The following is a 57,671-nucleotide window of genomic DNA, read 5'->3' as shown; positions in this document are numbered from 1 at the left end:
TGACCGATTTCGATGGCGAATTGAGCGTGCTAGGAATGGATCCGCGTACCCAGCGCAATGCGCTGATGAACGAGGTCTGCTTCATCGCCGACGTAGCGGTGCTGCCGCGCTGGCTGCGGGTTGGCGAGGCGATCGATTTCGTTGCCGGTGTGCATCCGCGCTTCGATCGCGCCAAGTGCGAGCGCTTTCTGGCCAATACCCAGCTCAACCGCAAATCGCGGGTGCGCGAATTGTCCAAGGGCATGATCGTGCAGCTGCATCTGGCGCTGGTGATGGCCATCGATGCGCGCATCCTGGTGCTGGACGAACCGACCCTGGGGCTGGACATCCTCTACCGCAAGCAGTTCTACCAGCGCCTGCTGGAGGATTACTTCGACGAGCAGAAGACCATCATCGTCACCACCCATCAGGTCGAAGAGATCGAACACATCCTCACCGATGTGATGTTCATCCGCGACGGCCGCATCGTGCTCACCGCCGACATGGAAAGCGTGTCCGAGCGCTATACCGAAGTGTTGGTGAGTGCCGACCATCTGGACGCAGCGCGCGCCTTGCAGCCGATCGACGAGCGCAGCCTGCCGTTCGGCAAGACCGTGATGCTGTTCGATGGCGTGCCGAAAGAGCAACTCGCCCGTTTCGGCGAAACCCGCAATCCCGGCTTAGCCGACCTGTTTGTTGCGGTCATGAAGGGGACCTACGCATGAATGCAGTGACCAACCAAGCATCACCCGCACGCACCTTCGCCTGGCTGCTCAAACGCGAGTACTGGGAGCACCGTGGCGGCTTCGTGTGGGCACAGTTCATCACCGGCGGCATCGCGGTGTTCTTCGCGTTGCTGGGCGCGGTGATCGGCGCGATCAGCGCGCGCCGCAACAGGGTCGGCGACAGCATCACCATGGACGATCTGGCCGAATACACGCGCACACTGGGCCAGGTCGGCGACGGCCTGCTGCTGGGCGGCATCGGTATCGCCTCGGTGGTGCTGGCGTTCGTGGTGTTCTTCTATTCGCTGGGCAGCCTGTACGACGACCGCCGCGACCGCAGCGTGCTGTTCTGGAAATCGCTGCCGGTGTCCGACGTACAGACGGTGCTGTCCAAAGCCGCCTGGGCGTTGCTGCTGGCGCCGCTGATCTCCATCGCCATCGGTGCCGTGGTCGGTCTGGCGTTGTGGTTGATCGCCATCGTTGGCGCCTTGATTGCCGGCGTGCCCAGCCCCTGGGCGCTGGCGACCCACTCGCATCCGTTCTCGCTGCTGTGGCTGCTGCTGAAGACCGTGCCGATGAGTCTGCTGTGGGCGTTGCCGACCGTGGGCTGGCTGATGTTCTGCTCGGCCTGGGCCAGCAGCAAGCCGTTCCTGTGGGCGGTGCTGTTTCCACTGCTGGCCTGCGTGATGCTGAGCATCCTGGCGGCGATGCCCGGCGTGTCGCTGCCGATCGGCTGGGTCTGGTACATCGTCGGCTACCGCGGCCTGCTCAGCGCCCTGCCCGGCACCTGGTCGCCGTTGGCCGTCAGCGGCAATCTGGACAGCAGCACGCTGCAGAACCCCAGCGATCTGGTGCAGTGGGCGCTGCAGCACACCGACAGTTCGCGGGTCTACGGCAGCCCGGATATCTGGATCGGCGCAGCCATCGGCATCGCGCTGATCGCCGCCTCCATCTATCTGCGCCGCCGGCGCTCCGAAGCCTGAAGGACCTCTCATGCGCCTGCCCCTGACCCTGGCCCTTCTGTTCGCATTGCCCGGTGCCGCGGCTGCCGAAGAGCAATGCAAGTACTCCGAGCCGCGCAGCCTGGAGCTGCAACTGGCCGGCGTGAAGTCGGTGCTGTTCGAGGTCGGCTCCAACGACCTGCATCTGGACGCGTTGCCCAGCAGCGGCGGGAAACTGAGCGGGCGCGCCTGTGCCGCCAGGGCGGAACTGCTCAAGGGCCTGACCGTGACCCAGAAGCGCGTTGGCGACAAGCTGGTGGTAACCCTGGCCGAAGACCGCCTGATCCGCATGTCCATCGGCGAAAACTATTCGTACCTGGACCTGCGCGGCAGCGTGCCGAACACCGTGCTGGTGCAGCTCGGTGTGGATTCCGGTGATGCGCAGATCACCGGCGCCGCATCCGTCAGCGCCGATGTCGGTTCGGGCGAGATGACCGTCCGCCGCAGCAAGGGACGTGTCACCGCCAAAGTGGGCTCCGGCGACATCGAGCTGGAAGATATCGGTGCGCTAAGTGTGCTGGCGGTGGGCTCAGGCGACCTCAAGGCGCGTGAGGTGCACGGCGCGGCAGAAGTGGCGAAGGTCGGCTCGGGCGAGGTCAAGCTGCGCGGCGTCACAGGCAACGTCAAGATCGGCGCGATCGGCTCGGGCGACGTCGGCATCGAGGATGTGCAGGGCAATGTCGGCGTCGAGACGCTCAACTCCGGGGCGCTGGATGTGCGCAAGGTGCGTGGCGATGTGAGCGTGGCGCGCAAGGGCAGCGGCGATATCGATGTGAGCGAGGTCACCGGCAGCACCCGGGTGCCGGCAGACAAATGACGACTTCTTTCAGGATGTGGGGGGAATTGCAGATGAAATTGCTTGTTTCGGCAGTAGTGATGAGCGTGTTGCTGGTGGGCTGCGGCAAGTCCGAACCCACCGTCCATGTTTCCGGCCAGGCCAACGATGCCGGCGTGACGTTCAACGGAAAGAGCCTGACGCTCAAACGCCAGGGCCTGCCCGCCGCCAGCATCGGCGTGGATGGGGCGCTCAGCATTGACGGCAAGCCGGTGGACTTGAACCAGGCACAACGTGAAGCCATGCGCGGCTATTACGCGCAGGTCCAGGGCGTGGCCAAGAAAGGGGTCGACATCGGCACCCAGGGCGCGGCTTTCGGCGCCCATGCGGCAGGCGCAGCGCTCAAGGGCGTGCTCAGCGGCAACCCGGATCAAATCGGCGACAAGATCGGAGCCGAAGCGGAAACCTTCAAGAACAAGGCCATGCAGATCTGCGATCAGCTGGGCAAGCTGCGCACCGCGCAAGATGCGGCTGCGCAATTGGTGCCTGCGTTTGCGCCGTATTCGAGCCTGACGCAACACGATGTCGACGATTGCCGCAACTGACAGCGGCTGGCAACACACCTGTGCTCACCGCCAGGCGGGCGCGGCGGTGTTCGGAATCGGCGTGTACCACGTTGTACGCCGCGGTTCTGAGCGCGCCGCCCGCACCCATCTGACGAGCGCTCGCCAGGTTTGTTCGCCGCCCTAAACGCGGCGGTTCGGCGGCTGCGCATGGGTTGACCTGCGCACCTGCCGTTCGATCGTCGAGACAGCACAATGGCGCGTGGCCTGCGCCCCCCATAGCTGAAAGGCCTGCGACATTTTGTCAGCGCTCCCGGCAGCCCCTGCCCGGTCCGCAGGCCGCCGCGGGATTACACTAGTGCGATTCCCTTGACCCATCGACCCCATGAACAAGTTCGTGATGCTCTGCATGGCGCTGCTGCTGTGCACTCTCGCCGCCTGCGGCGATCAGTCGTCCCGTCGTGCCGAACGTGGCAAGCCGCGCGTGGCGATCACCACGCAGTCGGTGATGCTCCGCCGGCCGCCCGCGGCCAACGCGGAGATCACGCCGGATGGCACGCTCAAGATCGACGACATCGCGCTGCCGCAGAACGAGCCGACCCGCGTCAAGTTGCAGCTGCTGTTCGGCCACCTGCAGATGCTGCGTCAGCAGGCGGTCAACGAGGCCGGCCCGGATCCGGATTACAAGTCGATCAAGCTGACCGCCACGCCGGAAATTCAGAAGATCAGCGGCGAGTTGCTGGATGAAATCCCGTCGCTGCAGCCGTATCGCGAAAGTTTCGGCAATGTGCAGGCTGAGCGGCACTAAGTAACGCGCGAAGCTGCGGGCAAACCGCGGCTTAGCGTGAACCTTGTAGATACCGTCTTACCTTCATTGGGCAAGCGCTTTCAGCGGGTCAAACGCGGTGCCTGATTTGAGGAGCGCGCCTGAGCGCGATGAGGCGTTATCGATAACGCTTCATCGCGCACGAGTGCGCTCCTACACACACGCAGCAATGATCAGCCACCGCCGCCCGTGCTGCCGGCCTGGATGCCGCCACGCGTCAGCGCGGCCGGATCCAGCAACCGCCGCAGATCCGCTTCGTTGAGTCCGCTGTCTTCCATGGCCACATCCAGCACCGGGCGCTGTTCCTTGTAGGCACGCTTGGCGATTGCGGCTGCCTTTTCGTAGCCGATGATCGGGTTGAGCGCAGTGACCAGGATCGGATTGCGATCCAGCGCCTCGCGCACACGCTCCTGACGCACCTTCAAACCGGCAATTGCGGTATCGGCCAGCAGCCGCGCGACGTTGCCCAGCAAGGTGATCGAATCGAGCAGGTTGTAGGCGATCAGCGGCAGGGTCACGTTCAACTGGAAATTGCCGGTCTGCCCGGCCACGGTGATCGCGGTGTGGTGGCCGATCACCTGCGCGCACGCCATCACGGTGGCTTCGGGAATCACCGGGTTGACCTTGCCCGGCATGATCGAGCTGCCTGGCTGCAACGCCGGCAACTCGATCTCGCCCAGCCCCGCCAACGGGCCGGCATTCATCCAGCGCAGGTCATTGGCGATCTTGATCAGCGCTACCGCCAACGCATTGAGCTGACCGGACAACTCCACCGCATCGTCCTGCGCGGCCAGGCCTTCGAACTTGTTGTCCGCACTGTCGAACTTGCATTTGCTCAGGCCCGACAACGCCTTGGCCACCTTGCCGCCGAAACGTGGGTCGGCATTGATGCCGGTGCCGATCGCGGTGCCGCCCAGCGGCAGCCGCCGCAGGCGTTTGAGCGCATCGTCGATACGCTCCTGCGCCGAACTCAGCTGCGCCGACCATGCACCGAATTCCTGCCCGAAGGTCAGCGGCATCGCATCCATCAAGTGGGTGCGGCCGGTCTTGACGACCTTGTCCAGCGACTTGGCGCGCTTGTCGATAGTCTTGCGCAGATGCTTGAGTGCCGGCTGCAGATGTTCCTGCACCGCAAGCAACGCAGAGACGCGAATGGCAGTGGGGATCACATCGTTGGAACTCTGCCCCAGATTGACGTGGTCGTTGGGATGTACCGCATCCTTGCCCGCACGCGTAGCCAATGTGGCGATCACCTCGTTGGCATTCATGTTGGACGAGGTGCCCGAGCCGGTCTGATACACATCGATCGGGAACTGCGCATCGTGCGTGCCCTGGGCCACCTGCAAGGCGGCGTCCTGCACTGTCTTGGCAATCGCTTTGGGCAGCAACCCCAGCTCGGCATTGACGCCGGCGGCGGCGGCCTTGATCAACCCCAGCGCGCGAATGAAGCCCCGCGGCATCGGCTGGCCGGACACCGGAAAATTCTGCACGGCACGCTGGGTCTGCGCGCCCCACAACGCATCGGCGGGCACCTGCAATTGCCCCATGCTGTCGTGTTCGGTCCTGAAACGTTCGCTCATCTGCACTCTCCGCACATTGTTGGTCTGTGGTGAAGGATGGCTGGCAGCGGGCGTACCCACGCTGGCGAGGCTGTCTACGATACTCGCTCGCCGCGTTGCGACGATGTCGTCGCGCGCCGTTGGCTAGACTGCCGGTTGATCACGACGAGGTACCACGCCGCCATGGGCGACGACCCTGCCTGTAGAAACGCACTACCCGCGTTTGTTGGCGCTCTACATCGAACCGCTACCGCCCACACGCACCGCTCCAGTAGCGAACGGCGGCAGACATGCTAGGTAATGTCCTGTTGCTATTCGTTGCGCTCTTGCTGGTACTGTTGAATGGCTTCTTCGTTGCCGCCGAATTTGCGCTGGTCAAGCTGCGCCACACGCAAGCGGTGGGCCTGGCGCAGACCAACGGTTGGCGCGGGCGATTGCTGCTCGGGGTGCATGCGCATCTGGATGCCTACCTTTCGGCGTGCCAGCTCGGCATCACCCTTGCCTCGATCGGATTGGGCTGGGTCGGCGAACCGGCCTTCGCGCATCTGCTGCAACCGCTGTTCGATACGCTGGGCCTGTCGCCGGAAGCTGCACAGTTCACTGCGCTGGCGATTGCCTTCAGCCTGATTTCGTTCCTGCACATCGTGCTGGGCGAACTGGCGCCCAAGACCATGGCGATCCGCCGCCCGGAACGCATGTCGTTGTGGACCGCCGCGCCGTTGTATGTCTTTTACTGGATCATGTATCCGGCGATCTGGGTCCTCAACACCAGCGCCAATCGCCTGCTGCGCGTGCTCGGCTGGGGCGATGTGGAGCATCAATCACACCGCTATTCGCGCGAAGAACTGAAGCTGATCGTCGGCCGCCAGGACCCCAATGCGGCCACCCCCGACCACGGCCTGGCCCTGATGAGCCACGCACTGGAATTGCCGGATCTGGTTGCCGGCGATCTGATGCGCCCGCGCGAGCACATGCGCAGCCTGCGCGAAGGCATGACGCTGGAAACGGTGCTGGCCGAATTCAGCGAATCGCGCTACAGCCGTTACCCCTGGTTCGACGCCGATGGCGAGCAGGTACTGGGCATCCTGCACACCAAGGACCTGCTGGTGGCGATGGCGCGCGGACAGGAGTTGGACGATCTGCGTCCGCTGCTACGCCCACCCACCCTGCTGACGCTTGAAACCCCGATCCCCAGCGCGCTGGAGCAGTTCCGCACCGGCACCACCCATCTGGCGCTATGCGTGGAAGACGAAGGCCGCATCCTGGGTTTTTTCACCCTGGAAGACCTGCTGGAAGTGGTGGTCGGCGAGATCGAGGACGAGCACCGCCATGTGGTGCGCGACGCCCCGGTACGCAGTCAGGACGGCTCGCTGTTGGTGGCCGGCAGCACCTCGATCTTTCGCCTGGAACGCCTGCTCGGCCAGGACCTGAGCGCTCCGGACCACGTCAATTCGGTCGGCGGGCTGATCGTGCATCAGCTGCAGCGGCTGCCCGAAGAAGGCGAAACCCTGGAACTGGACGGCCACGCGCTGACCGTGCGGCGCATGGCCGGCCACCGCATCCAGGCGGTGACGGTGCGGCCGGTGGGCGAAGCCGGCGCCGGGCCGGCGTAGAATACCGGTCCCGCCAGCTTTTCAGTGCCCCTGCCCATGTCGGATTCCGCCCTGCTCGCCCTGTCCCCGCTCGACGGCCGCTACGCTTCCAAAGTGGATGCGCTGCGCCCGATCTTCTCCGAATACGGCCTGATCAAGGCGCGGGTCAAGGTGGAAATCGAGTGGCTGCTGGCCCTGGCCGCCGAGCCGGGCATCGCCGAGCTGGCGCCGTTTTCGCCGGCTGCCACGCAGCGCCTGCGCGCCCTGGCCGACGACTTCAGCGTGACCCATGCCGCGCGGGTCAAGCAGATCGAGCGCACCACCAACCACGACGTCAAGGCGGTGGAATACTTCATCAAGGAGCAGCTCACCGATGATGCCGAACTGGGCCCGGCGCTGGAATTCGTGCATTTCGCCTGCACCAGCGAGGACATCAACAACCTCAGCTACGGCCTGATGCTGGAACAGGCCCGCCGCGAGGTGCTGCTGCCCGCGCTGGATGGCATCACCGCCTCGCTGCGCGCGCTGGCGCATGCCCAGGCCGCCCAGCCGATGCTGTCGCGCACGCACGGCCAGACCGCCTCGCCGACCACGCTCGGCAAGGAAATCGCCAACGTGGTCGCGCGCCTGGAGCGGCAACGCAAGCAGATCGCCGTAGTCGAACTGACCGGCAAGATCAACGGCGCGGTCGGCAACTACAACGCGCACCTGGTGTCGTATCCGGACCTGGATTGGGCGGCGTTTGCACAGCGCTTCGTCGCAAGCCTGGGCCTGGTGTTCAACCCCTACACCACCCAGATCGAGCCGCACGACAACGTGGCCGAGATCGGCGATGCCAGCCGCCGCGCCAACACCATCCTGATCGACCTGTCGCGCGACATCTGGGGCTACATCTCGCTGGGCTATTTCAAGCAAAAGCTGAAAGAAGGCGAAGTCGGCTCATCCACCATGCCGCACAAGGTCAACCCGATCGACTTCGAAAATGCCGAAGGCAATTTCGGCATCGCCAATGCGCTGTTCGAGCATTTTTCCGCCAAGTTGCCGATCAGCCGCTGGCAGCGCGATCTCACCGATTCCACCGTGCTGCGCGCACTCGGCACCGCCTTCGGCCATACCCAGGTGGCGCTGGATTCGCTGGCCAAGGGCCTGGGCAAACTCACCGTCAATCCCGAGCGTCTGGACGCCGACCTGGATGCGGCCTGGGAAGTGCTGGCCGAAGCCGTGCAGACGGTGATGCGCCGCCACGGCCTGCCCAACCCGTACGAACAATTGAAGGCGCTGACGCGCGGCCAGGGCATCACCGCCGCCTCCATGCAGGCCTTCGTGGAAAGCCTGCAGTTGCCCGAAGACGACAAGCAGCGCCTGCGTGCGCTCACTCCGGGCGGCTATACCGGCCTGGCCGAGCAGTTGGCGCGCGCCATCTGATCTGAGCGACAACACCGCTGCGGGCCCAATACGGGCCCGTCGCCGATATGCTGCCGCGCCCCGTTGGTCGCGCTCCCACACAGGGCCGCGCTGCCCGCGCCGGGTGCCAACTGCAGAGCGTAATGCTGGCTACGCCGTACGCCAACAACCGGCGCGGACCGTGGCTGGCAGCCGGTACATCGCCGACCGAGCCGGACTGCTATGGTCGCGAACTCATCCTTCAGGAGCCCGGCGATGCGCGCACCTCACACAGCACTGTCCCTGTTGACCCTGACCAGCGTGCTGGCACTGGGCGGCTGCGGCGGCGATGGCCCCGCCGCGCAGGCGTTGTCGGCGGCAGTGTCGTCCACGCTGACCGACCCGGCCAGCGGCGCCGATTGCGGCGGCAAGGATGTGCGCATTACCAAGGACAACGCCGACACCATCATCAACGGCGACTGCGGCGCAGTCACGATCACCGCCTCGCACGGCGCGCTGAACGTGGAGAAAGCGCGCTCGATCCGCGTGGAGGGCAGCAGTTTCACCGTGCTCAACGAACAGGTCGGCGAGCTGCGCATCATCGGCAGCAACAACACGCTCAATCTGACCAATCTCGACAGCGTCGACATCCAGGGCAACAAGAACCTGGTACTGGCACGCGAGGTGAAGCAGGTAAGGTTTTCTGGAAATGACAACACCGTCAATCCGTCCAGCACGCCCACCCTGGATGACCGCGGCAGCGGCAACAAAGTGATGTAAGCCGCGCGGCGCGTGGTTGCCGATGGGGCTCGCGTGGCCGCTTGGGGAACACTGCCGACTAGCGGTGATGTAATGCAGGCGCCCTTGCTGCCAGAGCATCAAGCCGATCAGCGAAAAACGCAGGCGCTGCATACCAGCGCGGACTGCGTCAGTACGTCGATCGGCGCCGGCCGATCAGGGCCGCCGCGCCGCCACCAGGGTCACTTCACGCGGCTTGGCGGCGCCCCGCACGATCACGAACCGCAAGGTTTCGCCGACCTTGCGATTGACCGCCGCCTTCAGCACATCGGCCTTGCTGCCTGCCACCGGGATACCCTGCGCCGACACGATTGCATCGCCGACCTGCAGACCGGCCGCGGCGGCCGGCGATGCCGGCTTGATGCCATCGATCTTGACCGACGTAAGGGTGGGGTTGAACGAAAAGCCTTCGCTTTCCACGGCAAAACCCAAACCGAATCACCCCTTCTGTTCCGCTGCCTGCACCGCACCGCTGATGCTCAGCACGGCGGTCAGCAACAATGCACCCGGTTTCCAACGACGCATCTGTCAGTTCTTTGTCGAAAGCAGCGCGTACGCCGCTGCGGTGCCCCAGTATCGGGCTCCTGATGCGGCGCGCTCATGTGCCATCGGACACCCGCCCTTGCGTCACGGCACGGGCGGGCACCCGGCCACCGTGCGGGCTGCATGGCGCCGCAGCGTTGTAGCGTTGTGATGTGACCGACAGCCGCCCGCAGTCATCCGCACCGCACAGGCCGAATTCACCACGTCCCTGAAGCCCTGCCTGTTGTCGCCCCAAGCGCAGGTGCAGATCCGGCGCAAGCATCGGACAATAGCGGCAGTCGCGCCGGCCCTGCCCGCGCTCCCAGTTTCCCATCGATCCCTGCAAGGACCCCCCATGGCTGCACGCAAGGCAAACCCTCCCGTCATCGAAGTCCAGGCCCGCCCGGGCCAGCCGTTGGGCATGCCGGTCGAACGCTTTCTGCGCAATTACTGGCACAAGCACCCGCTGCTGATCCGCAATGCCTTCGCGGACTTCGCCTCGCCGCTGCAGCCGGAAGACCTGGCCGGGCTGGCCTGCGAAGACGGCGTGCTGGCACGCCTGATCAGCCACGACCGCGCCACCGACAGCTGGGATGTGCGTACCGGCCCGTTCCAGGAAACCGATTTCCCCGGCCTGCCCGACCACGACTGGACCTTGCTGGTGCAGGACGTGGATAAATGGGACGCCGACGTGCGTGCCCTGCTGGAACAGTTCCGCTTCCTGCCGCGCTGGCGCATCGACGACATCATGATCAGCTTCGCCGCCACCGGCGGTTCGGTGGGTGCGCACGTCGACCATTACGACGTGTTCCTGCTGCAGGGCCAGGGCCACCGCCGCTGGCAGATCGACGCGCGCGCCGCTCAGGGCCGCAAGGCCACGCCGCTGGCATTCCGCGACGATGTCGAGCTCAAGCTGCTCAGCACCTTCAAGCCCACCCATGACTGGGTGCTGGGCCCGGGCGACATGCTGTATCTGCCGCCACTGGTCCCGCACCACGGCGTGGCAGAAGACGCCTGCCTGACATTCTCCATCGGCACGCGTGCGCCGTCTTCGGCCGAGCTGATCGGCGATTACCTGGACACCTTGATCGCCGATACCGACGAGGCCGTGCGCTATCACGATGAAGACCTCAAGGTGCCGGCCGACCCGTACGAGATCGACGTTACCGCGATGAACCGGGTGGTCGAAGCGCTCAACGCGCTGCGCATGAACGACCCCGATCGCCTGGGCGACTGGTTCGGCCGCTTCATGACCACCTACCGCGCCTCCGGCGACGTGGTGCCCGCGCCCGAGCCGATCCCGCGCGAAGCGGTGGAACAAGCGCTGGAAGAAGGCGTGCTGCTGCACCGCCACCCGTGGTCGCGGCTGGCCTGGCGGCGTGCCAAACGCGGCGCCACGCTGTTTTGCAGCGGTCTGGAGTTTGCGCTGTCGGCCAAGGACGCGTCCCGTCTGGCGGCAGCCGAAGAGATCGACGGCGCGCTGTACGCCCAGCTGTCGGTTCGCGGCCGCGAGGTGGTGCTGGAACTGCTGGCCCAGGGCCACTACCAGCGCGCCCACGAAGACGCCGGCGGGGACGTCGCCGACGACGACCACGCGCTGAGCGTGTCGGCCGGCCACGACCACGAAGAGGCCGAGGACGACGCACCGGAAGCGGACGGCCAGATCGATGCCGACGCCGATGTCGAACAGGTCGCCGACGACGCCGACACCCCGGCAGAAGTGCTGGATGCCGCGCAGGATAGCGCTGTCGAAAGCGACGCCGACGCCGAGCAGGACGACGACAGCGACATCGCCGACAGTACCGATTCCGACGACAGCGACCACGCCAGCAAACCGGCATGAGCCCGCACGCCAGCCCGCAGATCGTCACGCTGCACCCGGCCTCCGACGCCGCGGCGCTGCGTGCGCTGCGGCTGGCCTGCGTCACCGGCAGCGCTGGCGACACCGGCGATGCCGACTGGGACGCACTGGACCCGCTCAGCCTGCACCTGGCCACGCGCGTCGAAGGCCAGCTGGTCGCCTCGGTGCGGCTGACCGCCGACCGTCGTCTCGACCGGCTCGGCGTTCTGCCCGACTGGCGCCGCCGCGGGCTGGCGGATCCACTGCTCGCTGCCGCCATCGAAACGGCCCGGCGGCACGGCTGGCCCAGCCTGCATGCCCACGTCACCCCCAGTGCCCAGGCCGTGTTCGCGCGCCTGGGCTTTTTGCCTGACGCCACCCCAGATTCCCTGTCGGCGCCCATCGCATTGATGCGCGATGTGCCCGGCATCGCCATGCAGCGCCGCCTCGATGGACCGATGGCAGTCGACACCCTGGCCGCAGCCCTGGCCGCCACCACCGGGCTGCTGTGCGCCGCGCGCCGCCAGGTGCTGATCTACACCCGGGCGCTGGACCCGCCGCTGTTCGACAACCCCACCGTCCTCGATGCGCTGCGCCGCTTCGCCACCGCCCGTCACGACAAACGCGTGCAGGTGCTGGTGCAGGACACCGCCGGCGCCGCTGCCGGCAGCAGCGCGATGTTGCGTCTGGCCCAGCGCCTGCCCAGCGTGTTCCGGTTCCGCGCCGTCAGCGATCCTGTCGATACCAGCTATGCGTCGGCATATGTGGTCGGCGACGACGCCTACTACTTTCGTCCAACAGGTCATCGTTTCGATGATGGCGAGACCTGGTTGTCCGGTGCAGCCCGCAGTCGCCAGCTGGAGCGCGAATTCGCGCAGATATGGGAGCGCAGCGCGCTTTGGAACGAGCCGCGCGTGCTCGGCATCTGATGCCGCAGCGCCCTTCGCACGTAGGCCGAACGCAATTGGTCTACCCCGCCGGTCAGCTTGCAGACGCCCCCTGACTAGCGCAAGGGGGTATAATTTTTCGAGATTTGATACCGACCGATAGGGCATCTCGCCCTGCCGCTTCCGCACAATCATCCCCACAGCAGACCCGACTTACCATCGTGGATAATCTCCTAAAGCAGTTCGCGCAGTCATCGCAGCTCGCCGGCGGCAACGCCGCCTATATCGAGGATCTGTACGAGCAGTACCTCGTCGCCCCGGACAGTGTCGATCCGAAGTGGAAGAGCTACTTCGATGGCTTCGAAGGTCGCGGTGCCGGTGATGTACCGCACTCGGCAGCCATTGCCCACATTCTCACTGCCTCCAGGCAAGCAGCCCACGCCGGAACCGGTGCGGGCGCCAGCGACGAGCGCGAGCGCAATGTCGGCCGCCTGATCACCGCCTACCGCGCGCGTGGCCACCTTGGCGCGCAGCTCGACCCGCTGGGCTTGACCCCGCCGGTCAACCCGCCCGATCTGGACCTGCCGTTCCACAGCCTCTCGCAGGCGGATCTGGAAAGCGAGTTCAGCACCGGCGGTGTCGGCGGCCAGCCGCGGATGAAGCTGAAGGATCTGCTGGCCCGCCTGAAGGCGACCTACGCCAGCAGCATCGGCGCAGAGTTCATGCATATCCAGGAATTCGACCAGCGCCAGTGGATCTACAAGCGCCTGGAAGATGCCGGCGGCAAGATCGCAGGCGATGCGGCCAGCCGCAAGCGCACCCTGGAACGGCTCACCGCCGCCGAAGGCCTGGAGCGCTACCTGCACACCAAGTATGTCGGCCAGAAGCGCTTCTCGCTGGAAGGCGGCGATGCCTTGATTCCGATGATGGACGCGATCATCCACCAGTCCGGCAAGGACCAGGTCAAGGACATCGTGATCGGCATGGCCCACCGCGGCCGCCTCAACGTGTTGGTCAACACGCTGGGCAAGAACCCGCGCAAGCTGTTCGACGAATTCGAAGGCAAGTTCGAGCACGCCCACGACGACCGCGCGCACACCGGCGACGTCAAGTACCACATGGGCTTCTCGGCCGATATCGCCGTGGGCGACAGCAACCAGGTGCATCTGGCGCTGGCGTTCAACCCCTCGCACCTTGAAATCGTCGACCCGGTCGTGGTTGGCAGCGTGCGCTCGCGCCAGGAGCGCTTCGGCGATGCCGAACGCAAGACCGTGTTGCCGATCCTGATCCATGGCGACGCGGCATTCGCCGGCCAGGGCGTGGTGATGGAGCTGTTCCAGATGTCGCAGGCACGTGGCTTTGCCGTTGGCGGCACCGTGCACATCGTCATCAACAACCAGATCGGCTTCACCACCAGCACCCGCGACGACGCCCGCTCCACGCTGTACTGCACCGACGTGGCCAAGATGATTGGCGCGCCGGTCTTCCACGTGAATGGCGACGACCCGGACGCGGTGATGTTCGTGTCCACGCTGGCCTATGAATTCCGCCAGCAGTTCAAGAAGGACGTGGTCATCGACCTGGTCTGCTACCGCCGTTGGGGCCATAACGAAGCCGACGAACCGGCAGCGACCCAGCCGGTGATGTACCAGACCATCCGCAAGCACAAGACCACCCGCGAGCTCTACGCCGCCAAGCTGGAAAGCGACGGCGTGCTGAGCGCCGACGAGGCCAAGGCGCTGGTGGACGGCTACCGCAACAAGCTGGATTCGGGCGAGTACACCACCGAATTGGCCAAGCGCAAGCCGGACGAATTCGCCATCGACTGGTCCAAGTATCTGGTCGGCACCGCTGCCGATCCGGTGGACACGCGCGTCAAGCGCGAACAGCTGGATCGTCTGGCCAAGCTGATCACCACCATTCCCGAAGGCGTCGAGCTGCACGCCCGCGTCGCCAAGATCTACGACGACCGCGTCAAGATGGCCGCCGGCGATCAGCTGGGCGACTGGGGCTTTGCCGAAAATCTGGCCTACGCCACGCTGCTGGCCGAAGGCCACAAGCTGCGTCTGGTCGGCCAGGACGCCGGTCGCGGCACGTTCTTCCACCGTCACGCGATCCTGCATGACCAGAAGACCGACAACTACTACCTGCCGCTGCGCCAGCTGGTCGAAAACCCGGAAGACGCCACCATTATCGATTCTCTGCTCAGCGAAGAAGCGGTGATGGGTTTCGAGTACGGCTATTCCACCACCGACCCGAATGCGCTGTGCATCTGGGAAGCGCAGTTCGGCGACTTCGCCAACGGCGCGCAGGTGGTGATCGACCAGTTCATCGCTGCCGGTGAAGCCAAGTGGGGCCGCATCGCGGGCCTGTCGCTGTTCCTGCCGCATGGTTACGAAGGGCAAGGCCCGGAGCACAGCTCCGCACGCCTGGAGCGCTTCCTGCAGTTGTGCGCGCTGGAAAACATGCTGGTGTGCGTGCCGACCACCCCGGCGCAGTGCTTCCACATGATCCGCCGCCAGATGCGCATGACCACCCGCAAGCCGCTGGTGGTGATGACGCCAAAGTCGTTGCTGCGCCACAAGCTGGCGGTGTCGAGCCTGGAAGAACTGGCCGAAGGCGAGTTCCAGCATCTGATTCCCGACGCCAAGGCCGATGCCGGCAAGGTCAAGCGCGTGGTGCTGTGCTCGGGCAAGGTCTATTACGACCTGCTCGAAGACCAGACCAAGCGCGGCCAGGACGATGTCGCCATCGTGCGTATCGAGCAGCTGTATCCGTTCCCGCGTGCGCGGCTGGCCGCCGAGCTCAAGGCCTATGCCAACGCTACCGATGTGGTGTGGTGCCAGGAAGAGCCGCAGAACCAGGGTGCGTGGTACCAGATCCGCCACCACCTGAACTTCTGCCTGGCCAGCGGCCAGAGCCTGCATTACGCCGGCCGTGCCCGTTCGCCCTCGCCTGCCGCCGGCCACATGGCCGACCACATCGTCGAACAGCAGAAGCTGGTTGCCGATGCGCTGCTCAATCCGTTCAACGACCAAGTCGCTGAATAACTCCTCTTCCCCTAAGAACGCACACACTAGGACGCTCCCCGAATGGCCACCGAAGTCAAAGTTCCGGTACTGCCCGAATCCGTTTCCGACGCCACCATCGCCAGCTGGCACAAGAAGGCCGGTGAAGCGGTCAAGCGCGACGAGAATCTGGTCGACCTGGAAACCGACAAGGTCGTGTTGGAAGTTCCTTCGCCGGTCGACGGCGTGTTGAAGGAAATCAAGTTCGAAGCCGGCAGCACGGTCACCAGCAACCAGATTCTGGCGATCATCGAAGAAGGCGCCGTGGCCGCTGCGGCGCCGGCTGCAGAGAAGAAGGCCGACGCACCGGCCGCTGCTGTGCCAGCGCCTGCTGCTGCGCCGGCACCGGCTGCTGCCGCGGCACCTGCACCTGCGTCCAAGTCCGCCGCAGATTCGCTGCCGCCGGGTGCGCGTTTCTCCGCGATCACCCAGGGCGTGGATCCGTCGCAGGTCGAAGGTACCGGCCGTCGCGGCGCGGTGACCAAGGAAGACATCGTCAACTTTGCGAAGGCCGGCGGCGTGGGCAAGGCCTCCGGCGCCCGTCCAGAAGAGCGCGTGGCGATGACCCGCGTGCGCAAGACCATCGCCAAGCGTCTGATGGAGTCGAAGAACTCCACCGCAATGCTGACCACCTTCAACGAGGTCAACCTCGCCAAGGTGTCGGCCGCACGCAAGGAGCTGCAGGACGAATTCCAGAAGGCGCACGGCATCAAGCTCGGTTTCATGAGCTTCTTCGTCAAGGCCGCCGCCAACGCGCTGCAGCGCTTCCCGCTGGTCAACGCCTCGATCGACGGCGACGACATCATCTATCACGGCTACAGCGACATCTCGATTGCGGTGTCGACCGAAAAGGGCCTGGTCACGCCGGTGCTGCGTAACGTGGAGCGCCAGTCGTTTGCAGAAGTCGAACAAGGCATCGCCGATTACGCCGCCAAGGCGCGCGCCGGCAAGCTGGGCCTGGACGATCTGCAGGGCGGCACCTTCACCATCACCAATGGCGGCACCTTCGGCTCGCTGCTGTCCACCCCGATCATCAACCCGCCGCAAAGCGCCATCCTGGGCATGCACGCGATCAAGGAACGTCCGATCGCCGAGAACGGCCAGGTCGTGATCGCGCCGATGATGTATCTGGCGCTGTCCTACGACCACCGCATCATCGACGGCAAGGACTCGGTGCAGTTCCTGGTGGACATCAAGAATCAGCTGGAAAACCCGGGCCGCATGCTGTTCGGCCTGTAAGCCTCAAAGCCGCTCTCCCGACGGGAGAGGGGTTTGGGGGCGCCAGGCAACTGCGTCCGACTCGACAATGAAGAACGAGCCGCAGCGAGCCACAGAGGCGAACGATCGGCTGTTCACTAACCCCATTTCGCAGTGGCTCGCTTCACATCGGGAATACCGGGCAGGCGACCACAGCGCACCCTCATCCGGCGCTACGCGCCACCTTCTCCCGACAAGAGAAGGGAAAGGCAAAGGACTCTAGAAATGGCTGAAAACTACGACGTCGTCGTCATCGGTGCCGGTCCGGCCGGTTATCACGCCGCCATCCGCGCGGCCCAGTTGGGCATGAAGGTCGCCTGCATCGACGCGGCACTGGGCAAGGACGGCAAGCCCGCCCTGGGCGGTACCTGCCTGCGCGTGGGCTGCATCCCGTCCAAGGCGCTGCTGGATTCCTCGCGCCAGTTCTGGAACATGGGCCACCTGTTCGGCGACCACGGCATCAGCTTCAACGACGCCAAGATGGACGTGCCCACCATGATCGGCCGCAAGGACAAGATCGTGAAGCAGTTCACCGGCGGCATCGCGATGCTGTTCAAGGCCAACAAGATCACCCCGTACTACGGCTTCGGCCAGCTGCTGCCGGGCAACATCGTCAAGGTCGCCCAGCACGAAGGCGGCGAGATCGAGCTCAAGGGCACCAATGTGATCCTGGCGCCGGGCTCGGAGTCCATCGAACTGCCGTTCGCCAAGTTCGAAGGCGACACCATCGTCGACAACGTCGGCGGCCTGGACTTCACCGCCGTGCCCAAGCGCATGGCGGTGATCGGCGCCGGCGTGATCGGCCTGGAACTGGGCAGCGTGTGGAAGCGTCTGGGCGCCGAGGTCACCATCCTCGAAGCGCTGCCGGACTTCCTGGCGCTGGCCGATGCAGAAGTCGCCAAGACTGCCTTGAAGGAATTCAGGAAGCAGGGCCTGGACATCAAGCTCGGCGCCAAGGTCAGCAAGACCGAGATCACCGGCAGCGGCGATGCCAAGCAGGTGGTTGTCAGCTACACCGACGCAGCCGGCGAGCAGACCCTGACCGTGGACAAGTTGCTGGTGGCCGTGGGCCGCAGGGCGGCAACCAAGAACCTGCTGGCCGAAGGCACCGGCGTCAAGCTCAACGAGCGTGGCCAGATCGAAGTGGACGGGCATTGCCACACCGGCGTCGATGGTGTGTGGGCGGTCGGCGACTGCGTGCGCGGCCCGATGCTGGCGCACAAGGGCTTCGAGGAAGGCATCGCGGTGGCCGAACTGATTGCCGGGCTGCCGGGTCACGTCAATTTCGACACCATCCCGTGGGTCATCTACACCGAGCCGGAGATTGCCTGGGTCGGCAAGACCGAGCAGCAGCTCAAGGCCGAAGGCGTCGCCTACAAGGCCGGCAGCTTCCCGTTCGCGGCGATCGGCCGTGCGGTGGCCATGGGCGAGCCGGCCGGCTTCGTCAAGGTGATTGCCGATGCCGAAACCGACCGCGTGCTGGGTATGCACCTGGTGGGCGTGGGCGTCTCCGAGCTGGTGCACGAAGGTGTGCTGACCATGGAATTCAACGGCTCGGCCGACGATCTGGCCCGCATCTGCCACGCGCATCCGACGCTGTCCGAAGCAATCCACGATGCCGCGATGGCGGTGAGCAAGCGCGCGATTCATAAGGCTAACTAACCGGGATTGGTGGATGCGGGAGTGGGGATTCGCAACTGCGGCTCTCCGTCCCAGCCCTCTCCGGCAATGACATGGCGCCGGGTGAAAACCCGGCGTTATGTTTTTCAAGCCAGGCAAGAACTCAAACAAATCAGCGCGCCCCCTGCCGATGGCATCACCTGCAATCAACAGCGCTGCCTCGCTTTTACCAATCCCCACTCCCGACTCCCGAATCCCATGAAAAGCATCTGCGTCTACTGCGGCTCCAATGCCGGCAACAAACCCGCCTATGTCGAGCGCGCCACGGTGCTGGGTCAGCGCATTGCACAACAAGGCCTGCGGCTGGTCTATGGCGGAGGCAATGTGGGCTTGATGGGCACCGTGGCCAATGCGGTGCTGGCAGCCGGTGGCGAAGTGACCGGGGTGATTCCGCAGCAGCTGGCCGATTGGGAAGTGGCGCACCGCGGGCTGACCACGCTGGAAATCGTCGGTTCCATGCATGAGCGCAAGATGCGCATGTTCGAGCTGTCCGATGCCTTCGTCGCCCTGCCCGGCGGCTTCGGCACCATGGAAGAGATCTTCGAAATGCTGACCTGGCGCCAGCTCGGCATCGGCAACAAGCCCTGCGCGTTCCTGGATATCGAAGGGTTCTACGCACCGCTGATCGGCATGATCGATCGCATGGTGGAAGAGCGCTTCCTGCATCCGGACCAGCGCGCCGACCTGTGGTACGGCGCCGATATGGAGCAGATGCTCGAATGGATGCAGCACTACACCCCGGCGCAGGCCTCCAAGTGGATCGACGAAAAGCGCCGCTCCACCCTGGTGTAAACGTCAGCCGGCAAGCTTCTGGTGTGCGCTGCCAGCCGGTGGCAGTGCGACAGCGCGCGGATGCAAGCCCTGCGCGCGTCACCGCAGCGGCATGCGCACACGCGGTGCCGGCCAGCACCCCCGCGTGTCGCAGTGCCACTGCAGAACCACCACAGCACCAGCACCAGCACCCAACATCGCACCGATCTGCGAGCTTGTAACCGCAATCACGACGGCTGCGGCAATCGGCGTCACTGCCTCGCATAGAATGGCGGCGATGCTCGATACCCTCGCCGCTGACGCGCACCACAGCCTGGACATCAAGCACAGTCGCTTTCTGGCCCGCGCTGCCGCACTGGACGCTCCCGCACATGCGCTGGAGATCGTGCAGCGCGTGGCGGTGCCGGATGCCACGCATAACTGCTGGGCTTACCGGTTCGGGCAGGACTACCGCTCCAGCGACGATGGCGAGCCGAGCGGCACGGCTGGCCGGCCGATTTTGGCGGCGATCGACGGCCAGGACTTCGATCGGGTGGTGGTCGTGGTCACGCGCTGGTATGGCGGCATCAAGCTCGGTGCCGGCGGACTGGTGCGCGCCTACGGCGGGACCGCGGCCGAGTGCCTGCGGCTGGCGAGGCGACAGCCATTGGTGGCGTTGTCGCAGGTCCAGCTGCAGTGCCGGTTCGACGATCTGGGCCTGGTGCACGCCGCGCTGACGGCCTTTCATGCCGAAAAACTGGACGAACAGTTCGACGCCACCGGTGCCGCATTGTGGGTGCAACTGCCTGCAGATCAGCTCGCCGGCTTGAAAAGCCGCCTGTGCGACGCCACTCGCAATCGTGTCCATCTCTCAACCCCGGAAGCCGCATGACCCAGCCAGCCGCTGCACGTCCCAACCCGTTGCGGAAGCTGGGCAGCCTGCGCACCTTGTGGCCATTCGTGCAACGCCAGCGCGGCCTGTTCGCCGCCTGGCTGATCGCGCTGGCGATTTCCTCGGCCGCCACATTGAGCCTGCCCGCCGCGGTCAAGCGGATGATCGACCACGGATTTTCCGGCGGTTCGCAGATCAACCAGGCGTTTGCGTTGCTGTTCGCCGTGGCGGTGGTGCTGGCATTGGCCACTGCGGCGCGTTTCTATTTCGTCGCGCTGCTGGGCGAAAAAGTGGTCGCCGACCTGCGCGGCCGGTTGTACGCGCACCTGATCGGGCTGGACGCCGGGTTTCATGACCGCAGCCGCAGCGGCGAGCTGGTGTCGCGCCTGTCGGCCGACAGCGAACTGCTGCGCGGGGTGGTCGGCACCACCATGTCGGTGGCCTTGCGCAGCTCGGTCACCGTGATCGGCAGCGTGGTGATGCTGTTCGTCACCAGCCCGCGCCTGGCCGGCTTCACCTTGATCGGCATCCCGCTGGCGGTGCTGCCGATCGTGCTCGGCGCACGCCGCCTGCAGAAGATTTCGCGCGCAAGCCAGGACCGCGTGGCCGACGCCAACACGCTGGCAGCCGAAACCCTGGGCGCGGTGCGCACCGTGCAGGCGCATGCGCGCGAGCGTTACGAAAGCCAACGTTTCAGTACCGCGCTGTTTGCCGCCATCGACACTGCAAAAGTGCGCATCCGCACCCAGGCCACCGTGACTGCGGTTGCGATCATGCTGATCTTCGGCGCGATCGTCGCGGTGTTGTGGCTGGGCGCGCACGATGTGATCGCTGGCCGCATGACGCCCGGCACGCTGGGCCAGTTCGTGTTGTACGCGCTGATCGGCGGCGGCTCGGTCGGCGCGCTGGCCGAAGTCTGGAACGAGTTGCAACGTGCCGCCGGCGGCATGGGGCGGGTGGGCGAATTGCTCGATGAGCAGCCGGCCATCGTGGCGCCTGCCGCCCCGCAGGTCTTGCCGCAGCCGCTGCGCGGCGCGATCCATTTCGACCAGGTGGTATTCCATTATCCACAGCGCCCGGACGCACCGGCGCTGGATGGCTTCGACCTGCATGTCAGCCCCGGCGAGACCGTGGCGCTGGTCGGTCCGTCCGGTGCCGGCAAGAGCACGGTGCTGTCGATGCTGCTGCGCTTCCACGACCCGGTCAGCGGCAAGCTGCGCATCGACGACATCGACCTGCGCGACACCGACCCGGTACTGCTGCGCGAACGCATTGCGCTGGTGCCGCAGCAGCCCACGCTGTTCGCCGCCAGCGCCGCCGACAACATTCGCTATGGCCGCCTGCAGGCCAGCGACGCCGAAGTGGAAGCGGCCGCCGCCGCGGCCGAAGCCGATGTCTTCATCCGTGCCCTGCCCCAGGGCTATGCCAGCGAACTGGGCGAGCGCGGCACGCGCCTGTCCGGTGGCCAACAGCAACGCGTGGCGATTGCGCGGGCGCTGCTCAAGGATGCGCCGCTCCTGCTGCTGGACGAAGCCACCAGCGCACTCGACGCACAGAGCGAACGCGCGGTGCAGCAGGCGCTGGACCTGCTGATGGAAGGCCGCACCACCCTGGTCATCGCGCATCGCCTGGCCACCGTGCTCAAGGCCGACCGCATCGTGGTGATGGATGCCGGACGCATCGTCGCGCAGGGCACCCACGCGCAGTTGATCGCCGAAGGCGGGCTGTATGCGGAGCTCGCGCGGCTGCAGTTCATTGACCAATGAGGGTCACCTGACGCTGCGCCGCCAGTGCTGGCACCCGCAGCGCCCTTCCTGTCTCACCGGCCACGCCGGCCGTGCGCTCCCACGCAATCCGACGTAACGATGTGACCCATGCCCCGCCCCAAGACCACGCTTCGCCAGCTGAGCTATTTCGTCGCGCTGGCCGACACCGGCAGCTTCACCCGCGCGGCCGAGCAGATGGGCGTCTCGCAGCCCTCGTTGTCGCAACAGATCCGCGCCTTGGAAGCCATCATCGGCGCGCCGCTGTTCGAACGCGGCGCACAGGCGATCGCGACCCCGCTGGGTCGCGACCTGCTCGACCGCGCCCGTAGCATCCTGCTCGATGTCACCGATCTGGAAGAAGTGCGCGCCACCGCCGCCGATACCTTGATCGGCACCATCCGGCTCGGCGTCTCGCCCACGCTCGGCGCCTATCTGATGCCCAGCCTGGTTGCACGCCTGCATCGCGAACATCCGGCCCTGCGCGTGCATGTGCGCGAAGGACTGCCCACTGCGCTTGCCGCCGGCCTCGGCAGCGGCGTGCACGATCTGATTCTTGCGCAACTGCCGGTGGCCGGCCGCGGCCTGCATAGCGAGCGGCTGTTCCGCGAACCGCTGCACGTGACCATGGCCGCCGACCACCCGCTGCGTACCAAGGCCTGCATCACCCCGGCCGATCTGCGCGGCGCCAATCTGTTGACCTTGATGCCGGAATACCGATTGGCAGAACAGGTCGCTGCGATCGCCATGGATGTCGGCGCGCATGTACTGCGCGATTACGAAGGCACCAGCCTGGATGCGATCCGTCAGATGGCCGGCATGGGCATGGGCCTTGCATTGCTCCCGGACCTGTACGTACGCCAGGAAATCCGCGAAGGCGACGACGTGGTGGTTCGGCCGATCAAAGGCGGGCGCTACTATAGGGAGATCGGTTTGCTCTGGCGGCAGGGTGCCGGTCGCGCGCCAGCCTTCGGTTTGATCGCCAATCTGCTGCGTGCGGTGGCCGCATAGGAAAATCCTATGCGGTGAATAAGCGCCGCAGCCTTGTTCAAGGCCGGCAACTCGTCAATGCTTTACTGAACTCATCAACGGATATCGAATGGCGGCCAAGCGGATCGGATGGCGGGAAGCGGCAAGCTGGCTGGCGGAAATCGTCGGGCCAGACATGCCGTATGTGCGTCTTGCCATGGTGTACGGCGTTGCGATCAGCTTGCTGTCGCTGGCCACGCCCATCTCGGTGCAGTTGCTGATCAACAGCGTCACCAACACCGCCCTGCCCGCCCCGCTGTGGACGCTGTCGGGCCTGTTGCTGGGGTTGCTGCTGCTGATGACCTGCCTGAGCGCCATGCGAGTGTGGATGATGGCGTTGTTCGAGCGTCGCCTGTTCGCGCGGGTGGTGGCCGAGATTACCGTGCGTGCGGTGCACGCACAGAACCCGTTCTTCGCCGACCAGAACCGTGGCGACGTGTTCAACCGCTACTTCGATCTGGTGGTGGTGCAGAAAGCCGTGCCCAGCCTGGCGGTTGGCGCTTTCACCATCGTGCTGCAATCGGCGGTGGGCCTGATCGTCACCAGCTTCTACCACCCGTTTTTCCTGGGCTTCAACGCGTTGCTGCTGCTCATCATCTTTTCAATCTGGATGATCTGGTCGCGCGGCTCGATCCGCAGCGCGGTCGAGCTGAGCCACGCCAAGCACAATGCCGCACACTGGCTGGAAAGCGTCGGCGGCTCCAACGGCTTCTACAAATCCAGCCGCCACCTCAATTTCGCGATGGACCGCTCCGAGGCGGTGACCGCCGCCTACGTTGCACAGCATCGGCGTCATTTCCGCTACACCTTCACCCAGACCGTGGCGTTCCTGCTGACCTATGCGGTGGCCAGCGCGGCGCTGCTGGCGCTGGGCGGCAGCCTGATCCTGCGCGGCGAATTGTCGATCGGCCAGCTGGTGGCGGCCGAGCTGATCCTGAGTGCGGTGTTCTACGGCATTTCGCAACTGGGCGGCTACATGGACGCGTTCTACGATCTGGTGGCAAGTTCGGAAGAACTGTCGCTGCTGTTCGCGATCCCGCAGGAGCGCGCCGTGGTGGCGCCGGGAAAGACGCCCGGCAACAGCGCGGTGCGGCTGGATGGCGTGGTGATCGAAGGGGCGCGGTTCGATTTCGCGCTGGCCGCCGGCGAGCAGCTGGTAACGCTGGCCGACGGCGGCGCCGAGCGCTTGCTGGCGATGGTGCTCAAGCGGCACGTGGTGCCCGAGCGCGGGCTGGTGATGGTGGGCGGCGCCGACATGGCCACCTTCGACATGTACCTGCTGCGTTCGGAAGTGACTGTGCTCGATCGCCCGACCATCGTGGAGGTGACCATTCGCGAATACCTGGCGATGGCCTCGGCCGATGTGACGTCCGAAGCGATGCTCGAAGCCATCGACACGGTGGGGCTGCGCGCGCGCATCGCCGCGCTGCCGCAGGGCCTGGACACCCGGCTTGCTGCTTCCGGCTTCCCGCTGTGGATCGGCGAGGTGATGGCGCTGAAGCTGGCCAACGCGCTGCTGGTGCGCCCGCGCGTGCTGATGTTGTCGCAGCTGTACGACCTGTTGCCCGCCGAGCGCCTGACCCGGGTGCTGCGCCACTTGAAGGAGGCCGGAACCACGGTCCTGCTGTGCACCGGCCGGCCGGAGGACATCACCCTGGATGGCTGGTTCCGGTTGGAGCCCGAGCGCCAGCAACGTTACGCCACCCGCGCCGAACTGATCGCATCCACCCAGGAGGCAGACAATGCAGCACGCCCCTGACCGGATCGCGCACTTCCCTACCCTGGCGTCCATGCGGCCGCCCAGCATCGCCAACGTGCTGGCGTGGATGCTGCTGATCGGCGTCGCCATCGCTGCGTCCATCCTGGCGTTCGCCCCCTGGGTGCAGACTGCCAGTGGCAAGGGCCAGGTGGTCTCACTCGATCCCGGCGATCGCCAGCAACAAGTCACCGCCTTCGTGCCCGGCCGGGTCGAGCGCTGGTACGTGCACGATGGCCAGCTTGTGTCCAAGGGCGACCCAATCGCCCGCGTTGGCGATCTGGACCCGGATCTGCTCGCCCGCCTGGCCAGCGAGCGCGCGCAGGTGGCGGCGGAGATTACCGCCATCCAGCAGTCACGCGCAGTTGCCAGCATCGATGTGGCGCGCAGCAGGCAGCTGCTTGCCGAAGGCCTGGCCGGCCGCCGCGACTTTGAACTCACCCAGATCAAGGTCGCCGAAGCCGATGCCAAGCTGGCCGAATCGCGCGCCAAGCTGACCCGTATCGACATCCAGTTGAACCGCCAGTCCGCACAGCTGGTGCGCGCACCGCGCGACGGCCGCGTGCAGCAACTCAACGCCGCCAGCGGCAGCGCCATGGTCTCGCCAGGCACGGTGCTGGCGGTGATCGCGCCGGAGCGGGTGGAACGCGCAGTGGAGCTATACATCGACGGCCGCGATGTGCCGCTGATCCGTGCCGGCCGCCCGGTGCGGCTGGAGTTCGAAGGCTGGCCGGCGATCCAGTTCAGCGGCTGGCCCTCGGTGGCGCACGGTATGTTCGACGGCCGCGTGCGCGCCATCGACCCTAATGCTGCGCCCGATGGCCTGTTCCGCATCCTGGTCGAACCGGCGCCAGGCAAACCGGCCTGGCCGGCGCTAGAGTTCGCCCGCCAGGGCGGCAAAGTGCGCGGCTGGGTGCAGGGCGAAACGGTGAAGGTGGGCTACGAATTGTGGCGCCAGCTCAATAACTTCCCGCTGGAATTCGGCCGCCGCCCGGCCGCTGCCACGCAGGAAGACGGCAAGGCCAAGCCTGCCGCGTCCAAGTCCGAAGACGACGAGACGGGCAAGAAATGATTGGCCGTCTCGTTGTCCTGCTGATCGCACTCTGCCCCGGTGCGGCAGCTGCCCAGGCCGCGGCACTGACGCTGGATGAGGTCCTGCAGTCGTCGGCACGTTCGGCGCCACAGATCGTCGAGTCGCTGGCAAAGGTGCGCCAGGCCGAAGGCAAGAGCGTCTCGGCCGATGGTGCCTTCGACACCGTCTTCGACATCGAAGGCCGCTCGCGCGAGGCCGGCTATTACGACGGCAGCACGATCGAAACCGGTGCCAAGCGGCCGTTCGAAGAAAACGGCGGCTACTACTACGGCGGCTATCGCTCCTCGCGCGGTGCGTTTCCGGTGTACGAAGACAAGTCCTACACCGACCGCGGCGGCGAAGTGAAGGTGGGCGCGCTGTATGCGCTGTTGCGCGACCGCGTGATCGACGAACGCCGTACCAAGCGCAGCCTTGCCAGCGCCGATATCAACGTGGCCCAGTACGAGGCCGAGATGGTCGCCATCGGCGTGCAGCGCCGCGCGGTGGATGCGTACCAGAACTGGGTCGCGGCCGGGCTGAAGTTGCGTGCCTACAACGACCTGCTGCAACTGGCCGAGCAACGCCGCAACGCGATTTCGCGGCAGGTGACGCTGGGTGCACGCCCCACCATTCTGCTGACCGAAAATGACCAGAACCTGGTCCGTCGGCGCGCCCTGGTGGTGCGCTCGGAACAGGATTTCGCCAACGCCGCCAACGCCTTGTCGCTGTACCTGCGCGATGGCGCCGGCATGCCGCTGATCGTGTCCGCCGAGCGCCTGCCGGCCGACACCTCGGCGTTGGAAGGGCTAGCCGGCGCAAGCAAGATCACCGCGCCGGTGGAGCGCCCGGATTACCGCGCCGTGCTCACCCGCATCGACCAGGCCACCGCGCGCTTGATGCTGGCGCAGAACGATCTGAAGCCGCGCCTGGATGTCAGCGTGGAAGTCAGCAAGGACCTGGGCGTGCCCGGCGTGGGCGGCCCCAACCGCTCGCCGACCGATGCCATCATCGGCTTCCGCTTCAGTGTGCCGCTGGAAAATCGCGCCGCCAAGGGCCGTGTGGCCGAAGCGCGTGCCGAGATCGAAGCGCTGGACCAGCGCAGCCGTTTTCTGCGCGACCAGATTTCAGTCGAGGTCGAATCGATCGTGATCTCGCTCAACGGCGCCGAACGCCTGGCGAAGATCGCCGATGAGGAACGCGGCCTGGCGGATCGCCTGGCCGCCGCCGAACGCCGACGCTTCGAACTGGGATCGGGTGACTTTTTCCTGGTCAACCAGCGCGAGGAAACCGCCAACGATGCGCGCGTGCGCCTGATCGATGCGCAGGCGCGCATTGCATCGGCGCGTGCCGAATTGGCCGCCGCGACCGCCGACCGGGATGCGTTGCAGCTGAGCCGTTGAGGGTTGGAGCATCGGTCCTTGCCGGGCAATGAGCCATCGCCGCTACCCGCCTGACGAGCTCAGGGCTTGCATCACTGCACAACGACGCCTGGGTAACATCTGCGTGCGCATGCTCGCCCTACCGGCCCGGCGCCGGTCGTGCGATCCATCGCGATCTGCACTGCAACCCAGGATCTTTCGGAGGTGCGCATGTCTTTCCGGCAATTTCCCGCAATCGGCGCAGATGGCGAACCTTACGTCATCATCGAATTCCGCGATGAGCAGCAGCCACGTACGACCGCGCAGTCGGCGCCCCGTTACGAACTTCCCGACGGCCGCCATCTGCAGCGGCAGGGGCAGCGTTTCGTGACCGACGGCGGCGAACTCCGCCTTTCCACCCTCTGAGACGACGTTGGTCAATTTTTGACCACACACCGCACAGGCCTTGCGACGCAGGGGCTGTGCGCATTTATCCACATGCTTGTGCAAGTTTCATCCACACCCTGTGTGGATGAAATGGCCAACTCAGGTGGGAACTGCCCACATCAGGTGCGGACTACGTGATGCAGGGGACGTCTGCTCGCAGACGCGTGTAGCACCAGGTCACCAGGTGCGCGTATGCCGCCGATGCCGAACGCGCCACGTCAAAGCACGCACTCGCATCGCTAATCAACGCGGTCGCAACGCTCCAGCACCCGCCCGATACCACTGCGATCGATCTCGCCAGCGGCCTGGGCCAGCGCAGCGCGATCGCTGCCCGGTTCGAAACCGATACGGAAATGCAGCTCGCCTACGGGTGTGCGCGATGAGTGGATCGACGACAGGTTCACGCCGTGCCGCTCGAACACATGCAGCAACGCACGCAGCGAACCGGGTTGGTCTTCCGGTAGATACACACTGAGGGTCAGCGGCTCGGTGAGATCGGCCAGCAGATAGCCGACGCGCTCATAGGTGTAATTGCCTGCTGCAAGCGCGTCATGCTGCAAGGCCTGCGCGTTGTCATGCAGAAATTGGCTGCGGAATTGCGCACGCGCCGCATCGTCGCCTTGCGCCACCAATGCGCGCAGCTGCTGCAATTGCAGCAACAGCCGGTCGAGCATTTCGCCGACATACGGGTTACCGAACTGGATGTCTTCGTAGATCGACGGGTTGAGCGAGAGAATGCGCGCAATGACCGCCGTATCCAGCTCGAACGAGGCCGAGCGATACGGCATCAATGCCTGCAACTGCCCCAGTAGCGGCGCGTAATCGCGCAAGGTGCCGGCCTGCGCCAGATGCGTGGCATGCACCATGGCCTGCACCAGCGCCATCACCCGGTCGTGGTGCTCGGGCGTGGCGTACACGCACTCGGCTTGCAGCGCGCTGCACAGGCTCTGCACCCATGCCGACCAGTGCTGCAACCGCGCTTCGCAGACCACCATGACACGCCCTTTCAAGGTTGGCGATTTGGGCGGTGCGGTCATCGGATGCAGGCCGACCACTTCCGCCTGCGACGCCAGCATCGCGGCGACCGGCGCCTGCTTGATCGAGGTGACATCCAGCCACAGCTGCGACGCAGCGCGCGCGCCGGCCAGCTGCACATACCGCTCGATCAACGCGGCGGTCTGGCGAATCGGCGCAGAAAACACCAACACGTCCGCACGCTGCGCCAGCGTGACTTCGTCCATGCTGCCATTATCGGCCGGATCGAAACCGATCACCTCCAGCTGCATGCGTGAGCGCAGGAACTGCGCCAACCAGCGCCCGTATGCGCCGGCGATGCCGACGATGCCGACCACCGGCTGCGCAATCATGCCAATCGCTCGACGGCAAAACGCGGTGCAGCGACAAGCGCGGCAGGCGCCGCGGCCAGCACGTCGAACTCTTCGAAACCTGCCGCCAGGGTCGCTTCCAAGGCGCTATGCACGCCGCTGAGCGCGTGCCCCACCGCCTGATCGAACGGCACATCGCGCAGCACAAAGCCGATCAGCAAGGCCATCAACACATCGCCGGTACCGGCCACGTCCACCGGCAGATGCGGTGTCGCCCAGCGATACACCGCCTCGTTGCTGACCGCCAGGGTGACCAGCTCGCCGGCCGCGCCGGCCACGCTATGCGCAAGCACCCACTGCGGCCCACGCGCCAGCAACGCGCGTGCGGCGACGATGGCGTCGTCCTGCTGCAGGCTCGGCATGCCTGTCAAACGGCCCAGTTCGAACGCGTTGGGTGTGACCAACCAGGCATGCGGCAGCAATCGCTCGGCGAAGACGCGCTCCAGCCCGGGTTCCACATAGGGGCCGGTGTGCGTGTCGCCAATCACCGGGTCCAGGCAGTAGCGCAGCTGCGGCGTCTGCGGCAAGGTCTGCTCCAGCCAATCGGCGAAGGCTTCGCCGTTGGCCAGGCTGCCGAAATAACCAGACACCAGCATGCGCGCACGCTGCGGCAGGCCGCGCTCGCTCGCGCCCAGCAACAGATCGGCCAGCCAGTCGGCCGGCAGGATGCGCCCGCGCAGGGTCGCGTAAAACGGCGCATTGCTCAGCAGGGTGGTCGGGACTTCCGCCACACGCAGCCCCAGCGCGCGCAGCGGCGGCATCGCCGCGCTATTGCCGGCATGGCCATAGACCAACTGCGATTGCACCGAGATCACATCGATTGGCGAAGGACCATCCGGGCGCTGGCGGCGACCGTGGACGAGGTGGCTATCGGTTGCATCGCTCATGGAAGGTGCCGTCGTGAGAACAGGACGTCATTATCCGCCGCAAAGCGTTAGCGCGTGGCGTGTCTGCAGTGAGGCGAGGTTGAGTATTGCGCGCTGCGCTGGATGCGATCTTTCGAACGATGCTGACATTCAGGTGGATCGGCTTCACAAGTCTGCGCTGGAGGATCCAGCGCTGTGCGCTGTCCGCGTAACCTGCGTTTTCTGGAGACTGCAACGGTGCCGCTTGCAGGCGGGCGTTGGTTGGCGATAGGTGCGCCGTACCCTCCCCGCATCCGCCCTTCGGGCACCTTCTCCCGAGCGGAGAAGGGTTTTGTTCTGCTGGCACCTCTCGCGGGACTGCTTCCGCGAGTAAGTGCGCTCAGGTCGATCGCTTTTCCAGCACAAGCAGACGCCGCTTACGAGGTCATGCGGTCCCAGAAACCCTTGACGCCATCGATGAAGGTGGCCGACTTGGGCGAATGCTTGCGCGCATCCTCACCGGTGAAGGTTGACTCGAATTGCTGCAGCAACTCGCGTTGATCGGCGGTCAGGTTCACCGGCGTTTCCACCACCACACGGCAGTACAGATCGCCTTCGCTGCGGCTGCGCACCGAGCGCACGCCCTTGCCGCGCAGACGGAACAGCTTGCCGGTCTGGGTTTCGGCCGGAATGCGGATTTCCGCCTCCCCACCCAGCGTCGCCACACGCACGGTGTCGCCGAGCGCCGCCTGCGAAATACGGATCGGCACTTCGCAATGCAGATCGTCGCCGTCGCGCTGGAAGATCGTATGCTCGCGCACGCGCACTTCCACGTACAGATCGCCTGGCGGCGTGCCGGCCGGGCCGGCCTCGCCCTCGCCTGCAAGACGAATCCGGTCGCCGCTATCCACGCCGGCCGGCACCTTGATCGACAGCACCTTGTCTTCTTCCACGCGACCGGCGCCATGGCAGGTATTGCACGGGTTCTGAATCAGCGTGCCGCGGCCGTCGCAACGCGGGCAGCTCTGCTGCATGGCGAAGATGCCGCGCTGGATGCGGACCTGGCCGCGCCCATGGCAGGTGCCGCAGGTTTCGACCTTGCCGTCTTCCGATCCGCTGCCATGGCAGGGTTCGCATTCGATCAGGGTCGGAATCTCGATGCGTCGCTCGATGCCGGCGACGGCTTCTTCCAGATCCAGTTCCAGTACGTAACCGACGTCTGCGCCACGTCGCGCAGCGCGCGGACCGGCGGCGCCACCGCCGAAAATATTGCCGAAGATATCGCCAAAGATATCTCCCATGTCCGGGCCACCCGGCCCACCACCGCCACCGCCCATGCCGTGCTCGAACGCAGCATGGCCATGCGCATCGTAGGCGCGTCGCTTGTTGCCGTCCGACAACACTTCATAGGCTTGCTTGCACTCCTTGAACACCGCCTCGGCAGCAGCGTCGCCCGGATTGCGGTCCGGGTGGTGCTTCATCGCACAGCGCCGATATGCCTTCTTCAGCTCCTCGTCGCTGGCGCCACGGGCCACGCCCAGCACTTCGTAGTAATCGCGTTTGCTCATAAGCGGGGATTCGAGATTCGTGATTTGAGATTCGTTGAAACGCGAAAGCGGACAGCGTGCGCTGGTCCGCCTCGGCGACGCGACGCGTAGAGGATCTCGGGGTGGGGACTCACCCGCACGGCGGCGTGCGAATCACCACTCCCGACTCCCAAATCACGGCTTACTTCTTGTCGTCCTTGACCTCGGTGAACTCGGCGTCCACCACATCGTCGGCGGCCTTGGAGGCCTGCGCATTGCCGCTGGCCGCATCGGCGTTGCCGCCCTGCTCTGCCGCGGCGGCCGCTGCGTACAGCGACTGGCCGGCTTCTTCCAGCGTCTTGCTGCGCGCTTCGATCTGCGCCTTGTCGTCGCCCTTCATGGCGGTTTCCAGATCGGCCAGCGCCGCTTCCACCTTGCCGATCACATCGCCGCCGACCTTGCTGCCATGCTCGGTGATCGCGGTGCGGGTGGCGTGGATCAGGCCATCGGCCTGGTTGCGGGTCTGCACCAGCTCCTGGAACTTCTTGTCTTCTTCGCGGTTGGCTTCCGCGTCGGCGACCATGCGCTGGATCTCTTCATCCGACAGACCCGAACCGGCCTTGATCTCGACCTTCTGTTCCTTGTTGGTCTTCTTGTCCTTGGCCGACACATGCAGGATGCCGTTGGCGTCGATGTCGAAGGACACCTCCACCTGCGGCATGCCGCGCGGCGCCGGCTCGATGCCGGACAGGTCGAACTTGGCCAGCGACTTGTTGAAGCGGGCCTGCTCGCGCTCACCCTGCAACACGTGCACGGTCACGGCCGACTGGTTGTCTTCGGCGGTGGAGAAGGTCTGCGAAGCCTTGGTCGGGATGGTGGTGTTCTTTTCGATGATCTTGGTGAACACCCCGCCCATGGTTTCGATGCCCAGCGACAGCGGGGTCACGTCCAGCAGCAGCACGTCCTTGACGTCGCCGGCCAGCACGCCGCCCTGGATCGCCGCGCCCACGGCCACGGCTTCGTCCGGGTTGACGTCCTTGCGCGGTTCCTTGCCGAAGAAATCGGCAACCGCCTGCTGCACCTTCGGCATGCGGGTCTGACCGCCGACCAGAATCACTTCGTTGACGTCGCTGGCACGCAGGCCGGCGTCGTTCAACGCGGTGCGGCACGGCTCGATCGACTTCTTGACCAGGTCTTCCACCAGCGCTTCGAGCTTGGCACGGGTCAACTTGATGTTGAGGTGCTTCGGGCCCGAGGCATCGGCAGTGACGTACGGCAGGTTCACTTCGGTCTGCTGGCTGGTCGACAGCTCGATCTTGGCGCGCTCGGCGGCGTCCTTCAGGCGCTGCAGCGCCAACGGATCCTTGCGCAGATCGATGCCCTGATCCTTGTTGAACTCGTCCACCAGGTATTCGATGACGCGGTTGTCGAAGTCTTCGCCGCCCAGGAAGGTGTCGCCGTTGGTGGCCAGCACTTCGAACTGCTTCTCGCCATCGACTTCGGCAATTTCAATGATCGAGACGTCGAAGGTGCCGCCGCCCAGGTCGTACACGGCAATCTTGCGGTCGCCGCCGTTCTTGTCCAGGCCATAGGCCAGGGCTGCCGCGGTCGGCTCGTTGATGATGCGCTTGACGTCCAGACCGGCGATGCGGCCGGCGTCCTTGGTGGCCTGACGCTGGCTGTCGTTGAAGTACGCCGGCACGGTGATCACCGCTTCGGTGACCTTCTCGCCGAGGAAGTCTTCGGCGGTCTTCTTCATCTTCTCCAGCACGCGCGCGGAGATTTCCTGCGGCGCCATGCGCTTGCCATCGCTGGTCTGCACCCAGGCATCGCCGTTGTCGTGCGCCAGGATGCCGTACGGCACGTGCGAGATGTCCTTCTGCACTTCGGCGTCGGTGAACTTGCGGCCGATCAGGCGCTTCACCGCGTAGAAGGTGTTCTTCGGGTTGGTCACCGCCTGGCGCTTGGCCGAGGCACCGACCAGCACTTCGCCATCCTTGGTGTAGGCGACGATCGAAGGCGTGGTGCGGTCGCCCTCGGAGTTTTCGATGACGCGGGCCTTGCCGCCGTCCATGATCGACACGCACGAGTTCGTGGTGCCGAGGTCAATACCAATGATCTTGCCCATGGATACGCTCCTGATGATTCTGTAGCTGTGTCCGGCGACGCCGGGTCTGGCTGAGATGTGGGGGTGGTGCGCAGGTGTTCAAGCCACCGGCGCACATCTGTGTTTCACGCCTGCGCCTGGCAGTTCAGCCGGCGCTGCGATTCAGTCGTGCTTGGCCACGACCACCAGGGCCGGGCGCAGCAGGCGCTCGTTGAGCAGGTAGCCCTTCTGGAACACCTGCACCACGTGGCCCGGTGCGATGCCCTCGGCCTCGCCCTGGCTGATCGCCTGGTGCTGGTCCGGGTTGAACGGCTGGCCGACCGGGTCGAGCAGGGTCAGGCCGTTATCGGCCGCGACCTTGAGCAACTGCTTGTAGGTCATGTCCAGGCCATCGCGCAGCGGGCTGGGCTCGGTGCCGGCGGCACTCAGGCCGGCGTCCAGGCTGTCGAACACCGGCAGCAGCTCGCCCAGCAACTTCTCGTTGGCGAACTTACGCGCGTTCTCGACATCGCGGGCGATGCGCTTGCGCTGGTTTTCCAGGTCGGCGCGCTCGCGCAGGGCGTCGGCCTTGACCAACGCGATCTCGCTGCGCAGCGATTCGATCTCGGCCTTGAGCGGATCGGTCTCGGGTGGGTTCTGGGACAGGTCTTCGGAGTCGAATTCGGGGTGGTCTTGGTTCATGTGCAGTTCCCGGGCAAGCGGAACGCCCGCCCCAACGTCACCCCGTATGTGGGCGCGCGCGCGCGTTTCAAGCAAAACGATCGCGCCGATCGATGCCGGTTATCGCGTACCGGGCGGTTCCATCGCCGCGCCCAGCACCTGCGCGGCGGTCTGCACCAGCGGAATCAGCCTATCGTAGGCCATGCGTTTGGGCCCGATCACCCCCAGTACGCCCAGCACCTGGCCGTTGGCGGTATACGGCGCGGTAACCAGCGAGACGTCTTCCAGCGACACCATGCCGGTTTCCTCGCCGATGAAGATGCGCACGCCCGGCGCCTGGATGGTGCGTTCGAGCAGCTGCAGGATCTCGCGCTTGCTGGCGAAGGCCTCGAACAGTTCGCGCAAGCGGTCCAGGTCCGACAGGTCCTGCACGCCCATCAGCCGGGTCTGCCCGGCCATCACCATGTCCTCGGCATCGGCCGGCACCAACGCCTCGTTGGCCAGGTCCACGCTATGCGCCAGCAGCTGCTCCATCTCGTTCTTGGCCATGCGCAGCTCGCGCAGCAGGCAGGCGCGGATGTCGGCCAGCGCGCGTCCGGCGAACTGCGCATTGAGATAATTGGCCACCCGTTCCAGCTCGGCCGGCTCATAGGCGCGGCGCGGCTCGATTACCCGGTTCTGCACCTCGTTGTCGGCAAACACCAGGATCGCCAGCACCCGGCGCGCGTCCAGCGCCACGAAATCGATATGCCGGAACGCAAACTGCTCGCGCCGCGGCGCGCTGACCACGCCGACGAAGTGGCTCATCGCCGACAGCATCTGCGAGGCGCTGCCCAGCAACGATTGGGTGCCGTTGCCGCTGGCAAGCTCGGCGCGCAGGCGGCGCACCTCTTCCTCCCCGGGCGGCTGCATCTGCACCAGGCTGTCCACGAACACGCGGTAGCCATGCGCAGTGGGAATGCGCCCGGCCGAGGTATGCGGGGAGCTGAGCAGGCCGACGTCTTCCAGGTCGGCGAGAATATTGCGAATGGTGGCCGGGCTGACATCCAGCCCCGCGTGCTGGGCCAGCGTCTTGGAGCCCACCGGCTCGCCATCGCGGATATAGCGCGCAATCAGCGTGCGCAGCAACTGGCGGGCGCGGGGGTCGAGCATGGGTGACTGGGGCGCGCGCATGGGATCATCCGGTGAGACTGGGCATAGATAATGTCTGGCCCCGGGGATGGCAAGCGTCCGATTCCCCGTTGGCCCCTTCCACCCTAAGCTTCCCCAAAGCGTTCACACTCGACCTCATGCTCAGACACCTCTCGATCAAGGATTTCGCCGTTGTTCGCGCCACCGAACTGGAATTCGGGCCGGGCATGACCGTGGTGTCGGGCGAAACCGGCGCCGGCAAGTCGCTGATGGTGGACGCGCTGGGCTTTTTGTCCGGCCTGCGCGCCGACAGCGGTGTGGTCCGCCACGGTGCCGACCGCGCCGAACTGTCGGCCGAATTCCAGCTACCGGCCGAGCACCCGGGCCTGAGCTGGCTGGCCGACAACGAACTCGACGACGAAGCGCAATGCCAGCTGCGCCGCATCATCCGTGCCGACGGCGGCTCGCGCGCCTGGATCAACGGCCGCCCGGTCACTTCTTCGCAGCTGGCGGAACTGGCCTCACGGCTGGTCGAAATCCATGGCCAGCACGAACATCAGGCACTGATGGCCCGCCACAGCCAGCTCGCCCTGCTCGACGCCTATGCCCGCAACAGCGCCCGGCGCGAGCAGGTGCGCCAGGCCAGCCAGCGCTGGCAGGCGCTGTTGGACGAGCGCGATGCATTGTCGGCGCAAGGCGATGTCTCCGACCGGATTGGCTTTCTCGAGCATCAACTTGGCGAACTGGAACGCGAGGAACTGGATCCGGCTGCGATCGCCGCATTGGACGTCAATCACCGCCGTCAGGCGCATGCCACCGCGCTGATCGGCGCCTGCGACAGCGTGGCCCAACAGCTCAACGGCGACGACGGCGCCAGCGCCCTGGGCCTGTTGCAGGGCAGCCGCCACGATATCGCCCGTGTCGCCGAACACGAGCCACGCCTGGGCGAAGTGGACGCGCTGCTGGACAGCGCCGTCATCCAGATCGAAGAAGCGCTGGCCCTGCTCGACCGCGTGCGCGACGACCTGGAGGCCGACCCGGCCCAATTCGAAGCCATGGAACGCCGCCTGGGCCGGCTGCACGACCTGGCGCGCAAACACCGCGTTGCCCCGGACGAACTGGCCGCGCACCGCGACCACCTGAGCGCCGAAGTCGAGAGCCTGCGCGGTGCGGACGAGCGCCTGCAACAGCTGGACAAGCACATCGAAACCGCCACTGCCGCCTGGCGCAGCGCCGCCGGCGTGCTCAGCGACAGCCGCAGCACGGCCGCCGAGGCGCTGTCGGCCGCCACCACCACGCTGATCGGCGAGCTCGGCATGGGCGGCGGGCAGTTCCTGATCCAGCTGCAGCCGCACGACAGTGCCCGGCCGGACCCCAATGGCGCCGAACGGGTGGAGTTCCTGGTCGCCGCCAACGCCGGCCAACCGCCGCGCGCCCTGCGCAAGGTCGCCTCCGGCGGCGAGCTGTCGCGGATTTCGCTGGCGATCGAAGTGGCCGCGCTCGGCCTGGACAGCGTGCCGACCATGGTCTTCGACGAGGTGGATTCGGGCATCGGCGGCGCGGTGGCCGACATCGTCGGGCAGAAGCTGCGCGCACTAGGCGAAGAACGCCAAGTGTTGTGCGTTACCCACTTGCCGCAGGTCGCGGCCAAGGGCCACGCGCATTACCGGGTCAGCAAGGCGCCGGTGGACGGCATGACCCAGAGCGCGGTCGAACTGCTCGGCCCGCAGGCCCGCCAGGAAGAACTGGCGCGCATGCTGGGCGGCGTGGAAGTGAGCAAAGAGGCCCGCGCGGCCGCCCGCAAGCTGCTGCAGAGCGCCTGATCGGGGCGAGCGGCGCCAAACCGCACTGCGTTGCGCAGGTGCGTCCACTGCTTTGCGCATCTGCGCAACGCTGCACAAAGGGCGGCTGGGGGCATAGACCGGCACCCCCCTTCACAAATGCGATCTCCAAACGCACAAGGCGGCCGAAGCCGCCTTGTCGCTAACGCACGCGGTGGCGCGTACTCAGCGCAGACGCTTCTTGCGCACGTACAGCACCAGCGAATGCTCTTCCAGCTCGTAGCCGTGCTTGGCGGCGATCTGGCGTTGCAACGCCTCGATCTCTTCGCTTTCGAACTCGATGACGTGGCCGGTGTCCACATCGACCATATGGTCGTGGTGACCGCCGCGGTCCAGTTCGTAGACGGCCTGGCCACCTTCGAAATTGTGCTTGAGCACCAGGCCGGCGGCCTCGAACTGGGTCAGCACGCGGTACACCGTGGCCAGCCCGATTTCGTCGCCGTGGTCGAGCAGTTGCCGGTAAATGTCTTCTGCGCTGAGATGATGGTGATTGCTCTTCTGCTCGAGCAATTCCAGGATCCGCATGCGCGGATGGGTCACCTTGAGCCCGACTTTGCGCAGGTCGTGGGTTTCCATATGTTCTCCGTTCATTGGCGATTTAGCGCCAGCTGCCATCAAACGGGTCGCGGCGACCGGCAGGAGTGTATCATCGGCGTGATTTCCTCAGGACTTATTCCCCGATGCGCAATTTCCTGCTGGTCGCCGCCGTTGTTCTTTCCACCGCTGGCTGCGGCATCATCTACAAGCAGCCGATCTACCAGGGCAATCTGATCAAACAGAATGCCGTGGAGCAACTGCAGGTAGGCCAGAGCAAGCAGCAGGTCAGCGCGTTGCTGGGTACCCCCTCGATCCCCGACCCGTTCCATGCCCAGCGCTGGGACTACACTTCCACCCAACGCGTGGACCGTCTGGCGCGCACCGAGATCAAGAACTTCACCGTGTTCTTCGAAAACGAGCAGGTCACGCGTTGGGAAGGCGACTATTTTCCGTCGCAGGACGAGCAGCTGGCAAAATCCGCGCCCAAGCAATTCGGCCGTAACCTGGCCCGCGACAAGAAGAAGCAGCGCGGCCGTTGATCTCCTTGCCCGGCGATCCTGCGATCGCCCGAGGGCTGGCTGGAACTCGAGAACGCATCCCGTTGAACGGATGCGTTTTTTGTTGCCCGGTCGGAAAGATGTGTTCGCTCAGAGTTGCAGCGCTGGTCAGGCTCGCTTCTTCGTAGGTCAGCCGTCACGGCGCATCGCTGCCTCGACGCGCTGCTTGCCACCGACACCTCGGTGCCGACACTTCGCGCGTTCGCCAGGCGCCTCGCATCGACAAGCACGTATTGAGCCCAATCGATACTTCGGCTCATTTCAATGCAGTGATTTGAAGAGTTCGCTGTACCCAGTCCGCGTGTGCGTGACAGCACCGGCAGACAACTAGGTAGGGGGACCGGCTTTTTTGCTTGGCCCGGCACGGCGACGCCGCGCCTCCTTGGGATCCAGCAGCAGCGGCCTGAGCAGTTCGACCCGGTCGCCGTCGCGCAACCGCTGGTCCGCACGCGCGATCAGCCCATGCACCGCATGCGCGGCAGGCGCCTGCTGCAACGCCAGACCGGACGCGGCAACCGCCTCGGCCACCGTTGCGCAGTCGGGCAACTTCAGCTGCACCGACTGATGGCGATCCGGCCAGGCCAGCACGACTTCAATGCGCATACAGCAGTGCGGCCTAGGTGTCGCCGCGGTCGGCGACGCGCACGAAATCGTTCACCATGCGGTCGGCCAGGCCCTGGAAGCCCAATGCCAGCGCCGGGCCCAGCAGGCGCGAGCTGGTTTCCACTTCAAGGGTCAGGCTCACCTTGCAGGCGTTCTCGCCCAGCGCCTGGAACTCCCACAGGCCTTCCAGGCGCTTGAACGGCCCGTCGCGCAGGTGCATCACGATGCGTTCGGGGCGCTCGAGGATGTTCTCGGTGGTGAACCAGGTGCGGAACGACCCCAGGCCCAGATCCAGGCGCGCCACGATGTGCGCATCGTCCTGCTCGAGCACGTGGGCAGCGTCGCACCAGCCGAAGCGGCGCGGATAGGCGGCGACATCATTGACCAGATCGAACATGCGGGAGGCGCTGTGTTCGACCAGGGCGCTGCGACGGATGGTAGGCATTCGCTAACTTGTGAAAGACGGAAGATCGTTTGACGACACCGAATCGGCGACAATGGCGTCATGAGCAAGCAACCATCCAAGGATAAAGCAAACGGCGCGAAGGCCACGAAAACCATCGCGCTGAACAAGCGTGCGCGCCACGAATACCACCTGGAAGAGCGCTACGAAGCCGGTCTGGCGCTGCAGGGCTGGGAAATCAAGGCGATCCGCGCCGGCCGCGCCAACATCGTCGACGGCTACGCGTACGTGCGCTCCGGCGAGATTTACCTGATCGGTGCCCAGATCACCCCGCTGATCCAGGCCTCCACCCACACCGTGCCGGTGGAACGTCGCGACCGCAAACTGCTGCTGCACCGTGCCGAGATCGACAAGGTGCTCACCCGCGTGGAGCGCGAAGGCTACACCCTGGTGCCGACCGCGCTGTACTGGAGCAGCAACAAGGTCAAGCTGGAAATCGCGCTGGCCAAGGGCAAGCAGAATCACGACAAGCGCGACGCCGCCAAGGACCGCGACTGGCAGCGCGACAAGCAGCGCGTGATGCGGCGGCATAACCGTGATGCCTGAGGCGCCGGGATTCGGGATTGGGAATTAGGGATTCGTTGCAGCGGTTGTGCGTGAACTGGCACATCGCTGGCTTGCGATCCACTCAGGCAGCAAGGCAAGGCATGGCCTTGTTGCCCTTGCGAATCCCCAATACCGACTTCCGATTCACGTCTTTCCAAGCATGCGCATCAAATTCGGCACACCCCTGCCCTGCACGTAACGGTCGCGCTGCAGGTCGGTACTGGTGTCCAGCAGCAGTTGCTTGACGCGGTCGGGGAAGCCGATGAACTCGCGGCGCGCCGATAAAAACCCGGCCAGCACACCGGAGACATGCGGTGCCGCCATGCTGGTGCCGCTCATTTCAACCATCAGGCTGGCCGGGTCTTTCGGGTCGAAGTCGTAGTAGGCCGAGACGATCTTTTCGCCCGGCGCCACCACGTCGGGCTTGCCGCGGCCGTCGGCGGTGGGCCCGCGCGAAGAGAAATACGACACGCCATAGTTGTGCGGGCTGCTCTTGTGCACCGAGCCCACCACGATGGCGTCTTCCAGATTGCCCGGGTCGCTGATCGACAGATCCATGTTGGCCGGATAGGCATCGCCATCCTTGCCCATCAGCCAGGCCAGCCCTTCGTTACCGGCAGCCACCACCACCAGCACGCCTTGCCGCCATAACCGCCTTAGCTCGTTGCATAGCGGCGTGAAACCGCAGCCGTAGCTTTCCGGGTCGAAATAGCCGCCCAGGCTCAGATTGACGCCGTGGATGACCAGCTCGCCTGCGCGTTCGTTGATTGCAGCCACCTGCTGCACTGCCTTGATCATCCACGAATCGCGGCCATTTCCGGCATCGTCGAGCACCTTGAAGCCGTACAGCTGGGTGTCCGGCGCAATGCCGGCGAACTCCAGTGCACGGCCCGGGTTGCCCTGCGCATCCGGGATCACGGCCTGACAATGGCCGGCGATGATGCCGGCGATATGGGTGCCGTGGCCATGCCGATCGAGCCGGGCAAACGCAGCGCCATCGGCGCGGGTCAGCCGTTTGGGTGTGCCGCGCCGGGTGCAATCCCACTGCGCCACCACGGTGTCGCGCTCACCCTTGGCGAAAAAATGCGGGTGACTGGCAGCGATGCCGGTATCCAGCACCGCCCAGCCAATTTGCTGGCCGCGCGCGCGATAGGCCGTGCGCGCGGCATCGGCATGCAGGACATTGCCGGAGACATGGATCAACGCGCGTTTGCCGGCGTCGCGCCACACCCGCCGAAAGCCCAGCGCGCGGTAGCGATCCTGCAGCGATTCGATTTCGAAGCGGGTCAGCCGCGCGGACACGAAACGCTGCAGGCTGTCTTCCAGTTCGATCGCTTCATCCAGCGCGTCGCCGCTCAGGCCGGTGGTGCGCGCCGCTGCTTCGCGCACATGCTGCAATAACGACGCGCGCACGCCGGCCGGGTCGTTGCCCAGCCTGCGGCGATCCAGTTCGATCAGCACTTCATGTCGGTATTCCGGGCCATGCGCTTCGAGCTGCTCGCTGAGATCCTTGATCAGCACCGCGTTGGACACCGGCTGGTCGAAGCCCACCCCCACGGCCTGGCGCACGGCGGCGCGCACCTGCGGAATCGACAGGTAGCCCGAGCCCGAATGCGGGTTGTGCTGCCAGTCCGGGTTCAAGCGCGCGGCGGACAGGTTTTCAAAACGCCCTGTGGCGTTGGCGATGTCGTCGCTGAGATCCGGGTCCAGCGCGATCGGGTCGCGCGTTTCGGCCACATTGATCCAGCGCTGCACGCACTCCGGGAACGGCAGTTTGCGCGTGCCGGTCCAGCGCTTGAACATGCTGCGCACCTGCGGCAGGCCCAATGGCGAGCCCAGGGTCAGGAACAGGCTGATCTCGCAGTCGGACGCCTGCAGCTGCCGCAGCACATCGAAGGCGATCATCGAGCCCTGGCTGTGCGCCACCACCACGAATGGCCCGCCGCCCGCACGCAGCCGCTGCGCCAGGCTTTCGCGCATCAGCGCCGCGCGCTCCGGCACGAAGAACAGGTCGTGCACGTCTTGCAATAACGCTGCGGAAATCAGCCGCAGCAATACCCGGTTGATCGCATCGATGGCGCCCTTGGCCTGCACGCCGCCAGACGCGGACGCGCCCTCCAGCTCGTCCAGCAACCGATGCAGGTCGGCACGTTCCTGCTCGCTGTGCGCCAGCGCATCGGCCAGCAGATGCAGGTCCTGTTCGCCTGGCACCAGCCCAAGCGTGCTCAAGGCGCGTTGCACGCTCTGATTGAGCGCCGGCCCCACATCGCGCGCATCGCAATTGCCGGGTTCGGCAACCGGATAGCGCTCGCGATTGACCCAATACGCCAGGCGCGTGCGCTCGCCCATCGGCCGCCCGAACAAGGCCTTGTCCCACTGACAGCGCAACACCTCGGCCGGCGGCTTGTTGCCGATGCCATGGATATAGATCACCGTGCGCGCCTTGCCCTGCACGCGCGTCAGCGTGGTGTCCTGCGCCTGCTGCTGCGCGGCCCGGGTTGTGCGCCGAGGACTGGGGGCATCGACGCCTGGTGCACTCTTGCGGGGCGCGCTACGTGCCTGCCGTGGACGTGGGGGCTTGCCTGTCGCCATTGCTTCGCTCCTTGATTACCCGACTTTTCCGCCCGATAGGACTGAAGCCACTGTAAGTGCTGCATGTCTCACCACTTGTGACAGGGCGCCCCGATCCCTACACTGACCAGGTCAGCGTTTTACTGCTTTCCCCGGGGGTGCACTGGTTTCGACGGGGGTCGCGAAGTCGCTTGGCGCATGCCGAGGGGGCAGCTTTCCTCGTTAATCCAGCAGCAAACTTTTAGTTGCCAACGATGACAACTACGGTTCGGACTTCGCTATCGCCGCTTAATTGGCTTTAGTTGTAGTTCTACAGCCGCCTAAGGCGAACCCCCGAACCTACTTGTGCCCGTGCTCGTAGGTGTAGGGTCATTATCACGGAACCATCGGTAGTGGCTGCCTGTCAGCTACCGGTTAGATAAAGCAGGCTGGTTTCCAGGTGCGCTTTGCCAACCGTGCTGCCCGGGAATGAGATCTAACGGAGGGCTAAGCATGTAGTGCTGGGGATGGAGTGCTTCCGGACGGCGGTTCGATTCCGCCCACCTCCACCATCTGATCGCGGAAAAGAGCAGTAAGTGCTTGATTTCGCGAAGGTTAGGCCCGGGGTTTGATGTTCAGTTTGAGCCTGCGTTAGGTATCAAACGAGGTATCAAACCCCGTGCCGAAGCCTTATTTTTTGCGCCGCCCTGCTGGGCTCTATGTGCGCTTTTTCGTCCCGACCGACCTGCAAGCCTTCATCGGCTCGCGCTACCTTGTCCGTCCCGTTCACTTGGCCCTTGGTGATGCTGCCCGACTGGCCGTAGCTCGAACGGCTGTGGCACTCTCGGAAGCATTCGATCAGATGCGGCAAGGAGCGGGCATGCAGGACGATTTGCTGAGCCAGGCTCTGGCCGCGTTGCAAGGGAACGAAGCCCGCCCCTACACCATCAAAGTCGGTGGCGTGGAGCTCTCTGCCAACGGAGCTGAGGATCACGCCCGGCTGCTGGACGCACTGAAACACCTCCCTCTTCAGCAACTGGCTTCTGTGAAAAGCGCAGGACCGCTGCTGTCAGAGCGCGCCACCATCCACATCAGTGAAATGCGGCGTGTGGGGCGAAGCGCGAAAAACGTGCTCGACACCGAGCACAGCCTGGGACTGTTTGTGGCCCTTGTCGGCGACAAGCCAGTCGAAGACTACAAGACCGATGACGTCCGAAAGTTCCTGGATGCGCTTGAGCACTACCCGAGCAACGCTACCAAGAAGGCGGTGTTCGCTGGCCTCACCCCTGTCCAAATCCTGAACAAGGCACGGCAAGGTGGTCATGAAGTGCTGAGCATGCGCACCAAGGAAAAGCATCGGGATCGTATTGCGTCCTTTTTCAACGCCTTGGCGAACGAAGACCTGATTAGCAAGGCGCCTCACAAAGCCATCCTCAATCGTGCCAAGTCGCTTACCGACGAGCCGAGCCGTGATCCGTTTAGCCAAGCCGAGCTTGAAGCGCTGCTTGAACTGAACGCGTTCACTTCCTGGGCCAGCAAGTATCCACATCGGTGGTTTGGCACGCTCCTGGGATTTGCAACGGGCGCTCGCGTCAATGAGGTCGCTCAGCTCTATGTTGACGACATCGGCAAGGTCGGCGACTTCTGGGGCGTGCATTTCCGGGGAGCCAAGCCGGATCAGCGCTTGAAGAACCCCCACTCTTCCCGCTTTGTGCCCCTGCCCACATCCCTGATCGAGGCTGGGTTCTTGGTCTACGTGGATGAGGTCAAGCGCGCAGGCTTTGAACGACTGTTCCCGCACTTGCCCTACAACGCCGAAAACGGCTATGGCGATGCGCTCGGGGATCAGTTCCGGGCCTATGCGATTAAGCAAGGGCTGACCCAACGGCTCAAAAGCTTTCACTGCTTTCGACACACTCTGTCCAACTCGCTGGTCAATGAGCACGGCATTTCGCTTCCGATTTCCCAGCAAATCACCGGCCACGAGTTGACGCTTCCACCGGGCTTGAAGCATTACGTTGATCCGCCTTCTGTCCCCGCTCGCTTTTTGGCCATTGAACAGTTTGGCCCTCCGCTTCCCTTGCCCGCCTACACGCCAGGGCAATTTGATCGTGCGTTCAAGCAGGTTCGCCACATGGAGCGACGGCGCGAGCAGGCGGCAACGAAGAGGACGACCAAGACGCGGGCAACTGGTTGGAGGAATTGAAAGTCCTAGGCACTTACCACCCTAGACTTTTGCCAAGAACGTCAACGTCATCCATTTTTGCAAAATCGAGATCTAGCTTCGCGGCAAGCCTGCAAAGCATCGGAATCTTCTGAATAACACAAGGAGTCATCTTGAACACGGAATGGAACGCCCCACCCAAGCCCGAGTCGGACCACGACTTTGATCAAATGATGATGGGTCTGGACGAGCACTTCAACGCTTTAGACTTGCATATCCATCAACGTCCTGGCAATGCGGCTATTCTCATTGCCCAAACTTACGGCAAAGGACAAAAAATTATTCTTTTTGGCGGCGATCCTTCTAGTGACAGCCGACCATTTTCTGCGGCCTGGCTCTCTCAACGAGCTCACTCCTGGTATGAGCGTCGATATGGGGAAGACATCAAAGTTCTACCTTCATTGGGCTTTTTCATCATTCCACTTGAACACCGCGCATGGAAAGTGCGTGGACCTTACAGCTACGGCAGCTTACGCTTGATGTGTGATCGACGCCTTCATCAAGGAGAAAACGAAAACATCATTAGTCGCGGCCCTATCGATGTGAACATGCTCGATTGCTTTGAGGGAATGACTCAGTCGTATGCTGACACGTTGGATGAAAAAGCACTCGATGGAATCGCATCACGCTTTCTCATAGGCTTGAACGCCTTGACATTTCTAGACGCTCTCTCCCAAAGCGATGACCCGCTTTTTCGACAAGCACGCATAGATTACAACCATAGCGTCGAAGCACTGACGAGCGTTGAGCGCAGCTATGGTAAAGCAAGACGAGATACCGCTACATGTGCTGAGAAAGTCATGAAGGGACTTCTCACGAGTAAGGGCATACCTTTCAAATCAAATCATGAACTTGTCAAGCTTGCACAAGCACTCAATGACCAAGGCGATCTTCATGTCGATCTTGAGCTGGCATCCTTGCTCTATACAGATGCAAGTGTGAGCTACGGAAAAGCAGTTTCGAAAGAAGAAGCTCTCGCAGCCCATGCCAATTTACTCCTTTTTTTGTCGGAACTACTTGCTCAGGTCTTTGGGAGGGCGTAACAGATTCTTTCCATGCATTGATCACATTTTTCTCTATAACAGTCACCGGCAACAGGTCTGGCCTGAACATCTTGAAGGTCTGACGCTATGATGTGACTTGAAAGAGCTGGAAGTCTTCTAGCTCGCACTTAGGAGTCCTGATGAGCTATACCGCAGAGATTAGTCGCACTAGCCCAACCGCCTTCTTGTTTTTGGTCGATCAATCCGGCTCCATGCAGGAAGTAATGACGAATGGGAAGTCCAAGGCGCAGTTCGTCGCTGACGTGCTCAACCGCACCCTTGCAACACTGATCACCCGGTGCACCAAGTCTGAGGGAACGCGCAACTACTTCGAAGTCGGTGTGCTTGGCTACTCAAACTCTGACGCGCAGAACGGTTTGGCGGGTGCGCTCTCGCACACCGTGCTCCACCCGATCTCTCAAATCGAAGCCAATCCTTTGCGCGTTGAAGACCGAGTCAAGCGGGTCGACGATGGCGCAGGTGGCTTGGTCAGCCAGTCCATCAAGTTCCCGGTCTGGTTTGAAGCACGCGCCTCTGGCGGCACCCCGATGTGTAATGCCATCACCAGCGCAGCCGCTGAACTTGTGGCCTGGTGCGATGCGCATCCAGACAGCTATCCGCCCACCGTTCTCCATGTCACTGACGGCGAATCCACTGACGGTGACCCGGAAGGCCTTGCCCAGCAACTCCAACAAATTGCTACGAATGACGGCAATGTTTTGCTGTTCAACCTGCACGTAAGCGCTAGCGGTGGCGATCCAGTGACATTCCCGATTTCGGACGCTGGTCTGTCTGACAACTACGCCAAACTGCTTTTCCGGATGTCGAGCCCCCTGCCCCCGCACCTGCAACAAGCTGCTCAGGAAAAGGGAATCAAGGCGACCATGGAGTCACGCGGCTTCATGTTCAACGCAGAGACTGCGGAGATTGTGGACTTCTTCGATATCGGAACGCGAGCAGCCCAGCTGCGCTGACCATGTCGATCCAGATCTTGTTCGAAGGCTCTGTTGCCAAACATTTGGACGCACCGGAAGCTAATGAAGACGTCTATCGTTTGGCAGCGGCGTCCGGACGTATCGTGCTGTCTGACGGTGCATCCGAATCATTCGACGCCAAGAACTGGGCCGCGCTTCTTGTGGACCAGTTCTTAGAGCACCCTGCCAATCTGTCTGATGCGATAGCCACATCCACACGGCAATACGAAGCGCTCCATGACGCGCCAAATCTGTCTTGGTCGAAGGCTGCCGCCTATGAGCGCGGCAGCTTCGGCACCCTGCTTGTTGCACAAGACGAGGCCGAACAGCTACGGATCAGGGTCACTGCGATCGGCGATTCGTTTGCCGCGCTCACCGATGGTGAGCAGATGCTCGCGTGCGCTCCCTACCAGAGCTCGGAGCAGTTCTCCCTTCATCCAACATTGATCAGCACCAAGCCCGATCTCAATGCCCTCTTGTTTGAAGATGGCAGCGGCGTCTGGACTGAGGTGGTTTGGCCCTATGAGACCCATGGATATCGGCTTCTCTTATGCATGACAGACGCGCTAGCCGCGTGGCTGCTTGAACACCAGGAGCGCAGTGATCCCACTGCCCTTGAACGACTTCATGCTGTCAGGGAGTTGGAAGAGCTTGTCAGCCTTGTCGAAGAACAGCGAGCCAAAGGGAGCATGAGGCGGGATGACACCACCCTCATCATCGCCGCGTTGACTGGCGCCGGACATCTATGAACTATCCATCGCTTGAGAAATACAACGAAGCACTACAAGCGCCTGCGCGTGCGATTCAAGATCCACAGCTTAGAGCCGGGCAGTTGCGGACCACCGGACTGGGGTTGCCATTGGCTTTGTGTGGCGGCTTTGCACTGACCTATACGGTTGAGACGGGCGGAAAGCGTTTTGCGCTGCGTTGTTTTCACAAAAAATCCAACGATCTGGAACGGCGCTATCAGGCCATTGCACTCCGACTCAAGCAACTGGCGAGCCCCTACTTCCTGCCGTTCGATTTTATCCCTAACGGGATCCTGATCGATGGGAACCTCTACCCCATCGTCAAAATGGAGTGGGCTCAGGGCACCACGCTTGCCGAGTTCTTGGAACGCAACCACGGAAATGCTGCAGCGCTAACCAAGCTTCGCCAGGCTCTTGCAGCTCTGTCCGCGTATTTGGAAGCACAGCAGATTGCTCATGGCGACATTCAGCCTGAGAACCTGATGGTCAACGCAGACGGTAGTTCCGTCCAGCTCATTGACTATGACGGCATGTTTGTCGAAGCCCTGCGTGGGAGTGCTGCGACTGAACTTGGCCAAGCCAACTTCCAGCACCCTAAGCGCACGGCGTCCAATTTCAACGAGCAGCTTGATCGCTTTTCTTTCATCACACTTGATGTCGCTTTACAGGCCCTGGCCGTATCTCCCGGACTTTGGAAAGCCTCGAACTCCGAACCCAGCGCTATCGTTTTTCGGCGGAACGACTTCCTTGACCCCGGCACCTCCGTCATCTTCAATCAAGTTCTAGGCCTTCCGGGATTGACGGTTCCCGCGCAGTCGCTTGCGCAGCTTGCGGATGGGCCTTTTGATCAAGTTCCGACACTTGCCGACTTCAGTGTTCAGCGCGGACTGGGACCGAACACAATTGTGTTCAACCCACAGGGCAAGCCGAAAGACATTGCCTACCAAAGCCCTTATACGGTCTGTGATGCGGCGAACTTTGCCCAAGTCGAAGCTCAGGTCGGCAGCCGCGTGGAGTTGATTGGCAGGATCGTTGAGGTCACTCAAAAGCGATACGGCAGGAACAAAAAGCCTTTTATCTTCATCAATTTTGGCGATTGGACGGGCAAGTCCGTAAAACTTTCAATTTGGTCTGAGGCATTACGACAGTTCCCCTCGGAGCCCAACAGCAGCTGGAATGGCCGTTGGGTCAGCGTGACCGGCCTGGTAGAGCCGCCCTATCACGGTCAAGCCGGGAAGATATCGTATGTCAGCATCGGTATTAGCATCGAAAATCCAGGTCAGATCAAGCAACTTACAGAGGTAGAAGCGCGCTTCCGATTGCGCGGCGGTAAAGCACCTGTTGTTACCGCTGGTCGAAATGAAAACATCCTTAAGGGTATGGGTGGAGCGGGAAATACAGTTCCTCGAAACACGAGCCAACAAGCTCCGAAGCCACTCCCCCCGCCGGGCACTCCTAACGCTCAAGTCCTTCAAAGGATGCAGCGACAGACGCCTCAGGCTGTCCCAAGGCCAACTGGGTCCGCGCCCCGCCCCAGCTCTCATCAGGCATCATCAGGGCCTCGCAGAACCAGCTCACCTAAACGTATGGGCGCAGGAGCTTGGATCGCGCTTATCGTCTTTGTTCTGATTGTCTTGCGTTGGTGTTCTGGCTAGTCAGTGCCCTATGGCGTGCACGCAATAAGCACATGTAGCCAAGCTCGAGACCATGCTTAACGACAAGTGCATTTCTCAAAACGACATCATCAAGGAAGAGCGGATGACAAAGCTCATCAAAGATCAGCAGGAACTCGTGACATGGGTTTGCGAGCAAGCAGGGAAGCTCGACTGCATGCGTCCGGCGAGCTTACCTACTCGATCTCAATCGTGAGGTGAGGGTCTCAACATAAAACGGACACATAAATTTTTCGGGCGGCAGCTATTGGTCTAACCAAGACAGCTCTGTTCCTGCTGCAGAGGCACTTTGCTTAGCCCTCTTATAGTTTGCAACCATGCCGCGATACGACCGTTCGGACTTAATCGAGTCTACAGTGTAAAGCAGTGGCACAGCGTCCATCGACATGGCGCTCTTGTACTGCGCCTCAGCTCTCTCGAAATAAAAATCGAATTGCAGGACCGAGAAATATGGTTGCCCTTGGATGAGACTTGGAAGGGCCACTCCATTTTTCTCATGCCAGAATGATGGAACAACCCTGACGATGTACCCTTGGACGAAATCCCCACCTAGCAGAAACTTGCGCATCTGCTCAATCAGGGCTTGATCGAGAGGTAGCGGGGGGCATTGTGGCCACCCCTTAAATGTGGCCTTCCAGAAAAAACCTACCGCATAATGATATAGCTGACGTGATTTGATGGCTGGAAAAAAATTACTTCCAACACTCAGAACCAAATTTTTGTTATAAATCGCCCGTGGTGCCAAACAGTTCCAAGCTGGCACCAATCTCTGTCGAAGGATACGATAAATCGGCGATGGCAGGTTTTTTTTTCTGTCTATTTTTAGCACTTCGGTTGAAAAATAATCCTCACCCTCCTTGGACATCAGTCTTTCGCATTCATCGCAGAGCAAATTTTGAACGATCTGCTTACCTAACGAAAACACCTTCTCACCTTCCTGCGACAGTAGCAGCTTCGTACCTTCAGCTTTTGACCTACAGAAGTATTTGTACGTTGACTTCGTCAAATGGTGGCTCATCCTCAATGCTTTTTGCTTGTCACAATCAGGACCACACAGCGCACACAACCCCAGCACTTCTTTGCTTTTATCCGCCATCTGGATATGCATTCCCCAAGAAAAATAATTTACAATTTAGTCAGCGAAATCTGAATCAACTTCTCAAGCTAGCACTCCCACCGAGAACGATCAATCTGAATTTTCAAACAGGTCGTCCAAAATGTGCTGAGGCACCCTAAAAACATCGACAAACCCACCATTCACGAAAGCATCATGTCTCGCAAGAGCTCGCAGAAGCGTCGGGCGCCAATGGTTGGTGTAAAGTTCATGAGCTTCATGACGGGCTTGAATATTTAAGTGATTACTAACACCTGCATGACCACCCCGAGCGTATTCGCGGTGGGCTGCGGTTGCATGCGACATGATAAAGGTGTTGATTTCTTTTTCATAACGCTCGTTCAGTTCAAGCCTTTTAATCTGGTTCCTCAATCGATTACTGATGTCCTCATCCAGCCCAACATTTGTCGACACCTGGAAAGTGACGACCAGCCCTCCTTGATAGATATCAATCTTAGCCTCCAAAAAATTCAAGTCAGGCAGCGAGTCAAAATAGGCGTGGATAAAAGCCAACTCATCCCCACTCTGATTCCCAAAGCCGGCGAGCTTGATGTGGTTGCAATCGTGGCAACTTGGTATGAGATTTCGCGCATAGATCGCCAGTGGCTTGAAGTGGGCCCGAGGTAAAAAGTGGTCAAGTTCAGAAGCGGTCTTGATGCCGCAGACGGGACACAGCCCCACGTCCTTGAACAGGCGTTGACGCAGCGGATAAAGAGCGCGATCTTCCTGCGTTTTGTCATAAGCGGCGTCCAGCGCATCAATCAATGACGCAGGGAAATCATTACCCTTCAGCATCTCACTGGCTGCACCCATGTCACCGTCATAGCGATCGTAGATGGCGAGCAGGCTCGTGATGTTATCTTCGGTCAACTGATGCCCTCTTACGCCACGATATCTGTACTTACGAATGGAGGCGATCAGATCATCCCGTGACAAGTCGCGATGTGGTAAGGGAAGATTCCTCATTCCTTCAACCTACGCTTCGCTTGCTTGGAAAGCACGTAAGCGCGGGCTTGGGCACTAAGGCCGTGTTCGAAAGCCGTTTCCACCTTCTCAATGGAGTCGCATTCTTCGGCCAGCTTGTCGAGAGCATTGTGGTAGTCGGTGCTCGCTGCGGTAAGTCCAAAACTATCGTAAGTAAGGATGCCGATATTTTCCCCGAATGTTTCAATCCTCGGCTTCTCAATGGTGATTTCAGCACCATTGCGTCTGACGTAGCGGACGTGACAGGCGAGAGTCTCCTGCAGCAACACAGGTGAATGTGTCGCAACAACACAGTAGGCATTAACCTCCGTCAAGATCATCCGAACTGCTTGCATCAAAGCGGCCATCAGCGGTGGATGTAAATGCGTTTCCGGCTCGTCGAAAAGAACAAGTGACTGCGGCCTCGTGTTCGCTACTAGCGAAACGATTACGTGCAGAACTATTTTATGACCGGTACTCCAGCTCATGAAATGACGCCGAGATCTCTGAGGCTTGGAAATGAGGTCAGCAAGCTGGAACTTCAGATCTCGAAATGATGGGTCGGCTACCAGCGATTCAATTGCCGTTTCAAACAATTTGCTCCCACCATTTTTCCTGATTGCTTTAAGCAATTCCTCAAATTCATTCGCAAGCGCATCGATCGATTTTAGCCTCGTAGAGTTACGCCGTTCCATAGATACCTGTGGCGGCTTGATCTTCTGATCTTCTTCTGCTTCGACCTGCAGTTTTTCCAGATCATCGCGTACCTCTGCAACAACGTCTCTAAGGCCACAAAACACAAATCGGCTATCACCGCTTTCAATGTCATCAGTAATTTGCGAAAGGTCTCTAGCTGCAAGGCCGGGAACTGCGAAGCTATCGAAGGCGCTGTAGGAAATGGTGATCACCCGCATGAAGCCAATGGCTTTGGGAGTGATCTCGCCCATTGCGACGAACTGAGGCTGAACTCTTTCATGCGGGGAGGCATAGGCGAGATGTGAGAGCCTCGACAAAATCGTACTCTTCCCTGACCCATTAAGGCCGACCATAACGATGATTCGCTCAGGCAGCAGAACTGGGTTTCGACTCGGGCCGATTCGTCGATATGACCCTGAGTAGTGATGGGGCTTAGGCGCTTCGAAATTAAAATTGATAGGATCATCGGCCCCAGCCGGCCGGAAAGAAAATTCGTCCATGCCGACAAGAGTTTTGAAATCCCCTTGGTAGAGAATTCTCGCATCCCGAATAAAATCCCTCCAATCTGTCGTGTCCCTAAAAATTGACTTTCCCCATCCCACCTCGTTCTCGAATTTATTTACAAGATCCGGGTTAGCGACTGCATCCTGAAGCGCTGTCATTATTCTCGAGCGATGTCTACGAGGGATCTCATTGAGACGCTGGTAATAGTCGAGCGAAGTCCCTACTGACACCCACTCATCCCCTAGCCGAATGAAAGGTTTCTTGATGAGTCGAGAACCGGCAGTTTGGCCCTGTTTGAGAATTTTAACCCCGCCAATGTAGGTAACGTTTTCCGGCTCCTTTACTTTCGGGCGATAGTAAAGGTGATAAAGCGTCTGGAAGCTGTAGTCATTCCAGTCATCCTGCTGAAGTGCGAATAACTTTTCGGAACGCTTTAAGATCTTGCTTGATGGAGCATGAATTTTTATGGCCATTCAGATTCCGAATCCTTTTCATTGTTTTGCTTATCCATTGCTTGCTTCGTGCGATATCTGGGAGCCAAGATGAATTAACGACCGAGGTCCCAGGCTTCGCTCATAGTGCTTCGCTCTAAAAAGCGCCCTTGGAAGAATGCTGCTATAGCAATATGCGCTGATATTACATCTAATGTTGGGGTGCGGATAGCAAGGGACGCTATCCAAGTCGCGCGTACGCGGAACACACCTTACGCAAATCAGCCTGGTATCCACTGATGGGGCAGCAGGTTCTCGATTTCACTGGTTTTCTGTGTCGGCAATCGCGTTAGTCCATCCTTGAGATAGGCGTACAGATCATGCCCGACCATGCGTGCTGACTAGTCAGACTCATGATCGCTATCCCTCGTTTTCCGCTTCGCAGTGATCCAGCAAAGAGCAGTTCGAACGACACAGTACGCAGGGCCTGATCGTGTTGTCGACTGGTTGTTGTCGATAGGCACAGCTCCATTTTCCAGGTTGCGGTCCTGCACACGAAGAAGAGCCCCGCATGCGGGGCTCCTGTACGCTGGGGTTGGAGCCTCAGTCTCGGCGCCGGGTGCCAATGGCGGGCGGCGTTGTTGCGATCATTTGACGGGAACATTCTGCGACGACCCTAGCTTCCAGCCAAATGCCTAGGCGCACCATCAGTCTGCTGCACGGTCAATGGTCAGAAATATCTGAGCCATCATAGACTTGGCTTGGGAGGACGGAACTTCAACTCCCAATGCCCGGCATCACCTTCGGCCTCGGCCTGTGGTGGAAGCGCATCATCGCCAGATGCCTCAGGCGTCAGCACCTCGATCGGCTGTGGGGCAAAATTCTTCTCCAAGGCCTCAGCTGCTTCCACCATCGTCTTTCGAGCCCGCTTGATGCGCCATTGCTGGATCGCTTGGATGCGAGGAGAGACATGCACCTTTGCCCTCCCTAAACGCTGGCGTGCCCTCGCCACCGCTTGCGCGTCTCCGCTGCCTTCTTGCTCAACAAGCTTGGCTTGCGCATCCAGCACGGCCACACGCGCTTTGTAGGGTCGCACCAGCGTATGGGCATACCTGCTGATTGAGCGAGCAAGCATCTCAGTGTCCTCGAACAAGAAAGGCTTTGTGGCGTAGCTGTCGACCCGCCGGCAAATGAGTGCGGAGTGCGCCCGCTGGAACTCGGGTTCAATCTGGATACCCGGGATCTGCCGCAAGACTTCGAGAGACTGCTGAGCCACCTCGCGCTGCGCTTCGAGCCAGTCTTCGATCAGTTGCGCCTCTTGGTTTAGGACCTCCGCGTCTTGTCGGCCCGAGGACCGAGCCAGACGCGTCACGCGACCAAGATGTCGGGTCTGACCGCTATAAGGCGTGTAGAGTCCTGCGCTTGGCGCTGGTGAACGCGCCAAACGCTCTTTGATCTGCCGCACCCGCTCTGCGCCTGACGATCGCCCCTGCCCAACCGTTGTGCGCCCTTCCAAGCCAGACTCTTTTGCATTGGCCCGATCCCGAAGTGCTGCCGCATGACTGTGAGATGGCGGCACCTCATGCACGAAGCTGCCACTTTTTTTCATGTGCTCAGCGACAAGCTTCGAAAGCGCTAATGCCGCAGCTTTTCCACCTGCACCTTTCACTTCTGCGGTGAACTTCGTTTTGCGCATCACCGCCACTTTGGCTTTGCCCAAGTGCTTGCCAGGCCTGCGCGTGAGTTCGCGGGCGCGTTCAAACTCCCCATTGCGCGCGGCCTCCTGCGCTTGTGCTCGGAGACTGCGATGATCGACACGAGCCGCGTTGCCGGCATTTTTCAAGTGTGCATTGATGACGGTAGCAATGTCTTTGCGGATTTGTCGCAACGCTCGTGTGCCGCCGCCTTGGCGTGCATCAAACTCAGCACAGGCGCGCTCTCCCAGTCCACCTGGCCCGACCTGTCTGGCTGACATCAGCAAATGCACATGGTGGTTGCGCTGATCACCCAGCTTGCTTGGCGTGTGGACTGCCACCAGCACAGCGACTTGGAAGCGCTCGACGAGCAATTGACCAAGCGCCAAAGCGAGCACTCTTCGTTGGTGTGGATCGAGTTGATGCGGAAGCGATACTTCGACTTCTCGGCAAACGCGCGCGTTCTTGCGCGTCTCGGCCGCTTCATTTGCGTTCCAAAAATACTGGGCATCGAAGCACCACGAAGGCGCACCCTTCGGGGCAAGCATCTGATGGAAATCGACACCGCCTCGGTGGGAATAATTGTGACCAAGCCCCGTGCTTGTATCGAGCAGATCAAACCCTGCTCGGTAAGCCGCTGCTGCGACCGACGAGTCGCCGTTGCCTCGGCTGAAAGACTTCATTGTTGCGTGATAAATCGCCATTTTGTGAAACTCCTGTTTGTGGAGCACACAAAGAAGCGGCATAACATCCCATGTCGAGAGATAAGCGAACTCGACAACAACGAGATTTGAATCTCAGGGTTTTGAAGAAGCTGTGTTGCCTAGCGAAGCATAGCAACGAGGTGGCAATGCCACCGCACCAACGCACAGCGTTGGCGCACGGTTTCTGCAAAGCAGAAACCATAAGTGCGCTCTTGCTTGTTGTTTTGAAATAAGGTGAACGCGCCAGGCAATGCTAATGCCGCAAGCCACCACCGATATAATTATATAGGTATATTTAAATATTAATGAAACCTGTACAAATCCAATTCATATATCCCGCCACGCCTCGCTTTCGCCGCCCCTAACAACTCTCTTCCAGGCTTTAATATATCTCTCAGGACATAAAGGGAGGTTGGCACCATCTGCTTGCAAACCAGACCTCTGCGACGAAGGCAATCCTTGCCTCAGCCGCCCCCATCACCACCGCCTCCATCGCCGCCAGACATCGCCTGTTGCTGAGAGTGGGCAGCGAGCGTCATGACTGGGCCCGTTGGGTTCTTGTCGATTTCTTCGCGCTCGCGCTGAAATTGCACCATCTCCTGCGCCCGCTGTTGATCCAATGCCTCCGTCTTCTGCAAGGTCTGATTGATGCCAGGCGATGGCGTGTTGAGCGAGGTTTCCGAGTGAAAGCCGGGCGTTTTTCCAAAGACAAAGGCGACATCATGTTGGATGGTCACTTTGCGGAGCTCATCCGCACGCTCGATCCCTGACTCTTTGACGGCATGGAGCACTTCGGCCGTTTTCTCATCAGATGTTGCCCTCGGGAGCTGCGCTTGGATGGCAGAGAACAAGGCGTAATCCCGATGATCAGAGGGAAACGCCTGCTGAGCGGCATCTTGGAGGGGCCTTGCTTGCTCAACCCGATCCTCATCGTGTTCGTGTGCGTTAGAGCGGGCAGTTGTCCCACCAAAACCTGGCGACGACGCATAGGCAGCGGGTTGGCGCTCCGGCAATACGATCTGCGCCGGCACTTCGCTTTGCGTTGGAATTGCCGGCGACGGCGCTCGCACCGCCTCTTGCTGCTCTGCCTGCAATGGAACAGCCGATGGCGCATCGTTCTGTCGCGTGCCTACTCGGGCTTGCTGCTCACCGCCCTGCTCCATCGCTGCATTGGCCGATGATGGCTCTATGGGTTTCAGAGCTTCTCGGCGCGCGTGTTGTGTCTGGGACAATGCAGCATCTAGGTCTGGGCCGGCAACGCCCGTTGCCGGCAACCCTTGGTCTTGCTGGAACTGCCTCACGGCATGCTCGGTCTCTGGACCATAGTGCCCGTCTTGCGGCACGGCCTGGCCGTTCGGACCCCGGGCATCTACCTGCTGCAAGCGATACTGCAAGAACTCGACTTCTTGCCCTCGGTCGCCGAGGCGCAGCCCTTCCACTTCATGGGATGCCGGCGACACTGGCGCAGCGACCTGAGTAGACGCTTGATCGGGAACGGTCGAAGCGAATGATGCCGACCCAAGGTTCGGGGCAGATACGCTTGCAGAGGCTGGCGCCACTGCCTCTGCCTTCGGTTGGACTGCGCCGGCTGTCGAGGGTGCGGCAACCTCAGATGTTCGGGTTTCTTGGGGTTCGCGCTGTGGGACAGACTCGGGCTTCGGTTCGGTAGGCTTGGCAACCGGGCGCACGTCTTCTGGCAGCGGCGCGTTGACGGATGCAGGCATCACGACAGGAGCAGGAGTCGCCGTCTCCGCAACGGCAGGCGCGTCGGTTGTGCGTGCAACGTCTCGATCTCGCTGCACGTCAATGGCTGCCTGAGGCGCTTGGCTTTCGTCTACACGCGGAGCGGTGACGGTCGTTGCGGCGAAGCTTGCGACCTGTTGCGCCTCTTGCGTGGAAACGCCCTGCCGATTGGCCTCGCGCAATGCTTGATCGTAGGCATCGCGCTCTTGGGGCGATTGCGCGTCAATGCGCAGCTCGGGTGCACCCGTCGAAGGTGGTTGCTCCTGCCGAACTGATTGCTGCTGCCCAAGTGCCTGATGGATCTCATCAGTGCTGGTCGTTGCTGCAACACGCACCACACCATCGGCGTCACGGCTCAAATGCTGGATGGGACTGTCCACCGAGTATTGACCGGTCGCATCACGCTCCAACGCCAAAGAACTGGTCGCTGCATCGATCCCGTTTGCCTCACGTGTCCGTTGCACCGCAAGCTGGATCGCGCCTGCAGTCTGGGCATTGGGCGTAACGCCATAGGCGGCATAGGTCGCTTCGGTATTGGCTTGGTCTTGTTGCTGCGCGGTTGGCGTTTGCCTTGCCGGCATCTGTGCCATTGCCTGCGCATGCTGCTCCAAGGCCGGCTGCAAGCGTTCGCGCGTTGCATTGAGTTCTAACGGGACATTGCCTTCGGCAGCAACACCATCATGTCGCCACTGGCCCTGGGTATCGCGCTGATACTGCCTGCCGTCCGAGGCTTGCAACGAGTCCGGGTTCAAGGCAGCCTGCACGGCCGCTGGCACAGGGCCGAAGTCGTCCCAGCCATTGCGCTGATAAGCAGCTTGATAGGTCGCTGCAATCGCAGCTGGGCCACGGGCAATGTTGGCGTCCACCACCTGGGCTGCTTGCTGGT

General features: G+C 62.7%; 47 protein-coding genes, 2 other RNA genes and 1 pseudogene (1 of these 50 running past the window's edge). 32 read left to right on the top strand and 18 right to left on the bottom strand.

Going from position 1 to position 57,671, the window contains the following annotated elements; all coding sequences use genetic code 11:
* From A7D16_RS18845 to A7D16_RS18820, 6 genes are all read left to right on the top strand, one after another.
* Positions 1 to 704: the 3' portion of an ABC transporter ATP-binding protein gene (locus tag A7D16_RS18845; protein WP_064634767.1), read on the top strand. Its footprint begins 172 nt before the window's first position; 704 of the gene's 876 nt are visible here — the last part of the coding sequence; its start codon lies beyond the left edge, outside the window; the stop codon is at positions 702 to 704.
* Positions 701 to 1,687 carry a hypothetical protein gene (locus A7D16_RS18840; RefSeq protein WP_064634766.1) on the top strand — a complete coding sequence of 329 codons (987 nt, stop codon included), beginning with the start codon at positions 701 to 703 and terminating at the stop codon, positions 1,685 to 1,687. Before A7D16_RS18845 ends, A7D16_RS18840 begins: the two co-directional genes overlap by 4 nt.
* Before the next feature lie 10 nt (positions 1,688 to 1,697).
* Positions 1,698 to 2,522 (top strand): DUF4097 family beta strand repeat-containing protein, encoded by an 825-nt coding sequence (locus A7D16_RS18835; RefSeq protein WP_064634765.1) that lies wholly within the window; start codon positions 1,698 to 1,700, stop codon positions 2,520 to 2,522.
* 32 nt (positions 2,523 to 2,554) lie between these two features.
* Complete coding sequence (locus A7D16_RS18830) at positions 2,555 to 3,085, top strand: DUF2884 family protein (RefSeq protein ID WP_064634851.1); 531 nt, start codon at positions 2,555 to 2,557, stop codon at positions 3,083 to 3,085.
* A 61-nt stretch (positions 3,086 to 3,146) separates the two neighbouring features.
* A non-coding RNA gene (locus tag A7D16_RS18825) (sX9 sRNA) lies at positions 3,147 to 3,223 on the top strand.
* 205 nt (positions 3,224 to 3,428) lie between these two features.
* On the top strand, positions 3,429 to 3,851 hold the full coding sequence (locus A7D16_RS18820; protein ID WP_064634764.1) for a hypothetical protein: 423 nt from the start codon (positions 3,429 to 3,431) through the stop codon (positions 3,849 to 3,851).
* Positions 3,852 to 4,042: 191 nt separating this feature from the next.
* On the opposite strand, the gene A7D16_RS18815 is transcribed toward A7D16_RS18820, so the two are convergent.
* A complete protein-coding gene (locus tag A7D16_RS18815) occupies positions 4,043 to 5,449 on the bottom strand; it encodes a class II fumarate hydratase (RefSeq protein ID WP_064634763.1) in 1,407 nt (468 codons plus the stop codon).
* Positions 5,450 to 5,718: 269 nt separating this feature from the next.
* On the opposite strand from A7D16_RS18815, the gene A7D16_RS18810 reads away from it, so the two are divergent.
* The 3 genes from A7D16_RS18810 (at position 5,719) to A7D16_RS18800 (ending at position 9,183) form a co-directional block, all read left to right on the top strand.
* Positions 5,719 to 7,041: a hemolysin family protein gene (locus tag A7D16_RS18810; protein WP_064634762.1), complete on the top strand. Its 1,323-nt coding sequence runs from the start codon at positions 5,719 to 5,721 to the stop codon at positions 7,039 to 7,041.
* A gap of 36 nt (positions 7,042 to 7,077) precedes the next feature.
* Entirely contained in the window at positions 7,078 to 8,445 is a 1,368-nt protein-coding gene (gene purB / locus A7D16_RS18805) for an adenylosuccinate lyase (protein WP_064634761.1), read from the top strand.
* A gap of 234 nt (positions 8,446 to 8,679) precedes the next feature.
* The gene (locus tag A7D16_RS18800; RefSeq protein ID WP_064634760.1) at positions 8,680 to 9,183 is read left to right on the top strand and encodes a DUF3060 domain-containing protein; all 504 of its coding nucleotides are present in this window, start codon (positions 8,680 to 8,682) and stop codon (positions 9,181 to 9,183) included.
* A gap of 174 nt (positions 9,184 to 9,357) precedes the next feature.
* Here the strand turns inward: A7D16_RS18800 and A7D16_RS18795 are convergent, their stop codons facing one another.
* Entirely contained in the window at positions 9,358 to 9,633 is a 276-nt protein-coding gene (locus tag A7D16_RS18795) for a PDZ domain-containing protein (protein ID WP_283161848.1), read from the bottom strand.
* A gap of 445 nt (positions 9,634 to 10,078) precedes the next feature.
* Here A7D16_RS18795 and A7D16_RS18790 point away from each other — a divergent pair, with 445 nt between their 5' ends.
* The 13 genes from A7D16_RS18790 to A7D16_RS18730 all read left to right on the top strand — a co-directional run bounded on the left by A7D16_RS18790 (position 10,079) and on the right by A7D16_RS18730 (position 27,501).
* A complete protein-coding gene (locus tag A7D16_RS18790) occupies positions 10,079 to 11,566 on the top strand; it encodes a ribosomal protein uL16 3-hydroxylase (protein WP_064634759.1) in 1,488 nt (495 codons plus the stop codon).
* Positions 11,563 to 12,492: a GNAT family N-acetyltransferase gene (locus tag A7D16_RS18785; RefSeq protein ID WP_064634758.1), complete on the top strand. Its 930-nt coding sequence runs from the start codon at positions 11,563 to 11,565 to the stop codon at positions 12,490 to 12,492. The genes A7D16_RS18790 and A7D16_RS18785 overlap by 4 nt, the downstream gene beginning before the upstream one ends.
* A gap of 179 nt (positions 12,493 to 12,671) precedes the next feature.
* Positions 12,672 to 15,500 carry a 2-oxoglutarate dehydrogenase E1 component gene (locus A7D16_RS18780; RefSeq protein WP_064634757.1) on the top strand — a complete coding sequence of 943 codons (2,829 nt, stop codon included), beginning with the start codon at positions 12,672 to 12,674 and terminating at the stop codon, positions 15,498 to 15,500.
* Positions 15,501 to 15,542: 42 nt separating this feature from the next.
* Positions 15,543 to 16,757 carry a dihydrolipoyllysine-residue succinyltransferase gene (gene sucB / locus A7D16_RS18775; RefSeq protein ID WP_064634756.1) on the top strand — a complete coding sequence of 405 codons (1,215 nt, stop codon included), beginning with the start codon at positions 15,543 to 15,545 and terminating at the stop codon, positions 16,755 to 16,757.
* Positions 16,758 to 17,000: 243 nt separating this feature from the next.
* Complete coding sequence (gene lpdA, locus A7D16_RS18770; RefSeq protein WP_064634755.1) at positions 17,001 to 18,437, top strand: dihydrolipoyl dehydrogenase; 1,437 nt, start codon at positions 17,001 to 17,003, stop codon at positions 18,435 to 18,437.
* Positions 18,438 to 18,653: 216 nt separating this feature from the next.
* Positions 18,654 to 19,247 (top strand): LOG family protein, encoded by a 594-nt coding sequence (locus tag A7D16_RS18765; protein ID WP_064634754.1) that lies wholly within the window; start codon positions 18,654 to 18,656, stop codon positions 19,245 to 19,247.
* A gap of 247 nt (positions 19,248 to 19,494) precedes the next feature.
* On the top strand, positions 19,495 to 20,097 hold the full coding sequence (locus tag A7D16_RS18760) for an IMPACT family protein (RefSeq protein ID WP_064634753.1): 603 nt from the start codon (positions 19,495 to 19,497) through the stop codon (positions 20,095 to 20,097).
* A complete protein-coding gene (locus tag A7D16_RS18755; RefSeq protein ID WP_064634752.1) occupies positions 20,094 to 21,863 on the top strand; it encodes an ABC transporter transmembrane domain-containing protein in 1,770 nt (589 codons plus the stop codon). Before A7D16_RS18760 ends, A7D16_RS18755 begins: the two co-directional genes overlap by 4 nt.
* A gap of 108 nt (positions 21,864 to 21,971) precedes the next feature.
* Positions 21,972 to 22,871: a hydrogen peroxide-inducible genes activator gene (locus A7D16_RS18750; RefSeq protein ID WP_064634751.1), complete on the top strand. Its 900-nt coding sequence runs from the start codon at positions 21,972 to 21,974 to the stop codon at positions 22,869 to 22,871.
* A gap of 88 nt (positions 22,872 to 22,959) precedes the next feature.
* Positions 22,960 to 24,648: an ABC transporter transmembrane domain-containing protein gene (locus A7D16_RS18745; RefSeq protein WP_064634750.1), complete on the top strand. Its 1,689-nt coding sequence runs from the start codon at positions 22,960 to 22,962 to the stop codon at positions 24,646 to 24,648.
* Positions 24,632 to 25,717 carry an efflux RND transporter periplasmic adaptor subunit gene (locus A7D16_RS18740; RefSeq protein WP_064634749.1) on the top strand — a complete coding sequence of 362 codons (1,086 nt, stop codon included), beginning with the start codon at positions 24,632 to 24,634 and terminating at the stop codon, positions 25,715 to 25,717. Before A7D16_RS18745 ends, A7D16_RS18740 begins: the two co-directional genes overlap by 17 nt.
* On the top strand, positions 25,714 to 27,117 hold the full coding sequence (locus A7D16_RS18735) for a TolC family protein (RefSeq protein ID WP_064634748.1): 1,404 nt from the start codon (positions 25,714 to 25,716) through the stop codon (positions 27,115 to 27,117). The genes A7D16_RS18740 and A7D16_RS18735 overlap by 4 nt, the downstream gene beginning before the upstream one ends.
* 189 nt (positions 27,118 to 27,306) lie before the next feature.
* Positions 27,307 to 27,501 (top strand): hypothetical protein, encoded by a 195-nt coding sequence (locus tag A7D16_RS18730; RefSeq protein WP_064634747.1) that lies wholly within the window; start codon positions 27,307 to 27,309, stop codon positions 27,499 to 27,501.
* A 260-nt stretch (positions 27,502 to 27,761) separates the two neighbouring features.
* Here A7D16_RS18730 and A7D16_RS18725 read toward each other — a convergent pair whose 3' ends face one another.
* The 6 genes from A7D16_RS18725 to hrcA form a co-directional block, all read right to left on the bottom strand.
* Entirely contained in the window at positions 27,762 to 28,889 is a 1,128-nt protein-coding gene (locus tag A7D16_RS18725) for a prephenate dehydrogenase (protein WP_064634746.1), read from the bottom strand.
* Positions 28,886 to 29,794 carry a pyridoxal kinase gene (pdxY, locus tag A7D16_RS18720; RefSeq protein WP_064634745.1) on the bottom strand — a complete coding sequence of 303 codons (909 nt, stop codon included), beginning with the start codon at positions 29,792 to 29,794 and terminating at the stop codon, positions 28,886 to 28,888. The genes A7D16_RS18725 and pdxY overlap by 4 nt, the downstream gene beginning before the upstream one ends.
* A 395-nt stretch (positions 29,795 to 30,189) precedes the next feature.
* On the bottom strand, positions 30,190 to 31,320 hold the full coding sequence (gene dnaJ, locus A7D16_RS18715; protein ID WP_064634744.1) for a molecular chaperone DnaJ: 1,131 nt from the start codon (positions 31,318 to 31,320) through the stop codon (positions 30,190 to 30,192).
* 160 nt (positions 31,321 to 31,480) lie between these two features.
* A complete protein-coding gene (gene dnaK / locus A7D16_RS18710) occupies positions 31,481 to 33,406 on the bottom strand; it encodes a molecular chaperone DnaK (RefSeq protein WP_064634743.1) in 1,926 nt (641 codons plus the stop codon).
* 141 nt (positions 33,407 to 33,547) lie between these two features.
* Complete coding sequence (gene grpE / locus A7D16_RS18705) at positions 33,548 to 34,066, bottom strand: nucleotide exchange factor GrpE (RefSeq protein WP_064634742.1); 519 nt, start codon at positions 34,064 to 34,066, stop codon at positions 33,548 to 33,550.
* Between the two features lie 99 nt (positions 34,067 to 34,165).
* The gene (gene hrcA / locus A7D16_RS18700) at positions 34,166 to 35,197 is read right to left on the bottom strand and encodes a heat-inducible transcriptional repressor HrcA (protein ID WP_064634741.1); all 1,032 of its coding nucleotides are present in this window, start codon (positions 35,195 to 35,197) and stop codon (positions 34,166 to 34,168) included.
* 137 nt (positions 35,198 to 35,334) lie between these two features.
* Between hrcA and recN the strand changes: the two genes are divergently transcribed.
* On the top strand, positions 35,335 to 36,999 hold the full coding sequence (gene recN, locus A7D16_RS18695) for a DNA repair protein RecN (RefSeq protein ID WP_064634740.1): 1,665 nt from the start codon (positions 35,335 to 35,337) through the stop codon (positions 36,997 to 36,999).
* Positions 37,000 to 37,182: 183 nt separating this feature from the next.
* On the opposite strand, the gene fur is transcribed toward recN, so the two are convergent.
* Positions 37,183 to 37,593: a ferric iron uptake transcriptional regulator gene (gene fur, locus A7D16_RS18690; RefSeq protein WP_064634739.1), complete on the bottom strand. Its 411-nt coding sequence runs from the start codon at positions 37,591 to 37,593 to the stop codon at positions 37,183 to 37,185.
* A gap of 104 nt (positions 37,594 to 37,697) precedes the next feature.
* Here fur and A7D16_RS18685 point away from each other — a divergent pair, with 104 nt between their 5' ends.
* Positions 37,698 to 38,093, top strand: coding sequence for an outer membrane protein assembly factor BamE (locus A7D16_RS18685; RefSeq protein WP_064634738.1), 396 nt, complete (start codon positions 37,698 to 37,700; stop codon positions 38,091 to 38,093).
* 345 nt (positions 38,094 to 38,438) lie between these two features.
* On the opposite strand, the gene A7D16_RS18680 is transcribed toward A7D16_RS18685, so the two are convergent.
* Complete coding sequence (locus A7D16_RS18680) at positions 38,439 to 38,714, bottom strand: RnfH family protein (RefSeq protein ID WP_064634737.1); 276 nt, start codon at positions 38,712 to 38,714, stop codon at positions 38,439 to 38,441.
* A gap of 13 nt (positions 38,715 to 38,727) precedes the next feature.
* Entirely contained in the window at positions 38,728 to 39,159 is a 432-nt protein-coding gene (locus A7D16_RS18675; protein WP_064634736.1) for a type II toxin-antitoxin system RatA family toxin, read from the bottom strand.
* Positions 39,160 to 39,219: 60 nt separating this feature from the next.
* Between A7D16_RS18675 and smpB the strand changes: the two genes are divergently transcribed.
* Positions 39,220 to 39,723 carry an SsrA-binding protein SmpB gene (smpB, locus tag A7D16_RS18670; protein WP_064634735.1) on the top strand — a complete coding sequence of 168 codons (504 nt, stop codon included), beginning with the start codon at positions 39,220 to 39,222 and terminating at the stop codon, positions 39,721 to 39,723.
* Between the two features lie 144 nt (positions 39,724 to 39,867).
* Here the strand turns inward: smpB and A7D16_RS18665 are convergent, their stop codons facing one another.
* On the bottom strand, positions 39,868 to 42,315 hold the full coding sequence (locus tag A7D16_RS18665) for a S8 family peptidase (protein WP_064634734.1): 2,448 nt from the start codon (positions 42,313 to 42,315) through the stop codon (positions 39,868 to 39,870).
* 133 nt (positions 42,316 to 42,448) lie between these two features.
* Between A7D16_RS18665 and ssrA the strand changes: the two genes are divergently transcribed.
* From ssrA to A7D16_RS23655, 7 genes are all read left to right on the top strand, one after another.
* Positions 42,449 to 42,845, top strand: a transfer-messenger RNA (tmRNA) gene (ssrA, locus tag A7D16_RS18660).
* 308 nt (positions 42,846 to 43,153) lie between these two features.
* On the top strand, positions 43,154 to 44,479 hold the full coding sequence (locus tag A7D16_RS18655) for a site-specific integrase (protein WP_283161849.1): 1,326 nt from the start codon (positions 43,154 to 43,156) through the stop codon (positions 44,477 to 44,479).
* 131 nt (positions 44,480 to 44,610) lie between these two features.
* A complete protein-coding gene (locus A7D16_RS23305; protein ID WP_153043198.1) occupies positions 44,611 to 45,540 on the top strand; it encodes a HEPN domain-containing protein in 930 nt (309 codons plus the stop codon).
* 140 nt (positions 45,541 to 45,680) lie between these two features.
* Positions 45,681 to 46,514: a vWA domain-containing protein gene (locus tag A7D16_RS18650; protein ID WP_007971690.1), complete on the top strand. Its 834-nt coding sequence runs from the start codon at positions 45,681 to 45,683 to the stop codon at positions 46,512 to 46,514.
* A 2-nt stretch (positions 46,515 to 46,516) separates the two neighbouring features.
* Positions 46,517 to 47,263: a hypothetical protein gene (locus A7D16_RS18645; RefSeq protein ID WP_064634732.1), complete on the top strand. Its 747-nt coding sequence runs from the start codon at positions 46,517 to 46,519 to the stop codon at positions 47,261 to 47,263.
* Positions 47,260 to 48,918, top strand: a complete 1,659-nt coding sequence (locus tag A7D16_RS23570) for a phosphotransferase (RefSeq protein ID WP_161945041.1) — start codon at positions 47,260 to 47,262, stop codon at positions 48,916 to 48,918. The genes A7D16_RS18645 and A7D16_RS23570 overlap by 4 nt, the downstream gene beginning before the upstream one ends.
* Positions 48,919 to 48,970: 52 nt before the next feature.
* A complete protein-coding gene (locus tag A7D16_RS23655) occupies positions 48,971 to 49,132 on the top strand; it encodes a hypothetical protein (protein WP_162577200.1) in 162 nt (53 codons plus the stop codon).
* A gap of 48 nt (positions 49,133 to 49,180) precedes the next feature.
* On the opposite strand, the gene A7D16_RS18635 is transcribed toward A7D16_RS23655, so the two are convergent.
* From A7D16_RS18635 to A7D16_RS18600, 6 genes and pseudogenes are all read right to left on the bottom strand, one after another.
* On the bottom strand, positions 49,181 to 50,032 hold the full coding sequence (locus tag A7D16_RS18635) for a hypothetical protein (RefSeq protein WP_064634849.1): 852 nt from the start codon (positions 50,030 to 50,032) through the stop codon (positions 49,181 to 49,183).
* A gap of 90 nt (positions 50,033 to 50,122) precedes the next feature.
* On the bottom strand, positions 50,123 to 51,016 hold the full coding sequence (locus A7D16_RS18630; RefSeq protein WP_153043196.1) for an HNH endonuclease: 894 nt from the start codon (positions 51,014 to 51,016) through the stop codon (positions 50,123 to 50,125).
* Positions 51,013 to 52,686 (bottom strand): ATP-binding protein, encoded by a 1,674-nt coding sequence (locus A7D16_RS22060; RefSeq protein WP_082925876.1) that lies wholly within the window; start codon positions 52,684 to 52,686, stop codon positions 51,013 to 51,015. The genes A7D16_RS18630 and A7D16_RS22060 overlap by 4 nt, the downstream gene beginning before the upstream one ends.
* A 239-nt stretch (positions 52,687 to 52,925) precedes the next feature.
* A pseudogene (locus A7D16_RS22055) lies at positions 52,926 to 53,189 on the bottom strand (transposase domain-containing protein); the annotation flags it as partial.
* A gap of 203 nt (positions 53,190 to 53,392) precedes the next feature.
* The gene (locus A7D16_RS22050; protein WP_082925875.1) at positions 53,393 to 55,042 is read right to left on the bottom strand and encodes a MobA/MobL family protein; all 1,650 of its coding nucleotides are present in this window, start codon (positions 55,040 to 55,042) and stop codon (positions 53,393 to 53,395) included.
* Positions 55,043 to 55,506: 464 nt separating this feature from the next.
* The coding region (locus A7D16_RS18600; RefSeq protein WP_193395485.1) for a peptidoglycan-binding protein at positions 55,507 to 57,671 on the bottom strand (2,165 nt) is incomplete at its 5' end.

Origin of the sequence: Xanthomonas nasturtii, from assembly GCF_001660815.1 — a bacterium.
GTDB classification, from domain to species: domain Bacteria; phylum Pseudomonadota; class Gammaproteobacteria; order Xanthomonadales; family Xanthomonadaceae; genus Xanthomonas; species Xanthomonas nasturtii.
This window is presented reverse-complemented; position numbering and strand designations above follow the sequence as displayed.

Bases quoted from the DNA above. Each gene is read 5' to 3' on its own strand.
- A7D16_RS18840 (WP_064634766.1), top strand. From the start codon at position 701: ATGAATGCAGTGACCAACCAAGCATCACCCGCACGCACCTTCGCCTGG.
- A7D16_RS18835 (WP_064634765.1), top strand. From the start codon at position 1,698: ATGCGCCTGCCCCTGACCCTGGCCCTTCTGTTCGCATTGCCCGGTGCC.
- A7D16_RS18830 (WP_064634851.1), top strand. From the start codon at position 2,555: ATGAAATTGCTTGTTTCGGCAGTAGTGATGAGCGTGTTGCTGGTGGGC.
- A7D16_RS18820 (WP_064634764.1), top strand. From the start codon at position 3,429: ATGAACAAGTTCGTGATGCTCTGCATGGCGCTGCTGCTGTGCACTCTC.
- A7D16_RS18815 (WP_064634763.1), bottom strand. From the start codon at position 5,449: ATGAGCGAACGTTTCAGGACCGAACACGACAGCATGGGGCAATTGCAG.
- A7D16_RS18810 (WP_064634762.1), top strand. From the start codon at position 5,719: ATGCTAGGTAATGTCCTGTTGCTATTCGTTGCGCTCTTGCTGGTACTG.
- purB (WP_064634761.1), top strand. From the start codon at position 7,078: ATGTCGGATTCCGCCCTGCTCGCCCTGTCCCCGCTCGACGGCCGCTAC.
- A7D16_RS18800 (WP_064634760.1), top strand. From the start codon at position 8,680: ATGCGCGCACCTCACACAGCACTGTCCCTGTTGACCCTGACCAGCGTG.
- A7D16_RS18790 (WP_064634759.1), top strand. From the start codon at position 10,079: ATGGCTGCACGCAAGGCAAACCCTCCCGTCATCGAAGTCCAGGCCCGC.
- A7D16_RS18785 (WP_064634758.1), top strand. From the start codon at position 11,563: ATGAGCCCGCACGCCAGCCCGCAGATCGTCACGCTGCACCCGGCCTCC.
- sucB (WP_064634756.1), top strand. From the start codon at position 15,543: ATGGCCACCGAAGTCAAAGTTCCGGTACTGCCCGAATCCGTTTCCGAC.
- lpdA (WP_064634755.1), top strand. From the start codon at position 17,001: ATGGCTGAAAACTACGACGTCGTCGTCATCGGTGCCGGTCCGGCCGGT.
- A7D16_RS18765 (WP_064634754.1), top strand. From the start codon at position 18,654: ATGAAAAGCATCTGCGTCTACTGCGGCTCCAATGCCGGCAACAAACCC.
- A7D16_RS18760 (WP_064634753.1), top strand. From the start codon at position 19,495: ATGGCGGCGATGCTCGATACCCTCGCCGCTGACGCGCACCACAGCCTG.
- A7D16_RS18755 (WP_064634752.1), top strand. From the start codon at position 20,094: ATGACCCAGCCAGCCGCTGCACGTCCCAACCCGTTGCGGAAGCTGGGC.
- A7D16_RS18750 (WP_064634751.1), top strand. From the start codon at position 21,972: ATGCCCCGCCCCAAGACCACGCTTCGCCAGCTGAGCTATTTCGTCGCG.
- A7D16_RS18745 (WP_064634750.1), top strand. From the start codon at position 22,960: ATGGCGGCCAAGCGGATCGGATGGCGGGAAGCGGCAAGCTGGCTGGCG.
- A7D16_RS18740 (WP_064634749.1), top strand. From the start codon at position 24,632: ATGCAGCACGCCCCTGACCGGATCGCGCACTTCCCTACCCTGGCGTCC.
- A7D16_RS18735 (WP_064634748.1), top strand. From the start codon at position 25,714: ATGATTGGCCGTCTCGTTGTCCTGCTGATCGCACTCTGCCCCGGTGCG.
- A7D16_RS18730 (WP_064634747.1), top strand. From the start codon at position 27,307: ATGTCTTTCCGGCAATTTCCCGCAATCGGCGCAGATGGCGAACCTTAC.
- A7D16_RS18725 (WP_064634746.1), bottom strand. From the start codon at position 28,889: ATGATTGCGCAGCCGGTGGTCGGCATCGTCGGCATCGCCGGCGCATAC.
- pdxY (WP_064634745.1), bottom strand. From the start codon at position 29,794: ATGAGCGATGCAACCGATAGCCACCTCGTCCACGGTCGCCGCCAGCGC.
- dnaJ (WP_064634744.1), bottom strand. From the start codon at position 31,320: ATGAGCAAACGCGATTACTACGAAGTGCTGGGCGTGGCCCGTGGCGCC.
- dnaK (WP_064634743.1), bottom strand. From the start codon at position 33,406: ATGGGCAAGATCATTGGTATTGACCTCGGCACCACGAACTCGTGCGTG.
- grpE (WP_064634742.1), bottom strand. From the start codon at position 34,066: ATGAACCAAGACCACCCCGAATTCGACTCCGAAGACCTGTCCCAGAAC.
- hrcA (WP_064634741.1), bottom strand. From the start codon at position 35,197: ATGCTCGACCCCCGCGCCCGCCAGTTGCTGCGCACGCTGATTGCGCGC.
- recN (WP_064634740.1), top strand. From the start codon at position 35,335: ATGCTCAGACACCTCTCGATCAAGGATTTCGCCGTTGTTCGCGCCACC.
- fur (WP_064634739.1), bottom strand. From the start codon at position 37,593: ATGGAAACCCACGACCTGCGCAAAGTCGGGCTCAAGGTGACCCATCCG.
- A7D16_RS18685 (WP_064634738.1), top strand. From the start codon at position 37,698: ATGCGCAATTTCCTGCTGGTCGCCGCCGTTGTTCTTTCCACCGCTGGC.
- A7D16_RS18680 (WP_064634737.1), bottom strand. From the start codon at position 38,714: ATGCGCATTGAAGTCGTGCTGGCCTGGCCGGATCGCCATCAGTCGGTG.
- A7D16_RS18675 (WP_064634736.1), bottom strand. From the start codon at position 39,159: ATGCCTACCATCCGTCGCAGCGCCCTGGTCGAACACAGCGCCTCCCGC.
- smpB (WP_064634735.1), top strand. From the start codon at position 39,220: ATGAGCAAGCAACCATCCAAGGATAAAGCAAACGGCGCGAAGGCCACG.
- A7D16_RS18665 (WP_064634734.1), bottom strand. From the start codon at position 42,315: ATGGCGACAGGCAAGCCCCCACGTCCACGGCAGGCACGTAGCGCGCCC.
- A7D16_RS18655 (WP_283161849.1), top strand. From the start codon at position 43,154: ATGCAGGACGATTTGCTGAGCCAGGCTCTGGCCGCGTTGCAAGGGAAC.
- A7D16_RS18650 (WP_007971690.1), top strand. From the start codon at position 45,681: ATGAGCTATACCGCAGAGATTAGTCGCACTAGCCCAACCGCCTTCTTG.
- A7D16_RS18645 (WP_064634732.1), top strand. From the start codon at position 46,517: ATGTCGATCCAGATCTTGTTCGAAGGCTCTGTTGCCAAACATTTGGAC.
- A7D16_RS23570 (WP_161945041.1), top strand. From the start codon at position 47,260: ATGAACTATCCATCGCTTGAGAAATACAACGAAGCACTACAAGCGCCT.
- A7D16_RS23655 (WP_162577200.1), top strand. From the start codon at position 48,971: ATGCTTAACGACAAGTGCATTTCTCAAAACGACATCATCAAGGAAGAG.
- A7D16_RS18635 (WP_064634849.1), bottom strand. From the start codon at position 50,032: ATGGCGGATAAAAGCAAAGAAGTGCTGGGGTTGTGTGCGCTGTGTGGT.
- A7D16_RS18630 (WP_153043196.1), bottom strand. From the start codon at position 51,016: ATGAGGAATCTTCCCTTACCACATCGCGACTTGTCACGGGATGATCTG.
- A7D16_RS22060 (WP_082925876.1), bottom strand. From the start codon at position 52,686: ATGGCCATAAAAATTCATGCTCCATCAAGCAAGATCTTAAAGCGTTCC.
- A7D16_RS22050 (WP_082925875.1), bottom strand. From the start codon at position 55,042: ATGGCGATTTATCACGCAACAATGAAGTCTTTCAGCCGAGGCAACGGC.